This is a genomic window from Streptomyces soli, assembly GCF_003999195.1.
In the GTDB taxonomy this organism is placed as follows: Bacteria; Actinomycetota; Actinomycetes; order Streptomycetales; family Streptomycetaceae; genus Actinacidiphila; species Actinacidiphila soli.
Window position 1 is genome coordinate 1 of record NZ_RJVR01000141.1, and the last position, 40,751, is coordinate 40,751.

The 40,751-nt window shown below is 69.0% G+C and carries 34 protein-coding genes and 3 pseudogenes; 19 read left to right on the plus strand and 18 right to left on the minus strand.

Going from position 1 to position 40,751, the window contains the following annotated elements:
* Positions 1-212: 212 nt before the first annotated feature.
* A complete protein-coding gene (locus EFK10_RS12580; protein WP_127355802.1) occupies positions 213-2,672 on the plus strand; it encodes a GcvT family protein in 2,460 nt (819 codons plus the stop codon).
* A gap of 413 nt (positions 2,673-3,085) precedes the next feature.
* On the opposite strand, the gene purU is transcribed toward EFK10_RS12580, so the two are convergent.
* The 4 genes and pseudogenes from purU to EFK10_RS12605 all read right to left on the minus strand — a co-directional run bounded on the left by purU (position 3,086) and on the right by EFK10_RS12605 (position 8,997).
* Positions 3,086-3,940 (minus strand): formyltetrahydrofolate deformylase, encoded by an 855-nt coding sequence (gene purU, locus EFK10_RS12585; protein ID WP_127355828.1) that lies wholly within the window; start codon positions 3,938-3,940, stop codon positions 3,086-3,088.
* A gap of 2 nt (positions 3,941-3,942) precedes the next feature.
* A complete protein-coding gene (locus EFK10_RS12590) occupies positions 3,943-4,539 on the minus strand; it encodes a sarcosine oxidase subunit gamma (protein ID WP_240677182.1) in 597 nt (198 codons plus the stop codon).
* A pseudogene (locus tag EFK10_RS12595) lies at positions 4,529-7,716 on the minus strand (sarcosine oxidase subunit alpha family protein). Before EFK10_RS12595 ends, EFK10_RS12590 begins: the two are co-directional and overlap by 11 nt.
* Positions 7,717-7,746: 30 nt before the next feature.
* On the minus strand, positions 7,747-8,997 hold the full coding sequence (locus tag EFK10_RS12605) for a sarcosine oxidase subunit beta family protein (protein WP_127355805.1): 1,251 nt from the start codon (positions 8,995-8,997) through the stop codon (positions 7,747-7,749).
* A 193-nt stretch (positions 8,998-9,190) separates the two neighbouring features.
* On the opposite strand from EFK10_RS12605, the gene EFK10_RS12610 reads away from it, so the two are divergent.
* From EFK10_RS12610 to EFK10_RS53220, 3 genes are all read left to right on the plus strand, one after another.
* Positions 9,191-9,844, plus strand: coding sequence for a GntR family transcriptional regulator (locus EFK10_RS12610; RefSeq protein WP_407647065.1), 654 nt, complete (start codon positions 9,191-9,193; stop codon positions 9,842-9,844).
* A 23-nt stretch (positions 9,845-9,867) separates the two neighbouring features.
* Positions 9,868-10,326: a WD40 repeat domain-containing protein gene (locus EFK10_RS12615; RefSeq protein WP_127355806.1), complete on the plus strand. Its 459-nt coding sequence runs from the start codon at positions 9,868-9,870 to the stop codon at positions 10,324-10,326.
* 406 nt (positions 10,327-10,732) lie between these two features.
* A complete protein-coding gene (locus tag EFK10_RS53220) occupies positions 10,733-12,532 on the plus strand; it encodes an FAD-dependent oxidoreductase (RefSeq protein WP_127355807.1) in 1,800 nt (599 codons plus the stop codon).
* Positions 12,533-12,655: 123 nt separating this feature from the next.
* Here EFK10_RS53220 and EFK10_RS53775 read toward each other — a convergent pair.
* The 10 genes and pseudogenes from EFK10_RS53775 to EFK10_RS12665 all read right to left on the minus strand — a co-directional run.
* Positions 12,656-13,042, minus strand: a pseudogene (locus EFK10_RS53775) (deazapurine DNA modification protein DpdA family protein); the annotation flags it as partial.
* Positions 13,011-13,343 (minus strand): hypothetical protein, encoded by a 333-nt coding sequence (locus EFK10_RS12630; protein ID WP_127355808.1) that lies wholly within the window; start codon positions 13,341-13,343, stop codon positions 13,011-13,013. The gene EFK10_RS12630 and the pseudogene EFK10_RS53775, both read right to left, overlap by 32 nt.
* 345 nt (positions 13,344-13,688) lie before the next feature.
* Positions 13,689-13,949: a hypothetical protein gene (locus tag EFK10_RS12635; protein ID WP_127355809.1), complete on the minus strand. Its 261-nt coding sequence runs from the start codon at positions 13,947-13,949 to the stop codon at positions 13,689-13,691.
* Positions 13,950-14,237: 288 nt separating this feature from the next.
* A complete protein-coding gene (locus EFK10_RS12640; protein WP_127355810.1) occupies positions 14,238-14,528 on the minus strand; it encodes a hypothetical protein in 291 nt (96 codons plus the stop codon).
* Positions 14,529-14,888: 360 nt separating this feature from the next.
* Positions 14,889-15,425, minus strand: coding sequence for a DUF2269 family protein (locus EFK10_RS12645; RefSeq protein WP_127355811.1), 537 nt, complete (start codon positions 15,423-15,425; stop codon positions 14,889-14,891).
* A 135-nt stretch (positions 15,426-15,560) separates the two neighbouring features.
* Complete coding sequence (locus EFK10_RS12650) at positions 15,561-16,280, minus strand: response regulator transcription factor (RefSeq protein WP_127355812.1); 720 nt, start codon at positions 16,278-16,280, stop codon at positions 15,561-15,563.
* 4 nt (positions 16,281-16,284) lie between these two features.
* A complete protein-coding gene (locus tag EFK10_RS12655) occupies positions 16,285-17,514 on the minus strand; it encodes a sensor histidine kinase (protein ID WP_206305425.1) in 1,230 nt (409 codons plus the stop codon).
* Positions 17,515-17,542: 28 nt separating this feature from the next.
* Complete coding sequence (locus tag EFK10_RS50020; protein WP_240677183.1) at positions 17,543-17,746, minus strand: hypothetical protein; 204 nt, start codon at positions 17,744-17,746, stop codon at positions 17,543-17,545.
* Positions 17,701-18,231 carry a CPBP family intramembrane glutamic endopeptidase gene (locus EFK10_RS50025; RefSeq protein WP_240677184.1) on the minus strand — a complete coding sequence of 177 codons (531 nt, stop codon included), beginning with the start codon at positions 18,229-18,231 and terminating at the stop codon, positions 17,701-17,703. The genes EFK10_RS50020 and EFK10_RS50025 overlap by 46 nt, the downstream gene beginning before the upstream one ends.
* Positions 18,232-19,028: 797 nt before the next feature.
* The gene (locus EFK10_RS12665; RefSeq protein ID WP_206305424.1) at positions 19,029-23,750 is read right to left on the minus strand and encodes a multicopper oxidase domain-containing protein; all 4,722 of its coding nucleotides are present in this window, start codon (positions 23,748-23,750) and stop codon (positions 19,029-19,031) included.
* Between the two features lie 469 nt (positions 23,751-24,219).
* On the opposite strand from EFK10_RS12665, the gene EFK10_RS12670 reads away from it, so the two are divergent.
* Together EFK10_RS12670 and EFK10_RS12675 are read left to right on the plus strand one after the other, a co-directional pair.
* Entirely contained in the window at positions 24,220-24,885 is a 666-nt protein-coding gene (locus EFK10_RS12670; protein ID WP_127355814.1) for a response regulator transcription factor, read from the plus strand.
* Positions 24,875-25,972 (plus strand): sensor histidine kinase, encoded by a 1,098-nt coding sequence (locus EFK10_RS12675; protein WP_164835960.1) that lies wholly within the window; start codon positions 24,875-24,877, stop codon positions 25,970-25,972. Before EFK10_RS12670 ends, EFK10_RS12675 begins: the two co-directional genes overlap by 11 nt.
* A gap of 2 nt (positions 25,973-25,974) precedes the next feature.
* Here EFK10_RS12675 and EFK10_RS12680 read toward each other — a convergent pair whose 3' ends face one another.
* Together EFK10_RS12680 and EFK10_RS53780 are read right to left on the minus strand one after the other, a co-directional pair.
* Positions 25,975-26,490 (minus strand): hypothetical protein, encoded by a 516-nt coding sequence (locus tag EFK10_RS12680; RefSeq protein WP_127355816.1) that lies wholly within the window; start codon positions 26,488-26,490, stop codon positions 25,975-25,977.
* Positions 26,491-26,569: 79 nt separating this feature from the next.
* A complete protein-coding gene (locus EFK10_RS53780; RefSeq protein WP_456318724.1) occupies positions 26,570-26,746 on the minus strand; it encodes a DUF7848 domain-containing protein in 177 nt (58 codons plus the stop codon).
* A gap of 113 nt (positions 26,747-26,859) precedes the next feature.
* Here EFK10_RS53780 and EFK10_RS12685 point away from each other — a divergent pair, with 113 nt between their 5' ends.
* The 10 genes and pseudogenes from EFK10_RS12685 to EFK10_RS12730 all read left to right on the plus strand — a co-directional run.
* Positions 26,860-27,057: a hypothetical protein gene (locus EFK10_RS12685; RefSeq protein ID WP_127355817.1), complete on the plus strand. Its 198-nt coding sequence runs from the start codon at positions 26,860-26,862 to the stop codon at positions 27,055-27,057.
* 311 nt (positions 27,058-27,368) lie between these two features.
* A complete protein-coding gene (locus EFK10_RS12690; protein WP_164835961.1) occupies positions 27,369-28,862 on the plus strand; it encodes an APC family permease in 1,494 nt (497 codons plus the stop codon).
* A gap of 129 nt (positions 28,863-28,991) precedes the next feature.
* Entirely contained in the window at positions 28,992-29,753 is a 762-nt protein-coding gene (locus EFK10_RS12695) for an SDR family NAD(P)-dependent oxidoreductase (RefSeq protein WP_127355819.1), read from the plus strand.
* A 2-nt stretch (positions 29,754-29,755) separates the two neighbouring features.
* Positions 29,756-31,003 carry an ROK family transcriptional regulator gene (locus EFK10_RS12700; protein WP_127355820.1) on the plus strand — a complete coding sequence of 416 codons (1,248 nt, stop codon included), beginning with the start codon at positions 29,756-29,758 and terminating at the stop codon, positions 31,001-31,003.
* A gap of 62 nt (positions 31,004-31,065) precedes the next feature.
* Positions 31,066-32,496 carry an aldehyde dehydrogenase family protein gene (locus EFK10_RS12705; protein ID WP_127355821.1) on the plus strand — a complete coding sequence of 477 codons (1,431 nt, stop codon included), beginning with the start codon at positions 31,066-31,068 and terminating at the stop codon, positions 32,494-32,496.
* 11 nt (positions 32,497-32,507) lie between these two features.
* The gene (locus EFK10_RS12710) at positions 32,508-33,665 is read left to right on the plus strand and encodes an alanine racemase (RefSeq protein WP_127355822.1); all 1,158 of its coding nucleotides are present in this window, start codon (positions 32,508-32,510) and stop codon (positions 33,663-33,665) included.
* Positions 33,666-33,777: 112 nt separating this feature from the next.
* Positions 33,778-34,773: an ornithine cyclodeaminase family protein gene (locus EFK10_RS12715; RefSeq protein WP_127355823.1), complete on the plus strand. Its 996-nt coding sequence runs from the start codon at positions 33,778-33,780 to the stop codon at positions 34,771-34,773.
* A 421-nt stretch (positions 34,774-35,194) separates the two neighbouring features.
* Complete coding sequence (locus tag EFK10_RS12720; protein ID WP_127355824.1) at positions 35,195-36,913, plus strand: MFS transporter; 1,719 nt, start codon at positions 35,195-35,197, stop codon at positions 36,911-36,913.
* Positions 36,914-36,941: 28 nt separating this feature from the next.
* Positions 36,942-37,445, plus strand: coding sequence for a MarR family winged helix-turn-helix transcriptional regulator (locus tag EFK10_RS12725; RefSeq protein ID WP_127355825.1), 504 nt, complete (start codon positions 36,942-36,944; stop codon positions 37,443-37,445).
* Positions 37,446-37,672: 227 nt separating this feature from the next.
* Positions 37,673-38,017, plus strand: a pseudogene (locus EFK10_RS12730) (FBP domain-containing protein); the annotation flags it as partial.
* A 99-nt stretch (positions 38,018-38,116) separates the two neighbouring features.
* Here the strand turns inward: EFK10_RS12730 and tnpA are convergent.
* A complete protein-coding gene (gene tnpA, locus EFK10_RS12735; protein ID WP_127355826.1) occupies positions 38,117-38,545 on the minus strand; it encodes an IS200/IS605 family transposase in 429 nt (142 codons plus the stop codon).
* Between the two features lie 23 nt (positions 38,546-38,568).
* Between tnpA and EFK10_RS50030 the strand changes: the two genes are divergently transcribed.
* Both EFK10_RS50030 and EFK10_RS50035 read left to right on the plus strand, forming a co-directional pair.
* Positions 38,569-39,849, plus strand: coding sequence for an RNA-guided endonuclease InsQ/TnpB family protein (locus EFK10_RS50030; RefSeq protein WP_240677185.1), 1,281 nt, complete (start codon positions 38,569-38,571; stop codon positions 39,847-39,849).
* 38 nt (positions 39,850-39,887) lie between these two features.
* The gene (locus EFK10_RS50035) at positions 39,888-40,037 is read left to right on the plus strand and encodes an FBP domain-containing protein (protein WP_407647066.1); all 150 of its coding nucleotides are present in this window, start codon (positions 39,888-39,890) and stop codon (positions 40,035-40,037) included.
* Positions 40,038-40,087: 50 nt separating this feature from the next.
* Here the strand turns inward: EFK10_RS50035 and EFK10_RS12755 are convergent, their stop codons facing one another.
* Positions 40,088-40,306, minus strand: a complete 219-nt coding sequence (locus EFK10_RS12755; protein ID WP_240677186.1) for a Tn3 family transposase — start codon at positions 40,304-40,306, stop codon at positions 40,088-40,090.
* A gap of 204 nt (positions 40,307-40,510) precedes the next feature.
* Here EFK10_RS12755 and EFK10_RS12760 point away from each other — a divergent pair.
* The coding region (locus EFK10_RS12760; protein ID WP_127355827.1) for an HD domain-containing protein at positions 40,511-40,751 on the plus strand (241 nt) is incomplete at its 3' end.

The following is a 40,751-nucleotide window of genomic DNA, read 5'->3' on the forward strand; positions in this document are numbered from 1 at the left end:
GTTGGTATCGGATGGGCCGTCCGGTGGGCGCGGAAGCGGGACCTGCGCTCGGTCTCGCTCACCACTCTTGAGACCGACGCCGGGTAGCGCGTCCCGGCAACTAGGCAAGCAGTGCCATCGCCCTTGACAGGGGATGGCTGCGCCTTCGACATCGTCGTAAGGCAAAGTCAGTTTTGATATCGGCTATCCGGCCACTTTTTTTGGAAGGTCACATGACGACCCAGCCTCGTGTCGTAATCATCGGAGCCGGCATCGTCGGATGCTCCCTCGCCGAGGAACTGACGGCGCGCGGCTGGACCGCGGTGACCGTGCTGGACCAGGGCCCGCTGTTCGCCACGGGGGGGTCCACCTCGCATGCTCCTGGTCTGGTCTTCCAGACCAATTCGTCGAAGACGATGACCGAGTTCGCCCGCTACACGGTGGAGAAGTTCTCCGGCCTGACGCTGGACGGACAGTGGTGCTACCAGCAGGTCGGCGGCCTGGAGGTGGCGACCACTTCGGAACGGTGGACCGATCTGCACCGAAAGGCGAGCTGGGCGGCATCATGGGGGGTCGAGGCGCGGCTCCTGGACCGGGAGGAATGCGCGGCGCGGTATCCGCTGCTGGACCGTGAGCGAGTGTTGGGCGGCTTTTACGTGCCTACCGATGGCTTGGCCAAGGCGGTCCGCGCCGCCGAAGCGCAGGCCAGGCTGGCCATTGCGCGGGGCGCCACCTTCGTACCCAACGTCAAGGTGATCGACGTCGAGCAGGCCGGTGGACGGGTCACCGGCGTGGTCACCGACTCCGGACGGCTGGACGCGGACATCGTGGTGTCCTGCGCCGGTTTCTGGGGCCCCGCGGTCGGCGCCATGGTCGGCCAGGCCGTACCACTGCTGCCGCTGGCCCACCAGTACGTCAAGACCACGCCGCTGGCTCAGCTCGTCGGCACGATCGACGAGGCCGCCGAGGCTGCCGGCCCGATCCTCCGGCACCAGGATGCCGACCTGTACTTCCGCGAGCACGGAGACCGGATCGGTATCGGCAGCTACGCTCACCGCCCGATGCCGGTGAGCCTGGACGAACTCGCCCCCTCGGCGAACTGGCCGGATGCCGGCAAGCAGCCCTCCATGCTGGCCTTCACCCCGGAGGACTTCGAGCCGAGCTGGCAGGACGCGGTCGACCTGCTGCCCGCGCTGGCCGGCACGAAGGTGGCGGACGGCTTCAACGGGATCTTCTCCTTCACCGCCGACGGTATGCCGCTGCTCGGCGAATCCCGGCACGTCAAGGGGTTCTGGCTGGCTGAGGCAGTGTGGGTCACACATTCTGCCGGTGTGGCGCGGGCGGTGGCGCAGTGGTTGGTGGACGGTCAGCCGGAGACCGACGTGCACGAGTGCGATGTGAACCGGTTCGAGGACTTCCAGTTGGCGCCGGACTATGTGCACGAGCGCTCCTGCCAGAACTTCGTCGAGATCTACGACGTGATGCACCCGTTGCAGCCGATGGAGAGCCCGCGGCCGCTACGGACCAGTCCGTTCCACGGCCTGCAGCGGGACTTGGGCGCGTACTTCCTGGAAGGCGGCGGTTGGGAGCGGCCCCATTGGTTCGCCGCCAATGAGCGACTGGTGGACGGCTTTGAGATACCCGGCCGCAACGACTGGGCCGCTCGGTACTGGTCGCCGATCGCCGGTGCCGAGGCAGTGCACACCCGGGACAAAGTCGCCCTGTATGACATGACTCCCTTGAAGCGGCTGGAAATCTCCGGCCCGGGGGCGCTGGGCTTCCTGCAGTGGATGACCACCAACAACCTGGACAAGCCGGTCGGCGCGGTCGTCTACACCCTGTTGTTGGACCGGTCCGGCGGTGTGCGCAGCGACCTCACCGTGGCGCGACTGGCCGACAACCGGTTCCAGGTCGGCGCGAACTCTGCGTTGGACACGGACTGGCTGCTGCGGCACGCGCCCACGGACGGTTCGGTGCACATCCGCGACATTACCGGCGGCACCTGCTGCGTCGGGGTATGGGGCCCGCTGGCCCGCGATCTCGTGCAGCCCCTGGTCGACACCGACTTCTCACACAAGGGTTTCGGATACTTCAAAGCGAAGCAGGCGTATCTGGGAAACGTGCCGATCACCGCGTTGCGGCTGTCCTATGTCGGCGAACTCGGTTGGGAGATCTACACATCGGCCGAGTTCGGCACTCGGCTGTGGGACACCTTGTGGCAGGCCGGACAGAACCTCGGGGTGATCGCAGCGGGCCGCAGCGCGTTCAACAGCCTGCGTTTGGAGAAGGGCTACCGGCTGTCCGGCGTCGACATGACCACCGAGCACGACCCCTACGAGTCCGGGTTGGGATTCGCGGTGCGGATGGACGCCGGTGACTTCCTCGGGCGCGCCGCGCTGGCCGGCAAGTCGCCGGACGCGGTGTCCTCGAAGCTGACCGCGTTGACCATCGACTCCCCGGACGACGTGGTGCTCGGCAAGGAAGCCGTTTACCTCGGCGGACTGCCGGCCGGTTACGTCACCAGCGCCGCCTACGGATACACCATCGGCAAGGGCATCGCCTACGCCTGGCTTCCCAGTGAGGCGAGCACTCCGGGTACCGCCGTGGAGATCGACTACCTCGGGAAGCGCGTCGCCGCCGCAGTCGCCGAGGAACCGCTGTTCGACCCGAAGATGATCAACATCCGCCGCTGAACGCCGGGAAGGGCGGCCCAGTCCGGACCGCCCTTCCCGGCTTGAACACGCCCCCTCCTCCGCCATCCAGCGGGTACCAGCGTTGATCCGCACATCTGGGGGGCACACGAGACGGCCAGGACCCCTCCTCACGCGCCTCCAACTTCGCGCGTAAGGAGGGGTCCTGGCCGTAGACCTCGTTCCCGGTGACCACTCGACCCTCTCGGAGGGGACATCGGCGTGCAGCTCCGGGAACTCCACCGAGAGGAAGCTGCCGTCGGTGCCGCGGCCGCCCGGATGACGGCCGCGGCCTGTGCACACCCTCTTTGGGAGCGGCCGCAAGTCCGACGCGCAGCTCTCGGTGAACTGCGCAGCGTTGGGCTGGATTCCGATGAGCGGGCTGGTCGTGAGTGGGCTCGGGGCGGTGCGGCGGCTCAGCTGAAGATGACCGTGCGATTGCCGTGTAGCAGTACCCGGTTCTGGCAGTGCCAGTTGACCGCCCGGGCAAGGGCGAGTCGTTCGGCGTCCCGGCCGACGAGTACGAGTTGTTCGGGGGAGAGGCGGTGGTCCACCCGGATGACTTCCTGCTCGATGATCGGGCCCTCGTCCAGGTCCGCGGTGACGTAGTGGGCGGTCGCGCCGACCAACTTCACCCCTCGGTGGTAGGCCTGGTGGTAGGGCTTCGCACCGGCGAAGCTCGGCAGGAAGGAGTGATGGATGTTGATGGCGCGCCCCTCGAGGCGCTTGCACAGGTCGTTGGACAGGACCTGCATGTAGCGCGCCAGCACCACAAGGTCGATCTGGTGCTCGTCGACTAGTTCGAGGAGCCTGCCCTCGGCCTGTGCTTTGGTCTCGGCGGTCACCGGGACGTGCTCGAATCCGAGCCCGGCCGCGAGCGCCAACGGGCGTAGGTCGGGGTGGTTCGACACCACCAGGGCAAGTTCGGCGTCCAAGGTCTCGCTGCGCCAGCGGTAGAGCAGGTCGGCGAGGCAGTGGTCGAACTTTGACACCATTATCAGGACCCGCGGCCTGTGAGCGGCGTCGCGCAACTGCCAGCGCATGCCGAACGCCTCTGCGACCGGTCCGAAGGCGTCGCGCAGCTGCTGGAGTGCCAAATCCGGGGACGGGGTTGTGAAGCTGGTGCGCAGGAACAGTTGCCCGTGCACCTGATCGTCGAACTGCTGATGCTCGCTGATGTCGCAGCCGTTCCGGACCAGGAAGGACGTCACCGAGTGGGTGATTCCCGGTCGCTCGGGGCAACTCAAGGTGAGGACGAACTGATGGGTCATGGTCACGGTGCCTCTTCCCGGTACTCGGTGCATGCGTCGACCAGCCAGGACGCGACGTAGGGCGCGAAGGACGGACGGATGAGCAACCAGACACTGGTGGCCGCGTCGTCGCGGACCAGCAGGACGACGCCGGCCTGAGCGAGCTGGGTCTGCACGCACGTCCCGCCAGGGCTGACCTGCGGGTGCAGGTCGATCGCGCACCCGCGCGCGAGAACCTCCCGCGTGAGGCTGCCGGACACGCGGAGCGTGGTCCGCTGGGCCGAGACGTCGGTGACGGTACCGAATTCGTCGCCAATTGCCGCCCGAAGGGCGTCCTGGAGTTGCGCCTGCCTTCCGGGCGGTGCGACGAGGAGCCACTCGTCCGGACCCAGCCAGAGGGCCTCCACCTCATCGGTGCCCACAAAGGTGCACGGCGCAGTCGGCAAGGCGACGCCGATGACCTCCGCGACCGATGCCGCGGCCGGGCCGTCGGCGTCGAGCCGCAGCGACAGCTGGGTGCGGAAGGGCATTTCCCGGACCTGGATGTCGGCAGGCAGCTGATCGAACGCCGCTGCCCAGTCGGCGAGCGGACTGAGCCGGATGGATGTCTCAACCGTCACGGCGAGTCCCCTCCTTGTCGTAAAGCACGGGATCGGTCACCGTCACCGGCACGACGGTGCCGTCGAAGGGGACGTACAGGGTCTCGCCGATACGCTCCCTGCCGGACCGGACGAGAGCGAGCGCGAAGGTTCGGTCCAGCGCCGCGCTGCGGTAACTCGAGGTCACGTGGCCGAGCATCGGGACCGGCGGTGGGGGCACCGTTTCGGTGGTGATGAGCTGGGCGCCTTCGGGCAGCAGCACGTGCTGGTCGACCGGCAGGAGTCCGACGAGCTGTTTGCGGTCGGGCCTGGTGTTCTCCGGCCGGGCGAAGGACCGCTTGCCGATGAAGTCGGGCTTCTTCTTCGACACCACCCACGACATGCCGAGGTCTTGGGGCGTGACGGTGCCATCGGTGTCCTGGCCGATGATCGGATAGCCCTTCTCGGCGCGCAGCACGTGCATCGTCTCGGTGCCGTAGGGCGTGATGCCGTAGGGCTTGCCCGCCGCGATCAGTGCCTCCCACACGGCCACGCCGTCCCAGGCCACGACGTTCACCTCGTAGGCGAGCTCGCCGGAGAAGCTGATGCGGCAGATGCGGGCGGGGACGCCGGCGACGGTCGCGTCGCGCCAGGTCATGAACGGAAAGGCGGCGTTGCTGACGTCCAGACCGGGCGCGACGGCGGCCAGTACGTCACGGGAGCGGGGTCCCACGAGCGGGATGGTCACCCAATGCTCGGTGACCGAGGTCAGGCTGACGCGCAGCTGGGGCCATTCCGTCTGCAGCCATTCCTCCATCCACTCCAGGACCTTGGCGGCGTTGCCGGTGGTCGTGGTGAGCAGGAATTCCTCGTCGGCGACGCGGATGACAGTGCCGTCGTCGATGACCATGCCGTCCACGCCGCACATGAGGCCGTAGCGTGCCGAGCCGACCTTCAGACTGCTCATCAGGTTGGTGTAGATCCGGTCGAGCAGCTCGCCGGCGTCGGGACCCTGAACGGTGATCTTGCCGAGCGTCGAGCCGTCCATCAGCGCGACGCTCTCCCGGGCGGTGCGGCACTCACGCAGGACGGCCGTCTCGATGTCCTCGCCGGGCAGCGGGTAGTACCAGGGGCGCTTCCACTGGCCGACGTTCTCGAACTCCGCGCCGTGCTCGACATGCCACGCATGGAGCACGGTCACCCGTGCCGGGTCGAACAACGCGCCCCGGTCCCGGCCGGCCAGCGCGGCAAAGGCCACGGGGGCGTACGGCGGCCGGAAGGTGGTCGTGCCCAGGTCGGCGATGTCCACCCCCAGCGCCTGCGCGACGATGCCGGAGGCGATGACACCCGACGTCTTTCCCTGGTCGTGCGCGGTGCCGATGGTGGTGTACCGCTTGACGTGTTCCATGGAGCGAAGGCCGGCGCCAGTGGCGCGCAGTACGTCCGCCACGGTGGCGTCGCGCTGCAGATCGACGAACCGCGCGTCGGCGCCGCCCTCGCCGGGATCGGAATCCGGATCCGGCACCGACCACAGCACACAGCCGGGCAGGCCATCGGTCTGCTCGACGGCGGCGGGCAGGCTCGCCGGCGCGGCGGCTCGGCCTAGTGCGGCCAGTGCCTGACGCGCGGCCTCTTGGCCGTCAGCGAGGCAGTCGGCGAGCATGAAGACCCCCCGGGCCGAACCCGCCGTCCGAACGGCGGGCAGCGCGCCGTCGGGAAGAAAGGCGCCTATAGCCTCCTCGTAGCGGAGCTTGCCGCGCGCCTGGCTGAACAGGTGCGCCGCCGGGTTCCACCCGCCTGAGACCAGCAACAAGTCGACCGAGACGGCCCGACGCGGGCCGAGACGACCGTCGATGAATGGTGCGACGTGCACACGCGTGATCCGGTCGTAGCCGCTGGTACCGGTCACCACATGCCCCGGCTGCACCTCGATGCGGCGCCGCAGACACTCGGCAACGAGGGAAGCAGGCACGTCGTCACGGGCGTCAAGGACGGCCGCGATGTTCGCACCGGCGTCGGCCAGTTCGATCGCGGCGCTGTAAGCGCTGTCGTTGGTGGTGAATACCGCGATGCTGCGGCCGGCCAGCACGCCGTAGCGGTTGAGGTAGGTGCGTGCCGCGCCGGCCAGCATGATGCCCGGACGGTCGTTGCCGGCGAACACCACTGGGCGTTCGTGCGCTCCAGTCGCGACAACGACCTGCTTCGCGCGGATTCGCCAGATCCGCTGCCGCGACAGGTGTGAGGGCGCGGACGCCCCGAGGTGATCGGTTCGCTTCTCCAGCGCGAGCACGAACCCGTCGTCGTAGTGGCCGAAGGCCGTCGTGCGGGTGAGCACGCGGACGTCGGGAAAGGTCGCGAGTTCGTCGGTGACCCGAGTGGCCCAGTCGGCGGCGGGTGCGCCGTCGAGGGTTTCGGTGCTTTCCAGGAGGGACCCGCCCGTCTGCGGCTGGTCGTCGACGAGTACCACGCGGGCTCCGGCTCTGGCGGCGGCGAGCGCCGCGACGAGCCCGGACGGCCCGGCTCCGACGATCAGGACATCGCAGTGCGCGTGCGTCGAGTCGTAGCGGGCCGGGTCCGGGGCGCCGCCCAGCCGGCCCTGCCCACGCAGGCCGCGGGCGACCAGGCCGTCGTACAGCTCGACGGTTGTCGCGGTCAACATGGGCTCGGGGAATGGCGCCTCGATCTGTACCAGGGCGCCCGGGTCCTCGACGCCGGCGGCCATGATGCCGCGGGGTCGCCCGTACTTGATCCCGGTCGCAACGTTGTGCACGCCGTTGGCGAGCAGCGCCGAGGCCAGGGTGTCACCGGGGTGGCCGTGGTACTGCGTGCCGTCGAAGGTGAAGGTCAACTCGGTGCCGTGGTCTATGCGGCCGCGATCGGCGAGCCGGAATTGCGCTGTCATGCGGTCGCCACCTGCGCCTGGTCCTGTCCCGTCGACGGGGCGATGGATTGTGGTGGCTGCTGCCCGGTGCGGTATACGGCGAGCAGGTCGTGCGTGGCGGTGTCACGGACGGCGTTGAACCACCGTCGGCAGCCCGCGGCGTGCATCCAGCGTTCCGCGAACGGGCCCTTGGGGTTGTCACGGAAGAACACAAACTGCGCCCATTGGGCGTCGGACAGGCCGTGTGGGTCGTCCGGATAGGCCACGTGGGCTTGGCCGCCGTAGTGGAACTCGGCCTCTTCACGGTCACCGCACCAGGGGCAGGGAATCAGCTGCATCGCGTCTCTCCTCGTAGGAACTGGCCGTGTTCAGTGGGCGACGCCGGCGGCGCCGTGCTCGTCGACCAGCGCGCCGGTGGTGAACCGGTCCAGGGTGAACGGGGCGTTGTAGGGGTGCGGCTCGTCGTGCGCGACGGTGTGTGCGAAGCACCAACCGACGCCGGGTGTGGCCTTGAACCCGCCGGTGCCCCAGCCGCAGTTGAGGTACAGGCCATCGACGGGAGTGAGTCCCACGATCGGAGAGGCGTCCGGAGTGACGTCGACGATGCCGGCCCACGTGCGCAGCAGATGGGCGCGGGCGAAGACTGGGAACAGCTCCAGGGCGGCGGACATTTGCCGCTCGATAATGTGGAACGCGCCGCGCTGGCCGTATCCGTTGTAGCTGTCGATGCCTGCGCCCATCACCAGTTCGCCCTTATGTGCCTGTGAGACGTACACGTGCACGGCGTTGGACATCACCACTGTGGGGTGCACCGGCTCCAGCAGCTCCGAGACCAGTGCCTGTAGCGGATGGCTCTGGATCGGCAGCCGCAGACCCGCCATACCGGCCAGGACGGACGAGTGGCCGGCAGCAGACAGCGCCACCTTCCCGGCAGCGATCCTGCCGCGAGTGGTCTGCACACCCACGACCCGGTCCCCCGCGACGTCGAGACCGGTGACCTCGCAGTTCTGGATCAGGTCGATCCCGTATTCATCGGCACGGCGGGCGAAACCCCAGGCGACGTAGTCGTGTTTGGCGATGCCCGCACGCGGCTGGTAGGTCGCTCCGAGTACCGGGTAGCGGATATCCGGAGAGATGTTGACGATCGGGCAGACCTTCGCGACGTCCTCGGGTTCCAGCCACTCCGCGTCGATGCCGTTGAGCTGGTTGGCGTATACCCGCCGCCTGCTGTCACGGACGTCCTGCAGACCGTGCGCCAGGTTCAGCACGCCGCGCTGGCTGAACAGGATCGGATAGTCCAGATCCTCTTCGAGTCCCTCCCAGAGCTTGAGCGAGTGCTCGTAAATCCCCGAACTCTCATCCCACAGGTAGTTCGACCGGATGATCGTGGTGTTGCGGGCCATGTTGCCGCCGGCCAGCCAGCCCTTCTCCAGCACCGCAACATTGGTGATGCCGTGGTTCTTCGCCAGGTAGTACGCGGTCGCCAGGCCGTGACCGCCACCTCCAACGATCACCACATCGTAGGAGGGCTTGGGAGCTGGATTGCGCCACAGGAAGGCAGGGTGGTCAGGTAGGCCATCTGCCGGTGACGCGCCGACTACGGACGTCGAAGTACTCATCGCGTGCCTGTTTCCTGGGTGGCCGACCGGGCGGCCGGGCAACGGAGGGACCGGTCGGCCGACACTGCCCTGGGCTCGTCCTCGAGGTCGATGCTCATCAGTCCTCTTAATATCCGGATCCACTAGAACTGATATATTAGACCATGTTGCAGTGGGCCTTAAACTGGGCCGCGACCAGGGAGGTGCCCGGCGGATCATGTCGACCGCTACCGAGAAGGATCGGCGATCACTGGCCGAACAGGCGTACCACATCATCTGTGACTGGTTGGTGACCCTGCAGATCCGTCCGGGGTCGCCGATCAATGACGAGCAGGTGGCGAACGAGCTCGGCCTGGGCCGCACGCCCGTGCGGGAGGCGCTCAAGCGGCTCGAGTCGGACCGTCTCGTCGTCGCGTATCCGCGACGCGGCACCTTCGCCACAGAGGTCCACATCACCGACCTCGGGCACATCTCCGAGGTCCGCCAGCAGCTCGAGCCCCTGGCTGCGGCCAGCGCGGCCCGTCGCATGACCCGGAGCGACCGCGCCGATCTGGAGGCCCTGCTCGCGGAACTCGACTCGGATGCGTCCAATGACGTGCGCGAACTCATCGGCCTCGACATGCGTGTGCACCGCGCCATTTACGCCGCGGCCCACAACCCCTATCTCGAGGACACTCTGATTCAGTACGACAATCTGGCGACGCGCATCTGGTGCCTGTTCGTGGATCGCCTGCCGGGGCTTGCCGGCCATGTGGGCGAGCACGGCGCCCTACTGCGCGCGGTCGTCGACGGGGACGCGAACATGGCCGCCGACCTCGCCGCCGGCCATGTGGCAGGGTTCGAGTCGGCCATCCGCAAGATCATCTGAAGGCCGCCCCCCAGCTCCCGAGTATGGCCGGCCGGGTCGGGTTCGGCGTACTCGCGCATTTCGCCCCAGGTGGGGAAGAGGGTCTGAGCCCTGACGAGCGTTCCCTTCTGGCCGGGTGCTCCCGGGACGTCCTGCGCCGGGAGCACCCGTCGGACCCGGAGCGGACGCAGAACCGGATCCGGATGTGGGACACCGCGAGCGGTGACTGCGTACGAGTCTTCGATCCACAGCCGACCGGCGCGTCCGAGCTCCGGCTCAGCGGCGACGGACGGTTCGCGGTCTCGTGCGGAGTGGAGTCCGCCGTCCGCGTGTGGGAGGTCGCCACCGGCCGTTGCCTGGGAACCCTGGACGGCCAACGGCGCAACACGGCAGGGCTGGCGATCACCACCGATGTGAACTTCGCCTTGACTGCCGACGGCGACCAGACTTTACGACTGTGGGAGCTCGACTGGGATCTCCAGCCTCCGAGCCAATCGTTTTGACGCGATGAAGGGGCGGGGTTGCCGCCCCATGGGCGTCTCGAGTAGGTCCCAGGTGCCCACTCCCTCATGGCGAAGGAGGCTCCTGGTGAGCGAGTACGACGGACATCAGTACGTGGGGATCGATCTGCATCGCAGGCGGTCCGTGAGCGAGCGACCTCGTCGTCGGCGTCTGACCTCGCTGGACGTGTCATTCGCAGTTCAGCGCTAGATCAGGCGGCTACGACCTCTGGCCTCTCGACGAGCTGACCGCGTTCGAAGCGGCCCCCCATCACCGAACCGTTCGACGCAAACGACCTCCCCACACCGGTCTGACAGTGCGGGAAGTGTGCCGGGCGGTGGGGTGGTGGTGCGGGGCGGGGGAGAGGTCTAATCCTCATGGCATCTCGTGAACGTCGGAGGGGTAACTGTGGAGCTGACACGTAAGCAGGCAGTGAAGGCAATGGTGGGGGCGGGAATCGCAGTCGCGGCGGGACTGCGGCCCGGGGTGGCGATAGCCGCGTCGGGCACCGCCAGGGGACACGGGAGCGTGATCGAGCGGGACGTGTGCGTGATCGGTGGCGGGTCCTCGGGCACGTACACCGCCTTACGACTGCAGGACTTGGGCAAGAGCGTTGTGCTGGTCGAAGGCAAGGACCGGCTCGGCGGCCACTGCGAGACGTACCACGATCCGGAGACCGGCCTGACGACCGACATCGGCGTCACCGTCTTCCACGACCAGCCCATCGTGCGCGACTACTTCGGCCGGTTCGGCGTCCCGCTGATCCCCGCGGGCGAACTCGGCGGGGGCGGTTCGGGGGCGATCTACGCCGACTTCCGCACCGGCCTCCCCGTCGACGGCTACGTCCCGCCCGTGCCCACCGCGCTCGGCACGTACTACGGCATCCTCCAGCAGTACCCGTACCTGACCGACGGCTACGACCTGCCCGACCCCGTACCGGCCGAACTCCTACTGCCCTGGGGCGCCTTCGTCACCCAATACGGCCTCGGGTCGATCGCCCAGATCGCGTTCAGCTTCGGCCAGGGCTTCAACAACATCGACCAGCTCCCCGCCGTCTACGTGCTGAAGTACTTCGGCCTCGGCGTCGTCACCGGCATTCTGACCGGCTCCTTCCTGACCACCGAGGGCCGCAACAACAGCGCGCTGTACGAGCAGGCCACCGCCCACCTCGGCGAGGACGTACTGCTCAGCACGACCGTCAGGAGCACCGAACGCGACGGCAGCAGCGGCGTACTGCTGCGCGTCAACACGCCCACCGGCCCGCGCACCATCCGGGCCGGAAAGCTCGTCATCACCGCCCCGCCGCTACTGTCCAACCTCACCGCGTTCGACACCGACGCCCGCGAGCGCGCACTCTTCAGCCGCTTCCAGCACGGCAACTACTACACCGCCTTACTCGAACTCCCCGGCGTCCCCGCCGACTTGACGGTGTCCAACACCGGCGCCGACACCCCGTGGAACCTGCCGCCGCTGCCCGCCGTCTACGCGCTCTCCCCGAGCAGCGTGCCCGGCCTGCACGACATGAAGTACGGCAGCGCCGCCCCGCTCACCGGCCCCCGGGTCCGGGCGAACATCCTCGCCGACCTCCGCCCGCCTCCAGGCCGCGGGCACCCTGCCCGCCACCCAGCCGGTGTTCAAGACGTACGCCAGCCACGCCCCGTACGAGCTGACCGTCAGTGCGTCCGACATCGCTGGCGGCTTCTACCGCGACCTGTACGCGCTCCAGGGCCGCCGCCACACCTACTGGAACGGGGCGGCTTTCCAGGCCCACGACTCCACGCTGCTCTGGCAGTACACGGAGACGCTGCTGCCGCATATCGCGAGCTGACTGCTCCCTTCCGGTACAACACCGGGGCCCCGCTGCCGTGTTGGGTCGGCGCGGGGCCCCGGCGCTCCGGCGATGAGGGAGAGAACCGCCGAACTCAGTCCCGGCCGAGCCAGCCGGGAAGCGGAGGGTTACGGTGCCTCCTCGGTTCGCGGGCGCTCGGCCAACGCGGCGCCGGGCAGGTCGAGTTCGGCGCATACAGTCTTGCCGACCGCGTCTCGGTCCAGTACGGACCAGCGGTCCGCCAGCGCCTCGACGCTCACGCAAGAAGAAGACACCCGCAGCATGGCTTCGGCCAGGCGAACCCCGCCGGCGAGGGACTCGGGGGACTCGCCGATCTCGGCGGCGCGCAGCGCCAGCGCGGGCGGTGCGGGGTCGAGTAGCTGCACACGGACCTTCGGCGGCCGGCCGTCCTGGCGGGCCACTGGTCCGCGCAGCAGCGAGTCGTTGAGCCCGATCAGGCCGAGGCCTGGCACCGCGAGCACCATGCGGGGCGCGCGGCGGGCTCCGGTGGACCATGCCAAAGAGTCGGCGGGGGCCAGTAGGTGCCCGTACGTGGTGATGCCGGCGCTTTTGACTCCGAAGCCATGCAGGAGCCATCCCCGGGCGGCGAAGGTGCTGACGATAGCGCCGATCTCGCCGGTGGCCTGGCGCCGCGTCGGGTGCCTGCGTCGTCGGTGACCGACAGGCGCAGCACGAACAGGCGCAGGGAACGGACGGTGACAGGCGGCATGGCTCGGCCCTCGGGTACGTACGGCGGGTATGCCGGCGGCCGCGCATGGCGGCGGGCGGGCACACGGGGGAGAGGCCCTGGGCGTCGGGCGGGGGCTGTTGAAGCGGGGCCCCGCCCGACGGACCTGTCTAGGCGAAGAGTCGGCCCAGGGCGGCGGCAAGCGGGATCAGGTCCTGCCGGTCGGCACGGGTCAGCGCGTACGCCGTGATCCGGGCGGCCGTCTGTCGCAGCCCGGTGCCGGTGTACCCCGCACGCTGGGCAACCAGGTATCCAAGGGCCAGGGGGCCGAACAGTTCTTCGTCCAGGGACAGGAAGAACTCTTCGCAGTCGCGCTCGTGGTCTTCGGCCATGCGGCGGGCCTGCTCGACGACCGGGCCCATGCACTCGGTCATGTGGTTTTCGGTAAGGCCCACTTCGGCCATGAGTGCGCGGTCCCGGTCCTGCGTCTCCTGTGTCGTCACGCGTTGCCCCTTCGCTGGGTCTAGGCCTGGGCGCCGTCCGGGGGCCAACTCCTTATGACATGAAGAATTCTATCATCTCTTAATGGCTGGCGGGGGAATTCACTGCGCTTTGCGCGGCCCGATCATGGCTGGCCGCTATGCTGGAGAGACATCGCGGCTCTCGCGCGGAACCGTTCTTCGGTCTCCTCGCTGGGTTGTCGGTTTGGGAAGGTCCGGCGGTTGGGCCAACCGCGCAAGCGGCCCGCTTCGGCGGACGGCCGCCGGACCGCCGCACAAGCGCACAAGGGCCTGACGCGGATTACCGCGTCCGGCCCTTCGCTGCTCCAGCGGGGCGTCCCTGAGCCGCTACGCGGCGTCGCCCTCGTCCTCGATCATGTACCAGGTCCATTCCCAACCGCCGATGTAGTACCGGCCGTCCTTGCCCGGGTGCCCGATGGCGGCTCCTTGCTTCGGGCTCTGCCCGTGGTGGGCCCATCGGATGTGCAGCACGATCGCGCGGGGCTCGCCCTCCGTGTCCGTGCCGCCCTCAATGACGTGGATGGTATCGACGGCGTCATGTCCGTACTTGGCGGCGTCGGCCTGGGTGTCGGCGGCCAGCTGCCGCACGGTGTCGAGAGTGAAGCTCGGGGAGACCCAATCGTTCCATCGGTTCGTCGGGTGTACCTGGGCTGCATAGGTTCGTTCCTCGTTGTACGAAACGCGCGTGGTGATCACGCTGGCCTCTCGTGGGGTGAGTCGTGGTCCGGGTGCCGGCGGGTGAGCCGGGGGAGAGGCGGGGGCGGGTCGTCCGGCCCCCGCCTGTGCGCTTTCCTCCGGCTCGTCCCCTCGGGGGCCTGGGCGCGGTTCCGCCGCCGGTTGGATTCCGTGGGGCGGGGCCGCGTGGCGGCGGGCGGCTTACTGGGTCGTCAGGCGGAACTGCTGCCGGTCGTGGCTGAGTTGCAGTAAGAGCCAGGTGTCGTGGTGCTGGACGGCTTCGCGGAGCATGCCAAGCAAGGTGCCGTCACTGATCCACGTGGGGTCGCACAGGTCGAAGGGCTCGGCGAAGTCGTCGCCGCCCAGGAGGGACGGGGCATCGATGCCGATGCCCCAGCCGCGATGGTCCGGGCGCGGATCTCGGCGGGGGTGGCTTCGTAGGTGGGAACGGGCACCACTTGTTGACGAGTTTGACCAGCACTTGTCGATCACCGCGCCGCGAAATGTTGATGAGAACCGACAGCACTGGGGCCACCGCAGGCACGTGTGACGGCCGTGGCCGCCCCCGGATTTCGAGGGACGATGGATGTAGGGGCACGCGTAAGGACAGCGTCGATCGGCTGGGCGGGGGCGACGGGCAGGGCAGATAGGAAGGGCGTCTGATGGCAGAGACTCGCAGGCCGGACGTGCCTTGCTCCGACGAGCAGCTGTCGCAGGTCGAGACTCGGCTGACGCAGGAAGCCAAGCTCCACCACCGGATGCCGGAGCTGCTGGACGCCGTGATGGCGATCAGCGGCAAGCTGGAGCTGTCAGTGGTACTGCGCACGATCACCGACACGACATTTGTGCAGGTCAGGATGTTTGTCGGGCGCGTCCAGAGTCCACCGGTTTGCACGCCGACGCACGCAGTTTTCGACCGCGCAGTGTCAGCCCCCAGGGTTTGAGGATCGAGATCACGGTCATGAAGACGTAGGCGGACAGAGAGACGATCGGCCCGAACAAGACGTCACCGGCGTCGGGCAGTGGTTCGCCCGCGGCGACGGCGGTGACCGCGGAGTTCACCCCAGGGCGCAGCGCGAAGACCGTGGCGGTGGTCGTGGCCAGGGTCAGCCAGAACTTCGTGTAGACCCATCGGTGTCTCGCCAGTCCCCACGGGGTGCCCAGGGACAGCACCAGGCCGCTGAGGAGGGTGAGGAACGCGACGGGGAGCAGGAGCCAGTCGGCGAAGAGCTTCATGGCTCGGACGGAGGCCTCCACGGTCCTTGCGGACCCGGTGGTGGTCGCGGTGACCCCGAGTGCGAGCAGCCCGAGCGTGAGCCCGAGCCAGCTTGCGGAGGCGGCCACATGGACGACGAGGGAAGCCCGGCGTGCGGGGCGGCTTAGTTTCACCTGAAACACCGTGCCGGGCGGGAGCGGCGAGGACGTCTGCCAGCGGGAGTAACCCCGCGTACTAGCCTCGGCGTACAGGGCGAGACGGCCGTGTGGCAAGCTGCGATGCTCTGAGTGGCCAACTGGCGTGCTCAGTCACATCTGGTCCGAGCACACGGCTGTCGCATGCGGCGACCAGAAGAACTGAGACGCCACGTCGCCGGACGCGTGCACGGCGTCGATGCCGGTCGGCGCGTGGGCCAGGGTGTTACTGGGCACAATCGTGTACTCGGCTTGGGCCCGCACGACACCGGTCGCGCCCTCCGCGTTCGACAGGCCCTCCGCGATCAGGTGGAGCACCTCCAGTTCGCGGCGGGTCAGTGACCGGACGAGGTTTTCTCTGGCCGGCCGGGAGGTGTCCGCCGGACGCAGCCGTTCGGCGAAGTGGCCGATGAGTTGGCGGGTGACGGCGGGTGCCAGCAGCGCTTCGTCCCGGGCCACCGTCCGGATGCCGCCCACCAGTTCCGCAGGCGGTGCGTCCTTGAGGAGGAAGCCGCTCGCTCCGGCCCGCAGCGCGTCGTGAACGTAGGCGTCGACGTTGAACGTGGTGACGACCAGTACCCTCGGCGGTGCCTCGACGTCGGGACCGGCGAGCCGCCGGGTCGCCTCGATGCCGTCGATCAGGGGCATCCGGATGTCCATCACGGCCACGTCGGGGCGCAGCCGCTGCGCGGCTTCCACCGCCTCGTGCCCGTTCTCGGCCTCACCGACGACCTCCATGTCGGGCTGCGCGGAGAAGATGGTGACGTAGCCGGTACGCACCAGTGCCTGGTCGTCGCAGACGAGCACCCGGATCGGCGGCGGGGAGTCGCTCACGGGGTCACTCCTGAACGGGCGCGGACGGAATCACGGCGCGGACACTGAACCCGCCGTCGGGACGGGGGCCGGCCACCAGTTCACCATCGAGGATCCGGACCCGTTCACGCAGCCCGCTCAGCCCTCGTCCGCCCGCAGGCCCCGGTGTCCGCGCCGCCGGCGCGGCCGGTGAGGAGGGGGCGGGTCCGTCGGTGGTCACCTCGGTCTCGACGTGCTCCTGGCCGTGCCGGACCAGGACCACCGTCCGCTGCCCGGCCGCGTACTTCATCGCATTGGTGAGCGTCTCCTGTACCACGCGGTAGGCGGCCAGCTCCACGTCCACTGTCCGTGGCCGTCTCACGCCGTGCTCGGTGAAGTCGACGGGCTGACCCGAGAGCCGGGCCTGTTCGACCAGGTCCCCCACCTTCCCCAGGGTGGGCGCGCGGTCCGCGCGGGCCGGGTCCGCGGCTGCCGATTCGCCGGTCGCCTCCAGCACGCCGAGCAGGTGCCGCAGTTCCGTCAGCGCCCGACGGCCGGTGTCGCTGACGGCCGCGAGTCCTTCGCCGGCACGCTCCGGCGCGGAGGTGAGCAGGAACTGCGCCGCGTCGGCCTGGACCACCATGGCCGTCACATGATGGGTGACCACGTCGTGCAGCTCCCGCGCGATACGTGCCCGCTCGGCGGCCGTGGCCACCTCGGCGGCCAGCCGCCGCCGCTCGGCCTCCTGCGCCCGCCACCTTCGCATGGCACTGCCTGCCAGCCAGAACACGGCCAGGCTCAGGTAGAAGGCGAGATAGTCCCCGAATCGCTGCGGTGAGCCCAGGCTGTGCAGGACGAGGGCCAGTACGACGTAGCCCGCACTCGCCGCCGTAGCGAGAGTGCGGCGGTAGGAGACCTGGTGGGCCCCGGCGGAGTACAGGGCCAGATAGAGGCCCACGCTCCCGAAGGTCGTCGGGCAGCCCAGTGCCTGGTGCACCGCGAACGCGGCGCCGACGACCGGCAGACAGAGGGCGGGCCTCTGTCGGCGGACCGCCAGCGGCAGGGTCTGCGCCAGGGTCAGCCCGACGCTCAGCGCGTCCGCCGGCCGCTCGGGAAGGTCGCCGAGCTGTGCCCCGATGTTCGACAGGGTCGGTACGAAGGCCAGCAGGGTGAGCACCAGCGCGAGGACGCCGTCCTTGACGGAGGCGTCCCGCTCTTCCCACCAGTCGAGCGGCGCCCGCAGGAGCGGAGTCCTCCAGGGCGCCTGCGGGACCATCACTTCCGTCTCCTCCAGTCAGCCGGGCTCAGCGGCGTGTGCGCTGCCTGGGCAGGAGACCGCCGCGCCGGTGGGCGAGGACGAGCATAGGGGCGGCGAGCAGCACACTGATGACGACGGGCACGATCGACGCCTCCAGGCCGAAGCTCCCGCCGGTCAGCAGGGCCGGGCCGTCGACGTCCGCGGTCAGCAGGCCCGCGGCTGTGTGACCGGAGACCGGGATGCCGAGCAACTGCTCGGTGGTGTTCCAGGCGAAGTGCAGACCCACGACGAACCACATGCGGCGCCGAGCAGGACGCCCGCCTCGAGGGCGATCGCCAGTGCACTCCACGCGGTGGCGTCGGGGTTGGCCAGGTGTACGCCGCCGAAGAACAGCGCGGTGATCACGAGGGCGGCGCGGCCACCGCAGAGCCGTTCCAGGGCTTGCAGGGCCAGACCGCGGAACATCAGCTCCTCCGCGCCCGCCGCGCCCGCCGCAACGGTGGCCGCGGACGCCACGATCGGCACAAGGGTATGGCCCGCCCAGGACAACGAATAGCCCCCGAGCACCGTGATAACGAGGGCGGAGACCAGGACGAACCCCAGGCCGATCCCGCCGCCCAGCAGCGCCTCGCGCGCAGCCGGGCGCCGGGCGATCTCCGGCATGGGCCGCCGCGCGAGGTAGCGCATGACCGCCCAGTACACGGCCACCGCGCCGGCCGCGCCCAACTGCGGCAACGGGCCGGGTCCGTTCGCGGTCGCACCCCAAGACCACGCCGACGCCGACCAGGCCCGTCAGCATCCAGCCCAGCGGAGAGCGGACGATCCGGCCGACCCGGCCGCCGCCCGGGCCGGAGCCCTTCGGCCGGTGGTCGGGGCCTGCGTCGTGGTGTGCGGTGGACGTCGTGCTCATCGTGGCCTCCCCTGGACATCGGTCGCACGGGCGGCGACCCACCGACCACGCTAGGAATCCGGCGACGTCCGCGAATCACCCGCGCGCGGACGACTCCTGTAGCTCTCACGGGGGATGCGCCCCCCACCGCCCGCCCCCTCTCGTCCATGCCCAACACAGCAAGACCGTCGACACCACCAACCTGAACGCCCCAGCGCCGACCCCCACGGCGAGCTCGCCGACAGCCAGTGCCTGTCCACCACCTGCGTCTGCTCAGGCCGCCTCAACTTCAACTTGCTGTACTTGACAGACAGTCGCATGGTCTGCCGACCCCGAGGTGAGAGGCCCTTGCGGCACCGCGTTTACGCAGATGGCGCTGAACCCGCCATCCCGTGCACCGCCGTCAACCGGCGTGGCCGGTGCTCAGCACCTGCGGCCTCCGGAGCGCAGCACACCGCCGGCGCCGATGGGGGTGGGCGGCGCCGGCGGTGTGGCTGGGGTCCGGAGGGAGCGGCCCGGCCCGCGGTCCCCGCGGGGCGGGCCAGGAGGGCGTGCGGGGCGGGCCAGGAGGGCGTGCGGGGCGCCCGCCCTCCTGTCGTGCGTGGTCACACTCTGGAGCGGCCGACGTCCTTCCTTCCCGGCATCACGGTGCTGCGGCCACCTGGACCGGGGATGACCACGCTGAGCTCCCGAGCACGTTGGTCGCTCGGACCTCCATGTACCAGACCTGGCGAGCGACGTTGCCCGTCGTGTAGGTCAGCGTGCCGGCGGGAATCGTGGGCGACGTCCCGGCCACCGTGGTGAAGGCGCTGGTGCTGCTCCACCGGACGGCGTAGCTGGACGCGTTGGAGACACCGCTCCAGGCCATCGTCATCCTCTCGCTGCTGCCGATCCGGGTAGCGGTTCCTCCCAGGCCTGCCGGCACCGACGGGGCCGACACCTGGACCGTGATGGGAGGCGTCGTGCTGCGCCCGGCGGCGTTCACCGCCGAGACCCGGTACTGGTAGGTCGACCCCAGAGCGACGGTGCCGTCCACGAACGTGACCGTTCCGGTTTTGTTGCGGGCCGGGGCCGTGCCGACCTGGCTGAACGTCACGCCATTGTCCGTGGACCGCTCGACGACGAACCCGGACTCGTTGGTCGCCTTGTCCTGCCAGGTGAGGCTGGCCTTCGGCCCGGTCTGCAACGCAGCGGTCAGGCCAGTCGGAGACAGCGGAACGTTGACGCCAAGCGGGTCCGATACCGACTTCACCGTCATGCTCGGGAACTCGCTGCCGTATCCGACCGTGTTGAGCGCGACGACCCGGTAGAGGTACGGCGTGGTCACCGATGCCGTCGGGTCGACGAAGGTGCGGGCCTGGTGGATGTTCGGCTGACCCAGCGGCGAGTCGACTGTGCCGACGTCGACCCATGTGGTGCCGTCGCTTGTCCGCTGGACGACGAAGGATGTCTCGTTGATCGAGTTGTCCTGCCACGCCAGCCGGATCCGGGCGCTGTTGCCCGTGCCCACGACGGCTGACGAGAGCCCGCTTGCCTTCAACGGCGGCAGCGCCAGCGACTCGGGACGCATCATGTCCATCTCCTCATGGCTGAGGATGTGGCAGTGGATGACGTACTCCCAGCCGAAGTTCACCAGCTTGTTGGTGATGGCTGCCGTCGGGTCGCCCTGCGGATCGACGTTGTTGAACATCGACGTGTCACCGAGTGGCATCGCCGGGTCGAGCGGCCGGACGGAGTTGGGCACCTCGAACGGCACCGTCGGCACGATCGGCCGCAGCGCGACGATCGTGTCCTCCAGCGGACTCATCCGCACCGTGTCCTTCCACCCCAGCTCGTTGGCGTCCGGCGGGATGATGATGTTGTCCCAGGTCACCCGGTTGAGGACTTGGACGTCGTACAGGTGGAAGTGGATCGGGTGTGTGTCCACCCCGTTGTGGGTGAACCGCCAGATCTGTGTCCCGTCCGCGTTGGTGCTGATAGGCGTCACCTTCACATCGCCCTTGGGCAGGTCGGTGCCGTCGATCAGCTCGGTCGGCGGGTTGATGTACGGGTACAACGTCACGTTCTGCGCCCCCGGCGTCGGTGGCTGCGCCTCGACGCCGAGGTTGGCTTGCATCCGGCCGAAGTCGTCGAACGTCGTCGCGTTCATCTCGTCGTGGATGGCCTTCGGCTGCAGCGGCATCGTCATCTTGGTGGTAGGTGCCTTGAGCGTGTTGAAGCCGAAGGTCGATGTGTCGTTCACACGGACCAAGCCGTCACAGGTGTTCACGGACGTGTTCTTGACATTGCAGTTGCTGCTGGCGGCAAAGCTCTTGCCGTACGCCGAGTTGTAGGCCGCCTGTCCGACGATCGTCGGGTTCTGCCCGGACTCGAAGACGCCGGAGCCGTCTGCATGGTGCTTGAAGGCGGAACGCAGCTTTGTCAGGTCGAACGCCGGAGCCGGCGTCGTGTCCGCGATGGTCACCTGCATCACGGTACGGGTGTTGGGCCCGTAACCCGGCAGAATCTTCGGTGCGCCGACCGGGCTGAGGTCGGGTGCACCCGTGTAGTAGTCGTACGACGAGACGCGTGCCGGGTAGGCCGCGGGAGCGTCGTTGTACAGGATGAGCGTCTTGCCGGCGAACTTCGAGAAGTCCACCAGCACGTCGGCCCGCTCGGCCGGCGCGAGAGCCAGCGAGTGCTTGTCCACGTTGCCGACGTCGAAGCGCGTCGGGTCGGTGATCCAGGTAGTCGGCTGCTGACCGTCGATGACGGCCGGCGCCGGCAGGAAGCCACCCTCGTTGGCGATCTGGATCCAGTCCGGCCCGGCGGCGTCGTTGTTCGCGTCCACCGGGGTGGGCGACACGTTCGGGTCGGTCTGCGCGGCCGCCAGCTCGCTCGGCTTCAGCGCCACCTCGGTCGTGCCGTCGCCCTGCTTCGGGTCGGCGGTGTACCACTGGAAGTTGAAGAACCGGTCGTCCGCGGCGTTGAGCAGCCGCATCCGGTAGGTCTTCGGCTGAAGCGTCACCTTCGGGTAGGCAACCCCGTTGACGATGGGTGTGTCGTTGAACTGCTCCATGCCCATCGAGATGTTCGGCGTGCCGGGGATCTGCTCCGGCTCGCAGTACGGGTCGGTCTGGTACTGCCAGGTCGACGGGTCGTCCAGCTTGCACTTCGGGTCGTAGTACGGGTTGGCGATCGGCCCGTACTTGGTGTCGCCGGCCGGCGGCCAGAACCACGGCCCGTACATCCAGCGCCCGTACGCGCTCATGCCCGACGGGTCGCCCGGGTTCTGCGCGGGCATGTAGACGTGCTGGTACCAGAAGCTGCCCTTGGTGCCCCAGCGCTCCGTGTTCCAGGTGGGGTCCTGACCGTAGGAGATGATCTTGCCGTTGGCGTCCTTCTGGTCCTTGAGCTGCGAGTCGTCCGGCACGAACGTGCGGTCCTGGACGAGCAGCGGGATGGTGTCACTCGCGTCGGGAATCGTGCCGCTGTTGACCAGCGCCTTCTCCGTGTCGTCGGTGATGGTGTAGCCCGCAGCCTCGCCGGCGTACACGTTCAGCCGGGTGATGCCGTAGGAGTGGTCGTGGTAGAACATCAGCCGGGCGCTCTGCTGGTTGGTGTAGTAGAACGTCGAGCAGCCGTCGTCCTTCGCGGCGCAGAGCGTCGCCCCGGAGCCGTCCACCATGTCCGGCACGTTCTGCACGCTGACACCCTGCGGCCAGTCCGTGGTCTCGCCGGCCGGGGTGATCCACTGGTGCGGGGTGCCGTCGCTGATCCACGGCGTGATGCCGCCGTGCAGGTGCAACGTGGCCCGGTTGTCCGTGAAGCAGCCGGTCTTGTCGTTCGTGCACATCGGGTTGCGCACGTCGTCCATGACGGTGCCGTCGTTCTTCGGTGCGGGCATCGTCATCGGGCCCATGCCGGAGCCCATGCCGGTGCTGTCGACCGGCAGGAACAGGTCACCGTCGGCGCCCTTCGGGAGCAGGTTCCGGAACACGATCCGCACCGGCCGGTCCTTGGTCGCGGCGATGAGGGGGCCCATCCACTGCGGTGAGGTCACGCCCGTGTACGGCAGCGGTTGCCTGGTGCCGTCCATCAGCTCGTTGTAGAGCGGGACCCGCCGCCCTGGCACTGCGTCCGTCGACAGCTGGACGTAGCCCCGCACCAGGGTCGGCGGCAGGTCCGAGGAGAACCGGGTGAGGTACTGCACGAGACCGATGACGTACTCGTCGGCCGGCTTGCCGCTGGTGGTGACAGGCTCTGGCACACCCACGGGGATGAACTTCTCCGACGGCTTCGTCGACGGTGCCTGCAGCTGCGCGACGTCAGGACAACCCGTGCCGTCCGCCCCGGGGTCGCAGGTGATCGGCAGCTCGTCCTGGAACTTCTTCATCCCGACCGAGAGGTAGCCGGCCCCCGGGTTGATGACCTTGATTCCACTGATCGCGCCGGCGTCCGTCACGGCGTTTGCCGCTGCCCCGGCGCCTCCCTTGCCCGTCGGGTCGGTGATGGTGACATCGGGCGTTCCGGTGTAACCGGAGCCGATCGTGTCCACGGTGAGCGCCACCAGCTTCAGGCTGCTGGAGACCTTCGCCTCCGTCGCGCCGGGGATCGGGTCGGACAACGTCCCGTTGTGGATCGCGACGCCGGGTGCGCTGGTGTAACCGCTGCCGGGATCGTCGACGGTCACCTTCGTGACGCTGCCGTCGGCAGCGAGATCGGCCGGGTCGACGTGACCCTTGGCCACTGCGCCGTTCGGGTCGTCGGGGAGGTCGAAGTCCACCGTCGGCATGGTGTAGCCAGACCCGCCGTCGGTGATCGTCACGGCGTCCACCCCACCGGAGGCCGTTGCGGCAGCGCCGCTACCGTCGCCGGTGATGTCGACCGCGAAGCCGCCGTAGCCGCCGCCGCCCGCGCTGACCTTGAGGCCGATCACGGCCCCGGTCGACTGGACGGTGGCCTCCGCGGTCGCTGCCGTCGTGCCACCGTCGATGGTGACCGACGTCGCGCCGGCGACGTAGTCGTGCCCTGGGGCGGTCACGTCGATGCTGGCGATGCCGCCGGTCTGCGGGTCCACTGTGGCCGTCGCCTCGGCGCCGGTCCCGGCGCCGTCAGCGGTGGACGTGATGGTCACACTGGCCTTCGACAGGGTCAGCGGGCTGTTGGCCCAGTTCGGCCACGGGCCGAAGTAGTGCGGGACCTTCGTCTCGTCCGTCGGGCTGCTCGGCCCACTGGCGGCAGCCGCCTGCGCCTGCTGGACCGGCAACAGCGGCAGACCCATCAAGGGCGACAGACCCATCAAGATCGCCAACGCCGCCCCGCCGGTCAGCGCGACGGTGCGCCATCCCGGCTTCCTCAACGGTCTAGTTGCATGTTTGGACACGCCTTCCCCTCCCCTTGGTGACCCGCCGCCGCCCGCGCGCTCGGGTCTGGCCCCCTTGACCCACCGGGAGGCGGCGAGAACGAGGGCACGAGCCCTTGCCACCGGCCGGCGGCGCGACCTGCGGGGGCCGCGCGACAACTCTGCGGCCGGCCGCCGAGTGCATGGGCAAAGATGACGCGCCTCTCATGCAGATGTCATGCAGATGTCATGGAGATATCATGACGGGGCGTCGCGAGGCCGGACTGCGCGGGACGTCGGCGCACCCAACGCGTCGTTGGCCGACGTACAGGACTACTCATGCAACGTCACCTCGGTCGGCTTCGGCGGGCTCCAAACCGGGTCGATCCCGACACTTTTTTGAGCTCGCCTGCGGAACGCCGGGGGCGGCACTTATAAAGGCCTGGGGACAACCGCAGATGACAGCCCAGGGGGCGCTGTCGGATGCGCGGCCGGGGGAGGTAGTACCATCATGGCTCGGCTGTTGGTCGTCGAGGACGAGGCGCGGCTGCGCGCCTACCTCACGCGCACGCTGGAAGCGGACGGTCACGTCGTCGAGCGCACGGGGTCCGGCCCGGACGCCGTACACCGCCTGCGAGACGGCGAGTTCGACCTGGTCGTGCTCGACCTCATGCTGCCGGGGTTCGACGGTTTCGAGGTGATGCAGCGGGCCTTCGACCGGCAACCCGACCAGCGGTTCTTCGTCCTGTCCGCCGTCATGGACGTCGCCACCCGGGTCCGTTGCCTGCAGATCGGGGCCGTCGACTTCCTCGGCAAGCCCTTCGCGTCAGCGGAGCTGGTGGAGCGTGTCCGCACCAGGCTCCGTGCGCCCTCCACCAGCACTTCCCAGCGGTGGCTTCACGTCGGGAAGGTCACCCTCGATCTCCAGCGGCAGGCGCTCAGCCTCGACGGGAGCAACGTGCCCCTGTCGCACCGCGAGTTCATGCTGCTCGGCCACCTCATGCGGCGAGCGGGGGAGGTGTGCAGCCGACGTGAGCTCCTCGCGAGCGTCTGGGGCTACGCCGACGACCTCGGGAGCAACGTGGTCGACGTGACGGTCCGCCGGATCCGCGGCAAGGTGCCCCGGCCGGTCATCGAGACGGTGCGCAATGTCGGATACGCGTTCAGTGCCGGCTGAGCGCCGCCGTCTCGTCTTCGTCGGCTGGGCGCTGTTCGCCGCGTGCAGCCAGCTGCTGCTGTTCGTCGTACCCGACCTCGAGACCGTGACGTTCCACCTGGTGTGGATCAGCATGTCCATCGTCTACGGCGTCCAGAGCTGGTCGGCCCGTCGCACGTCCGTCGTGCTGACCGTGGTCATCCTGGTCACGGGTGCTGCGCTGAGCGGGTTCGTAGCGCAGGGCTACGCCCACTGGGACGAGCTCGCCGAGGTGCCGCTGATGGCGCTGGTGTTCCTCACCATGGTCTGGCACGTACGCCGGCGGACTGCTGCCCTCGCGGAGACTCAGAGCCTTGTCGAGCGCGAGCGTCGCGCGCAGGGGGTCCAGGAGCTGTTCGTCCGCAACTGCTCACACGAGATGCGCACGCCGATCACGGTGGCCCGCTGCTACGCAGAGATGGTCCGCAACGAACTGCCGACCTCGCAGAGCAAGGACGACCTCGACGTCGTGGTGGACGAGCTGGACAAGCTCGCCGGCCTCGCCGGGCGTCTCCTCGTCCTGGCCGACGCCTACGAGTCCACCGAGTTCGATTGGGGCCCCGTCGACCTCGGCTCTCTCCTGCAGCGGACGGTCCAGCGGTGGCGGCCGGCCTCGGACCGTGGCTGGCTCCTGGACGCGCCCTCCGTCCTGGTCGAAGGTGACGAGTCCCGGCTTGAGGCTGCCCTCGACGCCCTGGTGGAGAACGCCGTGAAGTTCACCGTGGACGGGAACGCCATCGCGCTGCGCTGTCGCGCGACCCGCAACGGTGCCGTGGTCGACGTGGAGGACGCGGGCATCGGCTTCGCCCGGTCGCAGGCCGACGACGGGAGCGGCCAACCGCAATCGTCGGGTCGCCCCGGCACCGGGCTCGGCCTGGCGATCGTGCGCGCCATCGTCGAGGGTCATGGCGGTGGCCTCACCGTGCTGTCCGAGCCGCCGGGCGGCTCGTTGCTCCGGATGGTGCTGCCGCTGCACCCACCGGCGGCCGAGCCGAGGTCGGCACCGGCCGGTCCGTCAGGGCGGCCACGCCTGCGAGCGGCTCAGCTCGAAATCGAGGAGTCCGCCTGAGCTCAGCCGGCCCAGCCGCGGACGGTCAGGCCCGCAGCGACCCCGTGAGACGGGCGATGTCGGTGGTACCGACACGGCAGCACCCGCCGGGAACCGGGTACGCGGCCCGACAGCCAAGCGAACGACACGGCGAACCGCGCGACGGTGTCCGTGACCATCTCAAGCCGCTGTTCGAAGGTGTCATCGACGTCCGCGGGGATGAAGCCGTCGGCCAAGTCCACGTCGACGTAAGTTCCTACCTGGGCCTGGCCCCGGGCGGCGAGGTCGGCGGCGTATTCGGCCCGGGTGTCCCCGTCCTGTGGGGAGAGGGCCTCCTCACGGGTGAATTCCTCGAAGTCGCTCACGCTGCCCTGCACGACGCCCAGATGCGGTTCGCCTTCCTCGGACAGGCGGCGCAGGATCTCCTCGACGCGGCGGGTGTGCTCGTGGTGATCAGCACCGTAGGCGTCTTCCAGCGCAGGCCACTGGGTCAGGAGTTTGGTGAACTCTTCCTCGGGCCAGAACAGGGCGCAGGTCATGTGGGGCCGGGACAGGGCGGCGCGGCGTGCGGCGACCTCGGTGGTGAGCTTCTCGATCGAGGCCCGTAGGACGTCCGGGTCACCGCTCTCGGCGGCCCGCAGGCGTTCCGAATCCCTTCTGCTGGTACTGACGGTGCATCGGGTTCAGACCGGTGTGCTTGAGCGCCCAGACCTCCACCGGCAACCGCTCGTTGTCCGTAGCCTCCGACTCCTCACGGCATGCGATGCACGCAACGGAGAAGATCGCTACCGGCACGCCCTAGGCCGTCTCGGTGCTCAGCGTCCAGTCCGCCGGCGTAGCCGCGGTCGGGGGCGCTGATGGGCTCCCGGACGATCATCAAGGCGGCAGTCGGCCATGTTTCGTGTCGCATGTATAGGGGCGCCCATGGCGAGGCGGACGGGGCGCCGAGCGTGGACGAACTGCGCGAGGCCCTGACCGCAGCGGGCCTGCCGGAGACGGCGGGCGAGGACTGCTGTGCGGTGGACGCGCTCGACCTGGTCGGCCGGGGTGGCCTGGGTTGTCTCGCCAAGGTCGGGGTGTTTGGTGGTAGTTGGGGTGGGCCATGAAGCCTCGGACCATCCGCCAGGGCGGGAAAGTCCGCAGGTAAGGCCTGCCATGTGCAGTCGGTGTCCACGGACGCAGCGCCGCCCGCCCGGCATCATGCCGGACCGCTCGCAAGCCCGCCCGGTTGGCGGGCCTCCGGGCGGTCGGCAGGCGCACCCAGCCCCCGGGCCGGCCGTCGCGCCCCCACGGCCGGGCACGAACAGTAACCAATCGGACACAGCTAGAGGAAATGTGTTGGTTACATGTTTGCTATTGCCGGGAGCGACTTCTTTTCTTATGGTTCACAAAAAACTCCTCAGGAGGATCCATGCCCATGATCGATCCATCGGATGCCGGGGCTGAACCCGCGAACGAGCTCAGAAGAAATGTGCTCGGCCTGCCGAGCGCGTTGGGGATGTCGCTGGCCTTCATCTCCCCGACCATCGGGGTGCTGTTCATCTCGGCCCTCGTGGCGGGGAAGGCGGGCCTGTCCTCTCCGTTCGTCTTCATCCTCGGCACCGTGGGCATCAGCCTGATGGCCTCCACGCTGGCCCAGTTCACCAAGCGGGTGACCGCCGCCGGCACGTTCTACAAGTTCATCACGCTGTCCATCGGTCCCAGCGTCGGCTTCGTCGCGGGCATGCTCCTGATGTTCGCCTACGCGCTCCAGAGTCCGCTGAACTCCAATCTCTTCGGCGGCTTCGTGAGTCAGGTACTCAAGCAGGACCTTGGGATCGGTGTCCCGTGGTGGGTACTGATGATCTTGGTCGTCGTGTTCGTGGGGGCCCTCGCCTGGTACTCCGTGCACACCTCGATGAAGTTCGACATAGCCTTCCTCATCGCCGAGGTGGTGGTTGTCGGTGTGTTGCTGCTGCTCATCATCATCCGCGGCGGCGCGGAGGGGCAGGCGCCGCAGGCCTTCACCCCCACCCACTCGCCGACCGGAGTGGGCGGACTGGGAGAGGCATTCGTCTTCATCGTCATGACGTTCTTCGGCTTCGAGTCCTGCTCGACCGTCGCCGAGGAGGTGCGCAATCCGCGCCGCAACCTGCCCATCGCGCTGATCGGATCGGTGGCTGCCACCGGTCTGTGGTTCGTCTTCGCGGTCTACGCGATCATCGTCGGCTACGGTCCCTCGCACGTCGATCAGATCGCCAGCGCCACGGCTCCGCTGCACGCGCTCGCCGAGCGTTACATGGGCAACTGGTACGCCACGGTGGTGGACCTGGCCGCGGTGTCCGCGATCGTCGCGGTGCTGCTCGCCATCCACACCGCGAACTTCCGGATCCTCTACTCGCTGGGCCGCGACGGACTGCTGCCCCGCGCCCTGGGCCGGACCCACCACAAGCACGGCACCCCGCACGTGGCGATCATCGTCTACTCGGTCTTCACCCTGCTGATCGGCATCTCGGCCGGCGCGGCGTGGGGTCCGATGGCGGCCTTCGGCAACCTCGGCTACCTCTCCTCCATGGGCATCCTGCCGATCTTCGTTCTCACCAACGTCGCCCTGCCCGTCTTCATCTGGCGCAGGTACCGGTCGGAGTTCTCCTGGATCAAGCACCTGCTGTTCCCGGCGCTGTCCAGCGTCACTTTCCTCGCGGCGATGTGGCTCAACCTCCACCCCTGGCCGGCCGCTCCCCTCAACGTCTTCCCGTGGGTCGTCCTCGGCTGGGTGCTGGCCTCGATCGGCTGGCTGACCGTGCTCAGGCGCCGGGGAGCCGACTCCATCAAGCGGCTCGGCACCGTCCTGTTCGTCGAGGCGGAGGGCGTCGCGGAGCACGCGCGTCCGGACGAGGTGGCGGACGCCGTGGCCGCCGAGCGTGGGTAGCCGGTTCCAGGGTGGATTCCCCGAGGACTTTGCCCGACCCCTGCGTCTGACTTATTATTACTCAGTAAGAAACTAAACGGCGGCCGTGACAACACCCCGCTTCACGGCACATGACAGGAGAGCTTTCCCATGGGCAAACTCACAGGTCGCACGGCGCTCATCAGCGGCGGCGCCTCAGGCATCGGAAGGGCGATCGCCCAACTCTTCCTTGAGGAGGGCTGTCAGGTCGTCGTCAGCGACATCAACGCCGAGTCGCTGGAATCGGTGACCAAGGAGCTGGGTGAGTACGGCGAGGTCGCCGGTGTGGCCGGCGACGTGCGATCCATGCAGGACGCGGGACGGATGGTCGAGACCGCGATCACCCGCTTCGGCAAGCTCGATGTGCTGGTGTGCAACGCGGGCATCACCAGTGTCATGCCGATCATGGAGCTGACCGAGCAGGAGTGGGACGCGGTCCTGACGACCAACGTCAAGGGCATGTTCACCCTCGTCAAGCACGCGGTGCCGCACATGATCGCGCAGGGCGGCGGCAAGATCGTGACTCTGGGCTCCGAGATGGGCATCGTCGCGGTTCCGGAGTCTCCCGCCTACAACGCCAGCAAGGGCGCGGTGATCATGTTCACCAAGTCCATCGCGGTGGATCTCATCCAGCACAACATCAGGGTCAACTCGCTATGCCCGGGCATCACCCGTACGCCGCTGCTCCAGGCCGAGGTCGACAACAGCCTCGACCCGGAGAAGACGGCCGCCGAGCAGGCGTCGTGGGCGCCCATCATGAGGGTCGCCGACCCTCGGGAAATCGCCCAGGGCGCGCTCTTCCTGGCCGGGGACGATAGTTCGTTCGCCGTGGGGAGCTCCCTGGTGCTCGACGGTGGCTTCACCGCCAAGTGAAGATGCTGCGGCTCCATCCCGGCCTGCCCTCGTCACTGCCCGGCTCGGCCGCCGGCGGGTCCTCCCGTCCCGCCGGCCTGGAGAGCCATGTGCCGTCGGACATGCGCGTCGCCAACATGGTGCGCCTGCTCGCCGAACTGCGCGCCCATGGCAGCCTGCCCAGGTCGGATCTTGCGCGCCTGACCGGCCTGGCGGTTCCGACCGTGCACCGGCTCGTCTCGGAACTCGGTACCTTGGGGTTCGTCTCCGAGGCGGCCCCGGTGGCGGACGAGAGCCGGGTCGGCCGCCCCCCGGCGGTCTTTCGGCTACGGGGGGAGTCCGGCGTGGTCGGCGGCCTCGACGTGGGAAACGAGTCGACCAGACTCGCCCTGGCGTCGTTGGACGGGCGGGTGCTGATCTCACGCACGATGCCGACCTCCTCCATTGCGGAGTCCTTGGTCGACGGGATCATCACGCAGATCCTCGGCATGGCGCACGAGGCGAGTCTGCGGCCGGACAGCCTGGCGGCGGTCGGAGTGGGTATCGCGTCCGCCGTCGACCCGCAGACCGGGGTCCTGCACCGGCCGCCCCGGCATCTGAACTGGCACGGCATCCCGCTCGCCGGTGAGCTGCGGAAAAGACTCGGCTGCGAAGTGGTGGTCGACCAGGACGACCACTTGGCGGCCCTGGCCGAGTGCAGCAGCGTAGGCACCGTCCCAGGTGTCGGCTCGGTGGTCGTGCTGGAGATCGGCAAGGGCATCGGGGTCGGCATGGCCGTCGACTCCAGGTCCTTGACCGGGGGCCGGGGCCGGTTCGGCCGGATCGCCGAGTGGCCGGTGAGCCAGTCCGAGGGGGTGCGGCTGCCCGGCCGGACCCTGGGCGAATGCCTCGTCACGGACGGCCTGGTGGCCCAGTACGCGATCCGTGGCGGGAAGTCCGCCGTCCAGGACGGGCTCGGGCTGTTCGCGGCGGCCAGCGACGGCGACGCCGCCGCCCGCGCGGTGGTCGCCTGGGCCGCCTGGGAGATCGCCGATGTCGTGCAGCGGTTGCAGGCGATGTGCGACCCCGAGGCGGTCGTCCTCGGCGGCGGACTGGCCGGGGGATACGAGGTACTCCAACGTGAGATGACCCATCGTGCCGGCAGCGCCGACCAGATCGGCGCACTGCCGTTGCCCAGCGTGCTGGGCGACTTCGCCCCACTCACCGGGGCGCTGCTCGCCGCCCAGGACTCCGTGCTGCCCTGGCTGCTGACGCAGCTCGCCCACACCTGACGCAGTAACCGCCTGGCGGTCGGCACCCTCCGGCCCGCCTGACCAGTTCATGAGGAGAAACAATGACCAGCAGCCACCCCGCGCTGATAGCGGGTGAGCCAGTCCAGGCATCCGGACAGGTGGACATCCAGGACCCGTCCACCGGTGAGATCTTCGCGTCCACCCCCGACTGCGGGCCCGCCGAGGTCGACGTCGCCGTCGCCGCCGCACAGCAGGCGGGCCGGGCGTGGCGGCTGACAGCAGTCGCCGAGCGGGCCGCGGCGCTGCGCCGCATCGGGCAGCTCGTCCTGGACCACCAGGATGAACTCGGCCGGCTGGAGAGCAGGCAGACCGGCAAGCCGCTGGCGCAGGGCCTGCGCGACGCCGAACTGACGGCCCGTTATTTCGACTTCTACGCCAGCGCCATCGAGACTTTCTCCGGCAGCACGGTGCCGCTGAACGCGTCTAATCTGATCTACACCTCATGGGAGCCGCACGGGGTCACCGGGCACATCACCCCGTGGAACTACCCCATGCAGATCCTCGCCCGCTCCATCGCGCCCGCTCTGGCCATGGGCAACGGGACGGTGCTCAAGCCGGCCGAGGAGGCGCCGCTGACCGCGCTGCGCCTCGCCGGGCTGGCGGTTGAGGCCGGGTTGCCCACCGGTCTGTTCAACGTGGTCACCGGCCTCGGCGAGAGTGCCGGCGCGGCGCTGACCCGGCACCCCGGCATCGGCCACATTTCCTTCACCGGCTCGGTGGAGGTGGGACGGATCATCAGTACGGCCGCCGCGCAGCGAGTCATCCCGGTCACCATGGAGCTGGGTGGCAAGTCGCCGAACATCGTCTTCGCCGACGCGGACCTGGACCGGGCGGTCCCGGTCATCGTCAACTCGATCCTGCAGATGGCCGGCCAGACCTGCTCTGCCGGATCCCGGCTACTGGTCCAGGAGCAGATCCATGACGAGGTGATCGACCGGATTGCCAAGGCCTTCGCCGCCACCGAGATCGGCCCCGCGCTGGAGGACCCGCAACTCGGACCGCTCATCTCCGGGCCGCAGCGGGAGCGGGTGCTCTCGTACCTGGAGCAGGGCCGTTCCTCGGGCACCGTGGTGACTGGCGGCGAGGCGCTGAATGGGGGACGTTACGGCGACGGCTACTTCGTCCAGCCGACGCTGATCGACGACGTGGATCCCGCGGGTCCGCTCGGCCAGGACGAGATCTTCGGCCCCGTGCTGGTGGCCTCCACCTTCAAGGACCTGGACGAGGCGCTGGCGCTGGCCAACGGTACCGACTACGGCCTGGTGGCGGGGGTGTGGACGACGCACGTCGGGACCGCGCACCGGATGGTCCGTGATGTGATGGCCGGCCAGGTCTTCGTCAACACCTATGGCGCGTCCGGGGGTGTCGAGCTGCCCTTCGGCGGGTTCAAGCAGTCCGGCCACGGACGGGAAAAGGGCGCCGAGGGCCTGCGCGGCTTCGGCCAGCTCAAGACGGGTGTGATCGCGCTGTGAATGCACGGGACATGGTGCCTCGGACGCTCCCGGTGGCGCTGTCCGACGACGTCGGGCTGCCGGTCGACATAGATGACGACCGGCTGGACAGCCCCGCCGTCCTGGTGGACCTCGATGTGGTGGACGCCAACATCGAGCGCTACCAGGCGTTCGCGAACCGCCAGGGCCTGGCCCTGCGCCCGCACTCCAAGACCCACAAGAGCGTCACCGTCGCCGAACGGCAACTGGCGGCCGGAGCGGTCGGCATCACGGTCTCCGGGGCGAGCGAGGCGCTCGCCATGACGGCCGGCGGCGTGCGTGACGTACTGGTCGCCTATCCGCTCGTCGGCCGCCGCAAGCTGGAGCGCATCGCCCCGCTGGTGCGGCGGGCCGCCGGCGACGGCATCACGGTGTCATTGGTGGCCGACTCCTCCGAGGTCGTCCAGGGGTACTGCGAACTGGCCCGCAGCACCGGCCGGACCATCCCGGTACTGGTGGAGGTCGACACCGGCATGAACCGGGTGGGCGCCGACCCCGCCGCGGCGGTCAAGCTGGCCGAGGAGGTCGCCCGGTCCCAGGGGCTGGAGTTCCGCGGGGTGATGACACACGCCGGACACAGCCACGACGCGTCGGACGAACTCGGCATCGAGGCCGTGGGACGCCAGGAGGCCATGGTGATGGGCGGCGTCCGTGAGGACCTGGAAGCCGCCGGGCTGGACGTACGGGTCGTCTCGGCCGGCTCCTCCATCACCTCCGCCTACCTCACCGCGGCCGACGGGATCACCGAGATCCGCCCGGGCACCTACGTCTACAACGACCTCCGCACCCTGGGCCGCCACGCCTGCACCCCCGACGCCCTCGCCGCGACCGTGCTCGCCACCGTCGTGAGCACCTCGGGCCGGCGCGTCACGATCGACGCGGGCAGCAAGACGCTGACACCGACCAAGGACGCCACCTACGGGCACGGTCACTTGCGTCACCGCCCGGGAGTGGTCTTCACCCGGCTGTCCGAGGAACACGGCGTAATGGACGCCCGGGACGATCTGCCGATGCCCTCAGTGGGGGACAAGGTGCAGGTCCTGCCGATCCACGTCTGCGTGTGGATGGACCTGCAGGCGGAGGTGTACGGGGTCCGCGGAGGCCGCGTCGTGCAGCGGATCGCCGTCGACGCCATGCGCCACAGCCTATGAGGACCCCGCCTGCGATCCCCGTACCACCGCACAAAACCGGGGAGCGGCGCCGGGCCGCCGCTCCCCGGCCCGTTTCCGCGACCACCACTCGAGAGCCGAGGACGTCCGTCCGATGACCGTATCCGAATCCCCGCAGGCGACCATGCTGCTCAGCGGACCCGACGTCAGGTCCGTGCTCACCTGGCCGGACACCATCAGCGCCGTACGCGACTCCTTCCGGGCCGCCGCGACCGGCGGCATCATGCAGCCGGCCGCGGCCCAGGTCGGCATGGCGACCGGCTCGCTCCACCTCAAGGCCGGCGGGCTGCTCAACCCCGCCCTGCTCTCCGTGAAGGCGAACCTCCGCCCCGACGCGGCGCGCGCCCTCGGGGTCATCCTGGTCTTCGATCCCGACCAGGTGACCCTGCGCGCCGTGCTCGACTCGGCGGATGTGACGGCGTACCGCACCGCGGCCACCGCCGTGGTCGCAGCCGGCGCGCTGGGGGCGCAGGACGGCTGCTCGGTGGCGGTGCTCGGCACCGGCAGGGTGGCGGGCGGCTTCCTGGACGCCCTTCCGCACGAGGTCAAGGTCGGTGCCTTCCATGTCTGGGGGCGGGACCGCGAAGGCGCGGAGCGGTTGGCCCGGGCCGCGGGCCGGCCGGTGCCCGTCCAGGTCCATGACACCCCCGGCGCCGCGGCCGCGCAGGCGGACGTCGTGGTGACGTGCACCCCGTCGCGGTCCCCGCTGGTCTCGGCGGCGGACCTCAGGGAGGGCGCGCTGCTGCTTGCCATGGGCGCGGATTCCCCCGGCAAGCGCGAACTGGCCCCCGACGTGCTCGCCGACGCGGTCATCGTGGCCGACGACCCCGAGGCGGTCACCCGGGTGGGCGAGGTCGCCTTCCATCCGAACGGCTCCGCCGGCGCGGTCCTGGGCGATCTGGGATCGGTGATCACCGGGGCGGTGGCGCTGCCGGGCGACGCGGGCAGGACCCGGCGCGTGATCTTCGACTCGGTCGGGATCGCCTTTGTGGACACCGCGATGGCCGCACTGGTGCTGCGGACGGCGCAGGCCCGGGGCCTCGGCACGCCCTTCCACTTCGCTCCTTCGGATGCCGGCGCCGGGCAGTAGCGGGGGTACCGACCCCCGTTATGCCGCGGCGGAAGTCACTCGCGGCATAACGGATCACCACTCCAGAAGCCCGACCGGCGGCGGGCACGGCGGCGGCGGTGATCGCCTCGGGGGTGACGGGCATGTCGGTGCCCCGGAAGCGTGCGGCGGTGGGCTCGATGGCCAGGATGCCCCGCTCGGCGTCCCGTACGGCGGCGTCGAGTAATGGCTCGATCGACCCGTCCAAGAACGTAAGGCGCCTGACCGCACGACATCACCGGAGCTCACGGGGGCCGAATCGTATTTTCGAGCGGCACACGAGGTTGTCGGCCTCGGAGCCGGAGCCGGTGAACACTACGCGGCATCCTGCGCCGCCGCCGCTGATGATAGAGTTACTTAACCTAAGTTAAGTACCTCTCCACATGGGGTTGAGACCGTCCAGATGGCGACCAAAGAAGGCGCGACCACGCGAATACAGCGGCGGACACCGCGGATCGCCGCCGACCATCCGCACTACAAGTGGGTGGCACTGTCCAACACCACGCTCGGCATGCTCATCGCGACGATCAACTCCTCGATCGTGCTGATCTCCCTCCCCGCCATCTTCAACGGCATCCGCCTCGACCCGCTCCAGCCGGGGAACGTCAGCTACCTGCTGTGGATGCTGATGGGCTACATGCTGGTCACCGCGGTCCTGGTGGTCACCCTCGGCCGGCTCGGCGACATGCTGGGCCGGGTCAAGATCTATAACGCGGGCTTCCTGATCTTCACCGTGACCTCGGTGATCCTCTCGGTCGACCCGATGCACGGCGGGGGCGGCGCGCTCTGGCTGATCGGCTGGCGCGTCGCGCAGGCCGTCGGCGGCTCCATGCTCATGGCCAACTCCGCGGCGATCATCACCGACGCCTTCCCGGCCAAACAGCGCGGCATGGCGCTCGGCGTCAATATGGTGGCCGGCATCGCCGGCTCCTTCATCGGCCTGGTGCTCGGCGGCCTGCTCGCCGAGTGGAACTGGCGCTCCATCTTCTGGGTCAATGTGCCGATCGGCCTGATCGGCACCGTCTGGGCGTACCGCTCGCTGCACGACACCGGCGTGCGCCGCCCGGCGAAGATGGACTGGTGGGGCAATATCACCTTCGCCGTCGGCCTGACCGCGCTGCTGGCCGGCATCACCTACGGCATCCAGCCCTACGGCGGCCACACCATGGGCTGGACTAACCCCTGGGTGCTGGCCGGCCTGATCGGCGGCCCCGCCACGCTCCTCGTCTTCTGCCTGGTGGAGTCCCGGGTCGCCGAGCCGATGTTCCCGCTGAAGCTGTTCCGCAACGCGGCCTTCGCCGGCGGCAACGCGGCCACCCTGCTGGGCTCCATCGCCCGCGGCGGGCTGCAGTTCATGCTCATCATCTGGCTCCAGGGCATCTGGCTGCCGCTGCACGGCTACGACTATGCCAACACGCCGCTGTGGGCCGGCATCTACCTGCTGCCGCTGACCGTCGGCTTCCTCGCCGCCGGACCCATCGCCGGTTATCTGTCCGACCGGTACGGCGCCAGGCTCTTCGCCTCCGCGGGCTTCGTCGTCATGGCCGCCTCCTTCGGCGGCCTGCTGCTGCTCCCCACCGACTTCAGCTACTGGCTCTTCGCCCTGGTGGTCTTCCTCAACGGGCTCGGCGGCGGCCTGTTCGCCGCGCCCAACACCTCGATCATCATGGCCAGCGTGCCCGCCGAGGCCCGCGGCGCCGCCTCAGGTATGCGGGCCACCTTCCAGAACGCCGGCATGGTGCTGTCCATCGGCGTCTTCTTCTCCCTGATGGTGGCCGGCCTCGCCGGATCGCTGCCGCACACCCTCAGCTCCGGACTGATGGCCCAGGGCGTGCCCGCGGCCAACGCCCATCAGGTCGCCGCCCTGCCGCCGGTCGGTACGCTCTTCGCCGCGTTCCTCGGCTACAACCCGATCCAGCAACTGCTCGGCCCCGATCTGCTGGGCAAGCTCGCGCCGGCCAACGCGCACACGCTCACCGGGCGGGAGTTCTTCCCGCACCTGATTTCCGGTCCGTTCCACGATGGACTGGTCGTGGTATTCGGCCTGGCGATCGTGATGTCCTTGGTCGCGGCGGGCGCGTCCTTGATCCGCGGCCGTCGCAGTACGAGTACGCAGAACTGAACCGTTAAGGCCGAGGAGGCGCCCCGCCATGACCCAGTCCGACGGGCGTGGGGCGCCCACCCAGGCCGAACCCACCCCAGCCGCGCTCACCTCGTCGTCGTCCGCCTCCGTGGCCCGGCTGCGGCTGGTCGTCGCCCGGCTCCACCGTCAGCTTGCCCAGGCGTCCGGCAATGGCCTCGACCTCACCCATGCGCAGCTGTCCGCGCTGGCCAGGACCCAGGAGTTCGGCCCGCTGCGGATCGGCGAACTGGCCGCGTACGAGCAGGTCGCGGCGCCGTCGCTGACCCGTACCGTGGCACCGCTGGCCGCCGCCGGGCTGATCAGGAAGCAGCCCGATCCGTCCGACGGCCGCTCTTGGCTGGTCAGTATCACCGACGAGGGCGCCGAACTGCTCGACCGGGTGCGGCGGCAGCGCTCCGAGCTGCTGGCCCGCCGGGTGTCCAGGCTCACCCCCGAGCAGCGCGGCACCCTGCTCGCAGCGTTGCCCGTACTCGAACTGCTGCTGACGGAACCGGAGCCGGACCGGTCCTGACGCCCCGGGCTCAGGCCCGCGCCTCGGCCGCCCGCACCTCGCCGGCAGTTCGCGGGCGTGGGCGTCCTTCAGCAGCCGGTGGAGTCACGCTGGGCATGCTGGTCCTCCTCGACCTCACCCCGAAGCCCGACTGGATTCGCAACATCCGCGACAGCATGTGGGCTGACCACATCCCAGCCCCTGCACCTGACCAGAGGGGTCGGTGGGCCGTCGTCGTCCTAGCTATTATGAAGCCGCTGACTGAGCAAGAGATCCGTGCCGCGTTCGTGAACTGCACCAAGGGCGAGGCGAAGCGTCTGTCCGTCCCGCGCGATCTGGCCGACCGGCCCTGGGACGACCTGGACTATCTCGGCTGGCGAGATCCATAGGCCCCCGACCGCGCCTACCTGGTAACCGAGCTGGACGGCCGCCCAAGGGCCCTCGCGGCGCGCTGCCCCAGCCCTGTCTCCTGGCAGATGCGGCGCAGCATGTGCTTGGTGTGTGTGACCACCCACGCCGGCGGCGTCTCCCTGATGGTCGCGCCGAAGGCGGGGAAAGCCGGACAGCAGGGCAACTCGGTGGGCGTCTACCTCTGATCTTGGCCAGTGCTCCGCCCTTCAGGGCGGGGGTGAAGGCCATCCTTGGCCCGGAGGCGCGAAGCGCCGGAGTGCTCTGCGTCTTCGGGGTGACGGTCAGACGGGACGCTGCTGGTTTTCGATGTACTGCTTGACGACGGTCGGGGGTGCCCCGCCGCATGATCCTGCGAAGTAGGAGCCGGACCAGAAGTGTCCGCCCCACAGGTACCGGCGGACGTGGCTGTCGTACTCCTGGCGGAGCCTGCGGGAGCTGACGCCCTTGAGGGAGTTGACCAGCTTGGAGAGCTGGACCTTGGGCGGGTAGTGCACGAGCAGGTGGACGTGGTCCTGTTCGCCGTTGAACTGTTTCAGCTCGGCCTCGAAGTCGGCGCAGACCTCGCGCATGATCTCTTCGGTGCGGGTCAGCATGGCGTCGGTGAATGCCTTCCGCCGGTACTTCGTGACAAAAACCAAGTGAACGTGCAGGTTGTAGACGACGTGACGTCCGGTGCGTACGTCGGGATTAGGATTCCAGCGCGGTGACATAAACCAATGTTATGCTCTCGGTTGTGAGTCAAGACACCCTGGTCAAGCGGCAGTTCGGGCACCGTGCCCGGCTTTCGCTGTCTCCTGCCGGGGTTCGCACGGCGGATGATCAGGCGCACGCGGCCCGCACGATGTGGAATCTTCTCCACGCGTGGTGGCGGATGATGCCGAAGCACATGCGGACTCATCCGAACGCGGACGCCGCGATCCGGCAAGCCCGCCAGGACATCGACTTCCTGGCCGTCCTGCCCGCCCAGGCCGCGCAAGCGGTACTCAAGACGTACTTCCAGGCGTGGAAGAACTGCTGGGAGGGCCGCGCCGACGCCCCGACCTTCAAGGGCCGGTTCCGCACGGTGATGTCCGTGGACATCCCGCAGGGCCGCGACCTGAACATCACCCGCGTGCACCGACGCTGGGGCATGGTCAACATTCCCAAGGTGGGCCGGGTCCGCTTCCGGTGGACCAAAGACCTTCCGGTCGGCAAGCGTGCAGGCGCGGAGAACCGGATCACCGGGGCACGACTGATCAAGGACTCGCTCGGCTGGCACATCGCATTCCGCGTCCAGAGCCTGGAGCCCGCGCCGCAGCCGCACACCGGCCCTGAGGTCGGCATCGACGTCGGCGTCACCGTTCCCATCGCCCTGTCCGACGGCACCACCAACAAGCACGGTCCCTGGCTGACCGACCGCGAGCAGGCCAAGCTCCTGCGCCTGGAACGGCGCGCCGCACGGCGCAAGAAGCACCGCAAGCCCGGCGAACGCACCAGCCGCCGTCTGCACCACACCTACGACCAGATCGCAGGACTCCGCGCGAAAGCCAAGCGCCGGGCACTGGACTGGCAGCACAAGACCACCACCGACATCGCCCGCACGTACAGCGTCGTGGTGGTGGAAGCACTCACCATCACCAACATGGTCAAGTCCGCCAGCGGAACCATCCAGGAGCCGGGCAGGAACGTCGCCCGCAAGTCGGGCCTGAACCGCTCGATCAGCGCACAAGCATGGGGCCGTACGGTCACGATGCTGACGTACAAGCTCGCCAGGCGAGGCGGCACCCTGGTCAAGGTCCCGGCCCCGAACACCTCGCGGCGCTGCTCCGCGTGCGGCTTCGTCACACCCGGCAGCCGGGAGACCCAGGCCCTGTTCGTGTGCAAGAACCCCGACTGCGGCTGGTTCGGCAATGCCGACCACAACGCAGCCCGGAACGTCTTGCACCTGTACCGGATGGGCCCCGCGCTCATCCCGGCTGCCGGGAGGGCAGTCGTCAGGCGCGCGAAGCGCGTCAAGCCCGCTGCCGCAAGGTAAGCAGGAACCTCCCGGCGTCAGCCGGGAGAGCACTTCAAATATGCAGCAACCTCTCCTGCTCGCTGTACGTGCGAGGCAAGAAAGACGCGGGCGTCGGCGCACGGCTCCACGAAACGATCACTCTGGAGGAGAGGATCCAACGGACCGTGACGAACATCTCCGCGTTCGTCGCCAAGGTGACCGCATGACCTCGGACAGCCACGGCCCGCTGTCCGTGGACACGGCGAACCGCGAACCCCTACGCCGCCGGCGAGGTAGGCAGAGCACCGTTTACGGTGCGTGACACGGCGACCGGCTCGCCGGTCGTCACGATGGACCGGATGCCCATGTTGGTGCCGAGTGCGAAGAGGGCGAGCAGGAGCCGGCGCTGGAGGGTGGCGCGGTCGATGCGGTCGTAGGCGGCCACCGAGGCGAATTCGTCGGTGAAGCCAGTCGCGAAGTCGGCGTCCTTCAGCACGTCCAGGAGGTCGAGGACGCCCCACGTTGGGCGGGTGGCACGACAGGACAGATGCCTACAATGGTGAAATAGTTATCTGATGAGATCTTTCAGAGGGTGAGCGCCACGCTTGCCGCCTCAGCGGAATTGGCACCTTCGAGTTTGGCTCCGTGGGTACGGCGTGCATGCGCGTCCCTGGGGACCGAGTGGAGGAGGGAATGAGTTGTGGGCGAGAAGATCGCGGGCATTGAAATCCCCGATACGCGGCTTGCGGCCGAGGCCACGGAACTGGTCCGCGAAGCTGAGCCGCCGCTGCTGTTCGACCACTCTCGCAGGGTCTACCTGTTCGGGATGCTGCAAGGGCTACGGCGCGGCTTGAAGCCTGACCCGGAACTGCTCTACGTCGGAGCGATGTTCCACGACCTGGGTCTGACTCAGACATACCGGACCACTCATCAGCGCTTCG

Bases quoted from the DNA above. Each gene is read 5' to 3' on its own strand.
- EFK10_RS12580 (WP_127355802.1), top strand. From the start codon at position 213: ATGACGACCCAGCCTCGTGTCGTAATCATCGGAGCCGGCATCGTCGGA.
- purU (WP_127355828.1), bottom strand. From the start codon at position 3,940: ATGACCCATCAGTTCGTCCTCACCTTGAGTTGCCCCGAGCGACCGGGA.
- EFK10_RS12605 (WP_127355805.1), bottom strand. From the start codon at position 8,997: ATGAGTACTTCGACGTCCGTAGTCGGCGCGTCACCGGCAGATGGCCTA.
- EFK10_RS12615 (WP_127355806.1), top strand. From the start codon at position 9,868: ATGGCCGGCCGGGTCGGGTTCGGCGTACTCGCGCATTTCGCCCCAGGT.
- EFK10_RS12655 (WP_206305425.1), bottom strand. From the start codon at position 17,514: ATGGTCCCGCAGGCGCCCTGGAGGACTCCGCTCCTGCGGGCGCCGCTC.
- EFK10_RS12670 (WP_127355814.1), top strand. From the start codon at position 24,220: ATGGCTCGGCTGTTGGTCGTCGAGGACGAGGCGCGGCTGCGCGCCTAC.
- EFK10_RS12680 (WP_127355816.1), bottom strand. From the start codon at position 26,490: ATGACCTGCGCCCTGTTCTGGCCCGAGGAAGAGTTCACCAAACTCCTG.
- EFK10_RS12685 (WP_127355817.1), top strand. From the start codon at position 26,860: ATGTATAGGGGCGCCCATGGCGAGGCGGACGGGGCGCCGAGCGTGGAC.
- EFK10_RS12690 (WP_164835961.1), top strand. From the start codon at position 27,369: ATGATCGATCCATCGGATGCCGGGGCTGAACCCGCGAACGAGCTCAGA.
- EFK10_RS12695 (WP_127355819.1), top strand. From the start codon at position 28,992: ATGGGCAAACTCACAGGTCGCACGGCGCTCATCAGCGGCGGCGCCTCA.
- EFK10_RS12700 (WP_127355820.1), top strand. From the start codon at position 29,756: ATGCTGCGGCTCCATCCCGGCCTGCCCTCGTCACTGCCCGGCTCGGCC.
- EFK10_RS12705 (WP_127355821.1), top strand. From the start codon at position 31,066: ATGACCAGCAGCCACCCCGCGCTGATAGCGGGTGAGCCAGTCCAGGCA.
- EFK10_RS12710 (WP_127355822.1), top strand. From the start codon at position 32,508: ATGGTGCCTCGGACGCTCCCGGTGGCGCTGTCCGACGACGTCGGGCTG.
- EFK10_RS12715 (WP_127355823.1), top strand. From the start codon at position 33,778: ATGACCGTATCCGAATCCCCGCAGGCGACCATGCTGCTCAGCGGACCC.
- EFK10_RS12720 (WP_127355824.1), top strand. From the start codon at position 35,195: ATGGCGACCAAAGAAGGCGCGACCACGCGAATACAGCGGCGGACACCG.
- EFK10_RS12725 (WP_127355825.1), top strand. From the start codon at position 36,942: ATGACCCAGTCCGACGGGCGTGGGGCGCCCACCCAGGCCGAACCCACC.
- tnpA (WP_127355826.1), bottom strand. From the start codon at position 38,545: ATGTCACCGCGCTGGAATCCTAATCCCGACGTACGCACCGGACGTCAC.